The sequence below is a fragment of the Streptomyces sp. NPDC093801 genome, from assembly GCF_040701585.1.
In the GTDB taxonomy this organism is placed as follows: Bacteria; Actinomycetota; Actinomycetes; order Streptomycetales; family Streptomycetaceae; genus Streptomyces.
Map to the genome: position 1 here is coordinate 1 of NZ_JBFBDP010000047.1, position 55147 is coordinate 55147.

The window sequence follows — 55147 nt, forward strand, 5'->3', positions numbered from 1 at the left end:
TCGAGGAGTCGTAGCCGATCTCGAGGATCTTGTCGCGGACGAGCTGGGCGATCGGGGCGTACGCCTTCGTCGTCACCTCGCCCGCGATGTGCACCTGACCGGTGGTGATGAGGGTCTCCACCGCCACGCGCGAGGTCGGGTCCCGGCGCAGCAGCGCGTCGAGGATCGTGTCGCTGATCTGGTCGGCGATCTTGTCGGGGTGGCCCTCGGTGACGGACTCCGAGGTGAACAGACGACGTGACATGCGGCTTCCTCCTGTGTGCGGCCCGGTGCACGGCCCTGTGCACGGCCGGTAGGGCGACCGTCGCCGACCTCCCTGGAGCCGCGCTCGAACGCGGCGCGCGCCCGGATCCCGGCCCGCCGCACCGGCCCCGCCGGAGGCACCGGCGGGGCCGGCCGGCGGCCCCCGACCGCCCGGCCCCGTACTCCGCGCGGACGGCGGCTCGGAAGGATGCCGCCGCGGCCGCGGCGGCCGCGGCTCAGACGGCCGCGCTCACCGCGACCCGCTCCGCGCGCGCCGGGCTGAGCAGCCGCCCGTGCAGCCGCTTGAGCTCCGCGGAGGGCTCCAGGCCCAGTTCCTCTGCGAGCAGCCGGCGCACCTTCTGGTAGGCCTGGAGGGCCTCCGCGCGCCGTCCGGCGGCGCCGAGCGCGCCGATGAGCCGGCTGTGGAACCACTCGTTGAGCGGGTAGTCGTTGATCAGCTTGCGCAGCTCCGGTATGGACTCCCGATGACGGCCCAGCGCCTCCTGCGCCTCGATGCGGGTCTCGAAGGCCCTGATGCGCAGCTCCTCCAGGTGCACGATGTGCCCGGCGAGCACGTCGCCGGCGGGGAAGTTCGACAGGGCCGGACCGCGCCACAGGTCGAGCGCCTGGCCGATCGTGCGCAGCGCCCGCTGGGGCTCCTCCTCGGCCAGCTCGTACCGGGCCCGGGTGACGAGCCGCTCGAAGATCCGCACGTCGACCTCGGAGTCCTCGACGCCCATCACGTAGCCCGAGGGGCTGGTGACGATCAGGCAGCGGCCGGGGGGCGCCAGCCGCTCCTGCGTGAACATCCGGCGCGCGTGGTAGACGTACGTCTGGAGCGTCGTGACCGCGCTGCGCGGGGGGGTCTCGCCCCACAGCTCCCGGATGAGGGCCTCGGCCGTGACGATCTCGCCGGGCCGGGTGAGCAGGAGCGCGAGCGTCTGGCAGACCTTGGGGGTTCCGGGCTGGTAGGTCCTGCCGTCGTCGGTGACGATCTCGAAGGGGCCGATGAGATTGAAGCGCATGGAAGATGACTCCTCATCAGCGAAAACGACGAAAAAACGGGACGGCTGGAATCAATAGAAGTCTCTTGTGCGGTGAATGCGCCCGTCAACAGGGCCCATGTCAGAACGCGGTCAATCTGCGTCAGAATTGAGCCACCTGTCGGCTGGAACGTGAAACACGAAAAGACGGCCGCCCCGCCGGAATTCTCCGGCGGGGCGGCCGTCTTCGTTCAGACCGCTGCGCCTACTCGCCGAGCAGGTAGCGGATGTGCTTCACCAGCTCGCCGATGTCCTCGCGCAGCAGGCTGTAGTGGTCGGCGTCGAGGTCGATGACCGTCGGCGGCTCGGCCGAGTAGCCGCTGCTGTTCTCCAGGAACGAGTAGTCGTCGCCCACGGCCTTGAAGATGCTGATCGGCGCCTGGAGGGTGCGCTCGGCCAGCTCGTGGAAGGAGTACTCGAATTCGTAGGTCTGGCCCACGACCGAGATGATGCGGCGGGCGAGGTCGACGTCGATCCCCTTGAGCTCGCTGATGAACTCGGCGAAGGACGCCTCGTCCGTCACGGTCTCCAGGCACCGGTCCAGGTCCGGACCGGAAATGGTGCCGGTGAAGACGGAGAAGAGGATCGTGGTGTAGCCGCGGTTGGCGAAGGACGCCTCACGGCCCCACACCTTGCCGTTCTCGGCGCGCACCTTCGGGGAGCCCGGGGCGATCAGGAAGAGGTTGTCCACCTTCTCGCCCGCCTGCTCCAGCTGGTAGGCCGTCTCGAACGCCACGCGGGCGCCGAAGGAGTAGCCCCACAGGGTGTAGGGGCCGGCCGGCTGGATCTCCTTGAGGGCCTCGATGTCCTTCTTGGCCATCTCGGTGATGGTCTCGTACGGGGTCTCGCCCTCGTTGATGCCGTACGACTGGACGCCGTAGAACGAACGGCCCAGGCCGATCTCGCCGGCCAGGGAGCGCAGGTTCATCGGGTAGCCGCCCAGACCCGGCCAGCAGATCACGGGCCGGGCCTTGCCGGTCTCCGCGTGCAGGCGGACGAAGCGCGAGGACTCCTGGGCGACCTCGCGCTCCAGGCGGCGGGCGAGCTTCTCGATGGTCGGGGACTCCAGGACGCTCTGCAGCGGCAGGGAGACGCCCAGGCGCGCGTTGAGCTCGCGGACCAGGCCGACGGCGATCAGCGAGTTGCCGCCGGACTCGAAGAAGTCGTCCTGGACGGAGGCGTTCTCACGGCGCAGGGCCTTCTCCCAGACGCCCGCGATCTCCTTCTCGGTCTCCGTGCGCGGGGCGACGAAGGGGCGCTCCACGAGCTCGGCGTTGACCTGGTCGGAGGCGTCGAGCGCCTTGACGTCGATCTTGCCGTTGGCGGACAGCGGCAGCCGCTCGAAGACCACGACCCGGTTGGGGATCATGTAGTCCGGCAGGAAGCTGACGAGGTCGTCGCGGATGAGCTCGGCCGGGCCGCGCATGTGGACGCTGTCCTCGCGCATGCCCTCGTGGGCGATCTGCTCGTCGCTGATGCGGCCGCCGACGAAGAAGTACATCGGACCGCCGTCGACGCCGTTGGCACCGAGGACGGCGTCCATGCGGCGGGACGCGGGCAGCGGGTTGCCGGTCTTGGAGCTGTAGCCGGAGGACATGAAGCCCAGGTTCAGCCCGTTCATCATCAGGTGCTGGAGCTTCTTGCCGAGGGTGATGTACTTCAGCCACTCCTCCTCGGCCCGGCTGTAGACGCTGATGCCGAAGCTGGCGGCCTGGTACACCGACTGGTTGATCGCGATGACGTGCTTCTTGAGGACGACGTCGTCCGAGAAGCGGGTCAGCTCGCCGTTCTCGTAGCGGTACTGGCCCTCGGGCAGACCGGCGATCTTGTTGCCGTGCGTCTGGACGTAGACCTCGGCGTGGTCCTCGCGCCGGCCCGCGTGCGGGACCAGCTCGAAGGTGCCCAGGTAGTAGTCCTCGTCGGCGACGTCGAGCAGGTCCTTGACCGCGGGCTCGTAGGCGCGGTCGTGGATGTCGAGGCCGTAGGCCGGCAGGATCTGCTCGAAGAGGCCGACCATGTGGCCGGTCTCGATCTCCAGGACCTCGACGATGTTGTTCTTGTAGACCGGCTCGATGCCGCTCTTCTTGCCGATGAAGTGGATCTGCGCCGTGGCCTTGCCGGTGGCCTCGCGCTCGCTGATCAGCACGAGCTGGTGGCGGACCGGCTGGTAGTAGTAGTAGCCCGGCTTCAGACCGCCGACGCCCTCCAGCTCGAAGTACATCTGCGTCGCGTACAGCGCGCCCGGGGAGGCGTAGCCGTACTTCGGCAGCAGGCGCTCCTCGCTGATGTACTGGCCGAACCAGCGCAGGATCTGGCCGAGTTCGGCGGGGGCCAGGTCGGCCGCCTTGCGCGACTGGCCGGCGGTGACCGTGGCGCTCAGCAGGCCGAGCAGGTCGGCCTGGGTGACGGCGCCGCCCTCGTAGAAGCGGTACGTCTTGCGGGCGAAGACCCGGGCGCGCTGCTCGGGGGTGGGCTCGGAGCCCTCGAGGTCGAAGGCCGGCCGGGCGGCCAGCTCGGCGTCGTCGCGCAGGCCCGGGTTGGACAGCTGCGCCTTGACCTGGAGCTTGCTCTTCTTCGACGCGTGGTGGGAGCCGTGGTTGCCCTGGTCCATCAGGGCGGCTTCCTTCTCGCTCAGCTCGATGCAGGCGATCAGGTTCTGGAAGCCGGTGCGGCCGTCGTTCTTGACGATGACGGCGGCGTTGCGGACCCAGTCATGGTTCTCGATCGCCAGGGATATCTCGTCCAGCTCGACGCGGTAGCCGCGCAGCTTGACCTGGTTGTCGGCGCGGCCGGCGAACTGCACGGTGCCGTCCGCGTTCCACTGGCCGAGGTCGCCCGTCTTGTACAGGCGGACCGGCTCGGCGCCCTCCTCCAGCTCGATCTCCAGGAAGCGCTCGGCGGTCAGGTCGTCGCGGTGCAGGTAGCCGCGCGCCAGCTGGACGCCGCCGATGTACAGCTCGCCGATCTCCCCGACGCCGACCGGCTTCAGGGTCTCCTTGTCGAGGATGTGGTACGTGGTGCCGTGCACCGGGGAGCCGATGGAGATGGACTGCGGGCCCTCGTCCAGTTCGGCCGGGTCGACGGGGAACGACGACGAGTTGATGGTCGTCTCGGTCGGCCCGTAGACGTTGATGAGCGCCCGGCCGGGCATCTCCTGCGTGGTCTGGATGGCCAGCAGGCGGGAGAGGGCCTCGCCGCCGCTGAAGATCTGCTGGAGGGAGACGCACTCCGGGAACTTCTCGGTGTCGAGCAGGCCCTGGAGCAGGGTCGGGACGCACTGGAGGGTGGTCACGCCGTGCTTGACGATGGTCTCGATGAGGCCCTCGGGGTCGGCGTAGACGCCGGGGGCGCCCATGACGACGGTCGTGCCGTTGGCCGGGGAGAGGATCTCCCACTGGGCGGCGTCGAAGCTCATCGGGGTCTTCTGCAGGATGACCTTGCTGCGGTCGATCGCGTAGGTCTCGCGCAGCCAGCCCAGCTGGTTGACGATGCTGCGGTGCTCGATCATCACACCCTTCGGCTTGCCCGTGCTGCCGGAGGTGTAGATGACGTACGCGAGGGTGTCCGGGCGGGCGCCGCCGCCGGCGGGGGCCTCCTGGCCCTCGGGGCGGACGAAGGCCTCGGACTCGCGCAGGGTCACGATGGTGACGTCCTGCGGGGCGAGTTCACGCAGGCGGGACACCAGGCGCTGCTGCGCCAGGATGATCTTCGCCTCGCTGTTCTCGATCATGTAGCGCAGCCGGTCCTCGGGGTACTCCGGGGAGAGCGGCAGGTAGGCGGCGCCGGCCTTGAGGATGCCCCAGGCACCGACCATCAGGTCGATGGACGGCTCGACGAACAGGCCGACGCAGTCGTCCGCGGAGACGCCGAGGTGCCCCAGGTAGTCGGCCAGCGCCGAGCTTCTGGACCCCAGCTCGCGGAAGGTGAGCTTCTCATCCCGGTAGGCGACGGCGATCGCGTCGGGGTGCTCGGCGACCTGCTCCGCGAGCAGGCCGGGCAACGTGGTGGTCCCCTGCAGGGTGGGCTCGAGCACGCTGGTCTCCTGAAGAGTCATTTCCCGCTTCCTTACGTTCCGTTGTGGAGCACGGGCGCGGTCGGGCGCCCCCGCAACCGGGCTCCGGCGTGGTGGCGAGCCCGAGGTACGACACTCACCGCGAGCGTGGGGGGTGGCGTCCGCGCGGGGCGGACACCGCTGGAAGCGGTGGGCGTCGGTGGCCGAGCTGCAGCTCGGCCGGGACGTGCGTAGAACTGAGGGGCGCAAGGGCAATGCCTCACCACCCGGAAGGTCCGGAACGGCGCGGTGCGTGCGGCCGCCTCCCCCTACGGACGGACGGGCCCCCGTCAGGCCCGCCCGTCCGGGCGATCACCGGTTCTGCAGGAGCCGGGTTACTGATCCGTTCTCGAACACCGCGCGCGAGGCGCCCGCGATGAGCGGGGCGATGGACAGGACGGTGACCTTGTCCAGTCCGAGCGCCCCGGGCACCGGGAGGGTGTCCGTGAACACGAACTCGCTCACCTGCGAGTTCTTCAGGCGGTCCGCCGCGGGGCCGGAGAGCACCCCGTGCGTGGCCGCCACGATGACGTCCCGCGCCCCCTGGGCGAAGAGGGCGTCGGCGGCGGCACAGATCGTGCCGCCGGTGTCGATCATGTCGTCGACCAGGACGCAGACGCGGTCGCGGACCTCGCCCACCACCTCGTGGGCGGTGACCTGGTGGGCCACGTCCTTGTCGCGCCGCTTGTGGACGATGGCCAGCGGGGCGCCGAGGCGGTCGCACCAGCCGTCGGCCACGCGCACGCGGCCGGCGTCGGGCGAGACCACGGTCAGCGCTTCGCGGTCCACCTTGGAGCCGATGTAGTCCGCGAGGACCGGCATGGCGAACAGGTGGTCCACCGGACCGTCGAAGAATCCCTGGATCTGGTCGGCGTGCAGGTCGATCGTCAGGATCCGGTCCGCGCCGGCGGTCTTGAGCAGGTCCGCCACCAGGCGGGCCGAGATGGGTTCCCGGCCGCTGTGCTTGCGGTCCTGTCGCGCGTATCCGTAGAAGGGCAGGATCACCGTGACACTGCGTGCGGAGGCCCGCTTCAGCGCGTCGATCATGATGAGCTGTTCCATGATCGACTTGTTGATGGGGGCGGTGTGGCTCTGGACGACGAAGCAGTCCGCGCCGCGCACGGAGGCGTGGTAGCGGATGTAGATCTCGCCGTTGGCGAAGTCGATCGCCTTCGTCTCGACCAGCTCCGTGCCCAGCTCCGCCGCGATGGCCTCGGCCAGCTCGGGGTGCGCGCGCCCCGAGAAGAGCAGCATCTTCCCGGAGTCGCTCACGCGGCGCTCTCGGCGAGCGTCGGGTAGTCCGTGTAGCCGGTGTGGTCGCCGCCGTAGAACTTGCTCTGGTCGGCCTCGGCCAGCGCGGCGCCGGTGCGGATGCGCTCCGGCAGGTCCGGGTTGGCGATGAAGGACGAGCCGAAGGCGACGGCGCAGGCGACGCCGGCCTCGAGCGCCTGGCCGGCGATCTCGCCGCTGACCGGGACGCCGTTCTCCGGGTGCGGGCACAGGACGATGGTGCCGGTCCACTGCGCGCGCAGCGCCTCGATGTGGTCGCGGTTGCCGCCCTCGAGGACGTGCAGGAACGCGACGGGCGGCAGGGCCGCGACGAGCGCCTCGTAGAGGGCGCGGGTGTCGCCCTCCACGATGTCGTTGTACGGGTTGGACGGCGAGATGCGCACGCCGACGCGGTCGGCGCCGATGCGCTCGGAGACCGCCTCGATCACCTCGATCGCGAAGCGGATGCGGTTCTCGACCGAGCCGCCGTACTGGTCGGTGCGCTGGTTGGTGTTCTCCGCCAGGAACTGGTGGAGCAGGAAGCCGTTGCCCGCGTGGATCTCCACGCCGTCGAAGCCGGCCTCGATGGCGAGCTCGGCGGAGTCCGCGTGCTCCTTGACGACCTCGGCGATCTCCTCGACCGTCAGGGCGCGCGGCTCCGGGTAGTCGAGCGGGCCCTGGGGGCCGTAGGCCTGGCCGGCCGCCGCGATGGCGGACGGGGCGACCGACTGGTGGCCGCTCGGGTAGAGCGAGGGGTGGCCGATGCGGCCGCAGTGCATGAGCTGCGCGACGATCAGACCGCCGCGGGCGTGCACGGCCTCGGTGACCGGCTTCCAGGAAGCGGCCTGCTCCTCGGTGTGCAGACCCGGGCTGTTGCCGAAGCCCTGGCCCGTCACGGAGGGCTGGGCGCCCTCGGTGATGATCAGGCCGGCGCCCGCGCGCTGACCGTAGTAGGTGGCCATCAGGTCGGTGGCGAGGCCGTCGGCGGTGGCCCGGTTGCGGGACATGGGCGCCATGACCACTCGGTTGCCCAGGGCCAGCTTCCCCAGAGTGACCGGCTCGAACAGCTTCTCGGACATGTGTGTCTCTCTCCAGACTGAGGTCAACGCGTGGTGCGGTGGTGGTTCGCAGGGGCGGGTCAGCGCCCGGCGCGCTCGGCGAGGTGCGCGGCGTGTGCGACGGCCAGCCGGCCGGCCGCCTCGGCGCAGGAGGCGAGGACGGCCATGTTGGCCTTGGCGCTGCGGCCGTCGGTGGCGGCGTCGACGGCGCGCATCAGGTACTTGGTGATGGCCTGGCCGGAGACCCCGTCGCGGGTGGCCTCGGCGACCGCGGCCCGGATGGCCGTGTCCACCTCGACGGAGTCGATGGCGTCCTCCTCCCGGACCGGGGTGGTGATCAGGAAGGAGCTGTTGTTGCCGAGCGCCCAGTGGGCCTCGATGGCGCGGGCGATGACCTGCTCGTCGTCCAGGCGGTGGGGCGCCTTGTGGCCGCTCGTACGGCAGTAGAACGCGGGGAAGTCGTCCGAGCGGTAGGCGACGACGGGGACGCACTGCGTCTCCAGGTACTCCAGGGTCAGCCCGAGGTCGAGGATCATCTTCGCGCCCGCGCAGACCACCGCGACCTTGGAACGGGTGAACTGGATCAGGTCCGAGGAGACGTCCCAGGTCTCCTCGGCGCCGCGGTGCACGCCGCCGATGCCGGCGGAGGAGAAGAACGGGATCCCCGCGAGCTCGGCAGCGACCACGGAGGAGGCCACCGTGGTGGCGCCCAGGCCGCCCTGCGCCAGGATGACGGGCAGGTCCCGGCTGGACACCTTGGGGATGTCCGGCAGGGAGGCGAAGCGCTCGATGTCGGCGTCCGACATGCCGACGCGGATCTCGCCGGCCTCGATGCAGATCGTCGCCGGGACGGCGCCGCCGGCCCGCACCGCGTCCTCCACCTTGCGGGCGGTGGCCGCGTTGTCCGGGTACGGCAGGCCGTGCGTGATGACGTTGCTCTCGAGGGCGACGACGGCCTTGCCCTCGTGGAGGGCCTCCCGGACTTCCTCGGTGTAGACGACGGGGATGCCGCTGCTTGCGCTCATCGGGTCTCTCTCAACTCTCGTTCCAGTAGCCGGGTCGCTTGACCAGCAGATCCGGGCGGGCCGCTATCTCGGAGAGGACCTGGTCGTCCCAGTCCTCCGGACTGACCGGCTCGACGGAGATCGAGACGGTGTCCTCGCCGGTGGCGAAGGTCTTCGTCACGGCGGCGGTGACCGCCTCGTCGATCGCCTGGAGCTGCTCGGCCGTGAAGTCCCTGGGGTAGTGCCTGATGTGGATGTGGGGCACGGCTTCGGTCCTCTCGCGCGTGGTTCGTGCAGGGGGTTGGTGGCACACCGCGGACGGGGGAGGCCGCGGTGTGCCACCACCACTCCCCACCCGCCTCGGGGGTGGTGACGGGCGGGGAGTCTGTGGCGGGTGTCCTCGGCCTAGGCCTTGACGGACTCCCGCGAGGTCTCGAGGGCCGGCTCGGGTTCGGGCCTGGGCTTGCCCTTGCGCGGCTGGGCCAGGATCACGGACGCGACCACGGTCAGGGCTCCGACGATCTGGATCGGCGAGAGCGACTGGTCGAGGACGAAGTAGCCGAGCAGGGTGGCGGCCAGGGGCGAGGCGAAGCTCAGGAACGACACGGCGAGCGCGGGCAGCCGGGCCACGCCGCGGAACCAGATCGCGTAGGCGAACAGGGCCCCGATGATGCCGAGGTAGGCGAAGCCCCAGAGGTTCTTGGCGGTGATCTCGCTCGGCAGGCCCTCGCCGATCAGCGTGATCGGGAGCAGCACCAGCCCGCCGACGGTGAGCTGCCAGCCCGTGAAGGGCAGCAGGCCCACGCCGTCGGGGCGCCCCCAGCGCTTGGTCAGCACGATGCCGGAGGCCATGCTGAGCGCGCCCAGCAGACCGGCGATGACACCGGTGGCGTTGAGGCCGGCGTTCGGCTGGAGGACCAGCAGGGCCACACCGCCCGCGCCGAGGGCGCAGGAGATCAGGTGGATCGGCTTGATCTTGTCCTTCAGCAGGGCCGCGCCCAGCAGGAGCACGATCATCGGCTGGATGGACATCACCAGCGCCGCGACGCCGCCGGGCAGGTGGTAGGCGGCCACGAAGAGCAGGTAGAAGAAGGCTCCGATGTTGAGCACGCCGAGCACCAGCGCGCGCCACCACCAGATGCCCTTGGGCAGCGTCCGGCCGATGAGCACCAGGATCAGGCCGGCGGGCAGGGCACGGAGCAGGGAGGCCAGCAGCGGCCGGCCCTCCGGGAGCAGCTCCGTGGTGACCAGGTACGTGGACCCCCAGATCGCCGGCGCGAGTGCCGTCAGCGCGGAGTCGGCAACGGTACGGCTGCTCTTCATCAGGCGACTGCCGAGTCGGTCGTGCCGAAGTAGCGGTCGCCGAAGTCGCCGATGCCCGGGATCATGAACGCGTTCTCGTTGAGGCGCTGCTCGATCGAGGAGGTGACGATCTTGACGAGCGGGTACGCGGCGTGGACGGCCTCGATGCCCTCGGGCGAGGCGAGGAAGTTGACGAAGACGATGTTCCCCTCCTTCACGCCGGCGTCGAGGAGGACCTCGATGGCCGCCTTGGCGCTGCCGCCGGTGGCGAGCATCGGCTCCAGGAGGAGGACGTGCCGGCGGGCGATGTCCTCGGGGAAGTTCTTGTAGTACAGGTGCGGGAGCTTGGTGGTCTTGTCCCGCTGGATGAGCAGCTTGCCGACGGTGATGTCGGGGATGACCTGGCGGAGCTCGTCGAGCATCGAGTCACCGGCCCGGACCACGGGCACGGCGCACAGCTGGGGACCGAGTCTCAGTCCCTCGTACGTCTCTCCGACCGGCGTGATGGCCTCGTGCTGGTCGAACGGCAGCTGGTTGAGCGCCGATTCGAGCAGGAGGCGGATGATGCGCCGGGAGTAGAACACGAAGTCCGCGCGGGAGGCCCTGCGGTCACGGATGATCGTGTGCATGGCGCGGAGCTGGTTGGTCTGCGGCAGCGGGTGGACATTGTGGTGGCCGGTCGCCATGAGAAACCTGCTTTGCGTCGGTCGTGGAGACGTGCTGCGGCCGGGCCCGGGGCCCTGCGGGGCCCCGGGAACCGCAACCGTGTGGTCGGGTGCCGGGATCAGCCGTTCGCGATCTCGGCGAAGGCCTTCCGCGACTCGGCCACGAACTTCGCGACCTTGGCGCGGTCCTTGCGGCCGTCGGGGCCCTCGAGGAGGCTGTGGGCGTCGACGGCGGCGGGCTTGACGAAGCGGATGGCGTCGGCGACGTTCTCCGGGCTCAGGCCGCCGGCCATCATCAGGGGCTTGGGGGAACGGCGCACGAGCTCGGCGCTGACGTTCCAGTCGTGGGTGAGGCCGGTGGCGCCCTTGGCACCGGTGGCCGGGTTGAAGGTGTCCGTGATGAACATGTCGACCACGTCGGCGACCTCGTCGACGAGCTGGAGGAGCTCCTCGGCGTTGTCCTCCTTCACGACCAGGCTCTTGAGCACGTACAGGTCGGGGCGGTTGGCCTTCAGCTTGCGCAGCTGCTCCGGCTCGACGTCGCCGTGGAGCTGGACGGCCTTGACACCGAGCTGCGTGGTGAAGGCGCTGATCTCGTCGGCATCCGTCATGTAGCTGATGAGGACGCCCTCCTGGGGAGCCGTCAGCCCGGCGATGATCTCCGAGGCGGCCGCCTCGGAGATGTCGTCCTTGCCCGACGGGAGGCGGAGCGGGAAGCCGAACCAGTCGCAGCCTTCCTCGGCCAGCATCTTGGCCTCTTCGGCGTCGATGATGCCGGCGACCTGCACCAGGTCCTTCACGTCACTCATGTGTGTTCCTTTGCGGAATGATCTGATGAATCAAACAGGCTTGTGAATCAAACAGACTTACGAGATGGCGAGTGGACGTGTCCCGGTATGACGGACTTCGTTACACGTCACGGGATGCTCACGAAAAGCCTCGTTGGTGCCGATCTGTAGGTCAACGGGATCTATGTCAGATCCCGGTCAACCTTCTTCATTTCTCGGTCAGTTGTGGCCGGGACCCGCTCGACCTCCGGCTCCCGGGCGAGTAGGCACTCCTCCAGGAAGGCCATGACCCGCAGGTGGTAGCTCCGGGAGGCCCAGCCCAGACTGACGTTGTGTCCAGCATGCGGCTGGATGACCACCTCTGTGGAGGCCCCGCTCAGCGGAGTCAGCAGTTCCTCCACGGCCGCGCGGTCCCGCCTCCACCAGAGCTCCTGTTCGGCGAACGTGAAGCGAACGGGGGCCCGCACACCGGCCGCCACGTCGGGGTACGCCACCGGCCACGCGGGGGTCTCCCGGGCCTCCTCGGCGGGTACCGGCCGCACCAGGCCGGTGCAGGCCCGGAAGGCCTCCGGCGGGTAGAAGCGCAGCGCGCCCCAGTGCCGGCGCCACTGCCCGGGGAAGTCCGCCCCGGGCAGCTGCCCGGGCTCCACCGCGAAGTGGCGGCCGACTCCGCACAGGTCCACGCCGAGCGGCGCGAGCCTGCCCCGGGCGCCGGCGGCGGCGGACAGCGCGAGGCGGCCGCCGTTGGAATGCGCCACGAGGAAGACGCCCGCGCCGAGCCCGTGGCCGTCGGCGTACCCGTCGAGGGCCGCGAGCAGGGCGGCCGTCTGCCCGGCGAGGTCCAGCCCCCGCGGCAGCGCGGCCGCCGAGGCCCCGTACCCGGGCCGGTCCAGGGCGAGCACGGCGAAGCCCAGCGAGGCGCCGAGCTCCAGCAGGGAGAAACCGGGCCGCACCCGGCTGTCGAAGTAGCCCGCGCTCATCCCCGCCCCGTGCAGGGCCACCACCACGGCCCGGGGCACGGGGTCCGCGGGCAGGGCGAGCAGCCCCGACAGCGGGATCCCGTCCGCGTCGAGGACGACGGACCGCACCGGGGGCGCGGCGGGGGACGGGGTGGTGGCCATGGGGGTTCTCCGGGGTGGGTCGGCACCCCGCCGGGGTCCCCCGGCGGGGTCAGGCGGGCCGGGCCGGCCGGCCGGGCGGGTTCGGGGCGGGACGCGCGGCCCGCCCCCGGGTGACGGCCAGCCCCCAGGCGGCCCTGCGGCGCAGGAGCGTGACCAGGGGCGGCGCCGGGTGCGGCCGGACCCCGTGCGGGGGCTCCCGTACGGGGTCGCGCACGGGTTCCCGCAGCGTCTCGCGGGCGGGGACCCAGTAGCCGGCGATCTGCACGGCGTTCATCCGGCGCTCACAGCCGGACCCCCGCGAGCTCGGGCAGGCGGACGCCGGAGTCCCACACGACGCGGAACGAGACGTGGCTCAGCCGCCAGCCGTCCGGGGTGCGCACGGCGTGGGCCTCGGTGTGCCCGCCGACGTCGAAGTGGGCCGCGGGGCCCGCTGCGGCGTGGTGGACGTGGGTGGTCAGCTGCTGGGCCCGGACGACGGCCCGGTCCCCGTCGAGGGCGACGGAGTGGTTGGCGCTGACGTGGTGCGTGCGCGCCCACCGCTCCCGTGCCTCGCGCTGGAAGGCGGCGAAGGCCTCGACGCCCGTGCACACGCCGATCGGGAAGGCGAAGGTGGCGTCCTCGGTGAACAGCGCGGCGAACCGGGCCTCGCCCGGGCCGGTTCCGTCGAAGGTGTCCAGGGCGACGACGTAGCGGTCGAAGAGCTCGCGCAGCTCGGCGCGGTCGTGCAGCACCCGTATCTGGTCGCGCAGGTCCGCGATGTCGTCGTAGGTCGATGGCATGGCCTCTCCTGTGGGCGGACTCACGGGGTTCGGCGGTCAGGAGTGTCCGCCCACGAACTCCTTGACCGAGGCGATGACGTAGTCGAGCATCTCCTCGGTCAGCGCCGGGTAGACGCCGACCCAGAAGGTCTGGTCGGTGACGATGTCGCTGTTGGCGAGGTCGCCGACGATCCTCTGGGGCTGCCCGATGTAGGCCGGGTGGCGGGTGAGGTTGCCCGCGAACAGCCGGCGCGTGCCGATCTTGCGGCCCTCCAGGAAGTCCACCAGGGCGGCCCGGCTGTACGGGGCGCCGGGGTCCACGGTGATCGCGAACCCGAACCAGCTCGGGTCGCTGCGCGGGGTGGCCTCGGGGAGGATCAGGTGCGGCACGCCGTCGAGCCCCTCGCGCAGCCGCCGCCAGTTGCGGCGGCGGGCCTCGCAGAACTCGTCGAGCTTGTCCAGCTGGGTCAGGCCGAGGGCCGCCTGGATGTCGGTGGCCTTCAGGTTGTAACCCACGTGGGAGAAGATGTACTTGTGGTCGTAGCCCTCGGGGAGGGTGCCCATCTGGTAGTCGAAGCGCTTGAGGCACTTGTTGGTCTCGCCCGGCTCGCACCAGCAGTCCCGGCCCCAGTCGCGCAGCGACTCCACGATCCGGGCGAGCGCCAGGTTCGAGGTGAGGACGCAACCGCCCTCGCCCATGGTCAGGTGGTGGGCGGGGTAGAAGCTGACCGTCGTGATGTCGCCGAAGGTCCCCGTCAGCTGCCCGTCGTAGGTGGAGCCGACCGCGTCGCAGTTGTCCTCGATCAGGAACAGGCCGTGCTCCTCGGCCAGTTGGGCGATCTCGGCGACCTCGAAGGGGTTGCCCAGAGCGTGCGCGATCATGATCGCCCGGGTCTTGGGCCCGATGGCCTGTGCCACCCGGTCGGCGGTGGTGTTGTAGGTGCCCAGCTCGACGTCGACGAAGACGGGCACCAGGCCGTTCTGGATGATCGGGTTGACGGTCGTCGGGAAGCCGGCGGCCACCGTGACGACCTCGTCGCCGGGCCGCAGCCGCCGGTCCTCCAGCAGGTGCGAGGTGAAGGCCGTCAGGGCCAGCAGGTTCGCCGAGGAGCCCGAGTTGACCAGGTGGGCCTTGCGCCGCTTGAGCGTGCGGGCGAAGCGGGACTCGAAGCGGCGCGAGCTGGGCCCGGCGGCGATGCGCATCTCCAGCGCGGCCTCGACCAGCGCGGTGCGGTCGCGCTCGTCGAGGACCGCGCCGGCGGGCCAGATCTCGGTGGTGCCGGGGACGAAAGGCCGATCGTCCTGCACGTCCTGATGGAACTTGGCGGTCTCGTCGAGGATGAGTCCTTTGTGGACGTTCATGACGGAGTGGGGTCCCTTCCCGGCCCTGACGGCCGATGGTGCGGTGGTACGGGGGACGGCGCGGGGCGGTACTGCCCCGCGCCGGTCAGGCGGAGCGCGGCCCGGCGGGGTTGTCGCGCCAGGTGCGTGCGCCGTGGAAGGCCCGGGGCTGCCGCGGACAGCGCCAGCCCGCCAGGGTGGGCCCGCCGCCGGCCGTGCCGCCGTGCTGGCCCTCGTAGGCCGCGGCCCGGGCCAGCACGACGGCGGTGAGCGCCGCGAGTTCCTCGGCGTCGGGACGCCCCCGGACCACGTGGATGAGGCCGGTCTCCGGTTGCCCGTCCATGGACTGCTCCTCGTCTCGTGACGTCCCGCCGGCGTTCGCGGCGGCGGGTGTGACTGCCTGCCGGTCAGACCGCGGTGGCGCTCAGCTCGTCCACGGCCTCCGCCAGCCGCTCGGGCGTGTGCGTGCTGTGGACGCGGGCCCCCGGCAGGATGCGGCGGACCAGCCCGCCGAGCACCCGGCCGGGGCCCACCTCGACGAAGCGGTCGGTGCCCGAGGCGGCGAGCGTCTGCACCGCGCCGGTCCAGCGCACCGGGGTGGTGAGCTGGCCGCGCAGGGCGACGACGGCCTCGGCGGCCGTCGTCACCCAGCCGCCGGTGACCCCGGAGACCAGCGGCACGGCCGGATCGCGGAACTCGGTCGCGATCAGCGTCTCGGTGAACTCGGCCTCGGCCTCGCCGAGCAGGCTGGAGTGGAACGGCCCGCCGGTACGCAGCCAGGCCACCCGCGCCCCGGCCGCCCGGGCCTCCTCGGTGACCCGGGCCACCGCCTCGGCCTGCCCGGACACCACGGTCTGCCGGGGCTCGTTGTCCCCGGCCACCTCGACGACCTGGCCCGTGGCCGCCCGGGTCTCGGCGCACAGGCGCGTCAGGTCCGGGCGGCTCAGGCCGATGACTGCGGCCGTGGCGCTGCCGACCCGGTCGCCGACGGTGGCCACCAGCTCGCTGCGCAGCCGGACGAGCCAGAGCGCCTCGGTCCACTCCAGGGCGCCCGCGGCCACCAGCGCCGCGTACTCGCCCAGGCTGTGCCCGGCCACCGCGTCCGGCTCCAGGCCCCGTCCGCGCAGCACCTCCAGCACGGCCATGCTGGTGAGGAAGGCGGCCGGCTGGGCCACCGTCGGGTCCTCCAGGTCCCGGGGGGACCCTTCGACGCACAGCCGCGACAGCGGGAACCCGAGGAGGTCGTCGGCGGTGCGGTAGTGGGTGTCGGCGAGGTCGGGCCGCAGGGCGAGCAGCTCCTTGCCCATGCCGGCGCATTCGGAGCCCTGGCCCGGGAAGAGGAAGGCGGTGCGGGTCATCCGGTCACGTCCTTACTTGCGGTTCAACTGGCGAGGACCGTGTCGTGCGGTCCGGGGGCGGCAGCGCCGCACACGGTGTTGCCTGCGGCCAGCCAGGTGTCGGGCACCCACCTGACGTTGACGACCTTGGGGGCCTGGCCCTTGACCGCGACGGCTGCGGCGTGGGTCGTGTCGGCCGGGACGCCGACCATGGTCCAGCCGTCGGGGTGGCGGTCCAGTTCGGTGCCCAGGTAGTCCTCGGCGGGCGAGCGGCTCAACCCTGTCCCAAGCCCCTTGAGAAACGCTTCCTTGCGCGTCCAGATCTGTCCGAAGAGGTGCCTGCGCGCGTCGCCGGAGCCGGCCCGGGCGATTTCGAGCTGCTCGTCGGGGTGCAGGGCCTTCGAGCAGATGTCCACCGTCTCGGCGCCGGGGAGTTTCTCCACGTCAACGCCGAGCGGGACCGTTCCGACGCCGACCATGGCCACTCCCCCGCTGTGCGAGAGGGAGTAGTGCAGGGGCGGCGGCGGGGGCGACAGCGCCGGGCGGCCGTGCGCCTCGCCGCAGCCGGGGCAGGGCTCGCGCATGAAGCGGACGTCCTGGGGCAGGGTCGCGGTGTAACGTCCGAGCAGCCGGCGCACCGCGACGTGCGCGGCGGCGTAGAGCATGCCGTCCGAACGGCGGATGAAGGCGTCGGCGCGCTTGCGCTCGTCCGCGTCGAGTTCGCCGATCGCGAGGGCGTCGGCGTCGGCCCCGGTGGGGCGGCGGATCAGCCAGAGGTCGACCCGGTCGGCGGAGAGGGTGAAGTCGGGCCGGTCGAGACCCTGGTGGTTCACCACCGGACGAGCGGCCGGCAGCAGAGTGGTAGTCGTCATGCCGGCACCGCTGTCCCGTGCAGGTGGGCCTCGGGACCGAGCTGGCCGGCGAGGCAGTCGATGAGCTCCTGGGCGCTGTTGGCGAGCAGCAGCCGCTGGAGGTTCACGTCGACGCCGAGCGTGGCCTCCATCCGGTACTGGAGTTCGATGCCGGAGATCGAGCCGATGCCGAGGCAGCCCATGGGGCGGCCCGTGGTGTCGACGAGGTGCGGCTCGATGCCGAGGATCCGGCCGAGCTCCTCGCGCACGTACTGCTCGAGGATCCGGGTGCGCTCGCGCAGCCCGGCGGTGGCCAGTACGGCCATGTCGGGCCTGGTCATGTGGACCAGGCCTGTGTCTGTCTCGTATGTCTGCGACATGTGAAGTGTGGTCATGATGCTTTCCGGTTCGTAGGGGGCACCGCCGCAGGGAGAGGGGTCGGCGGTTCTCGGGAAGGTTCGGTCGAAGGGTGTACGAGGCCGGCGAGGGCGACGCCCGCGCCGGCCAGGCCGACGGCGGTGACCAGCCCGAGCGCCGCGCCCGGGCCGGAGGTCGTGTACAGCGCGGACGTCAGGGCGGGGGTGAGTGCCGCGCCGAGCTGCACGCAGGTCTGGTAGAGGCCGCCGGCCGCCGTACGGAGGCCGGGGTGGAGGGATCCGGTCGCCTGGAGGTGCAGCGCGGTGAAGGCGAGCACGAAGGCGAGGCCGACGAGGGACATCGAGGGCAACAGTTCGACATACCGCACCCCGCCCGCACCGGAGTCCGGATAGAGCGCGTATCCGGCCGGTGCGGCGAGCGCCCCGGCGGCGACGGCCCGCGCGGGCCCCAGCCGGGCGGCGATCCGCCCCGAGTGCAGGGCGGTCAGGGCGAGCGGCGCCGCGGCGGGCAGGAACCCGAGGGCGGTCTCCCAGGCACTCCACCCGTCCCGCCGCAGGTCCAGCGCCGCGACCAGCAGGAAGCTCACGTAGGAGCCGTTGAGCGCGGCCGCCCCGAGCGCGGAGCGCACCAGCGGCGCGTGCCGCAGCAGCGCGGTGTCCACGAGCGGATGCGGGGAGGCCCGCTCGGCCCGCACGCAGACGAGGACCAGCACCGCCGCCGCGACGGCGCCGCCCCACCGCCCGCTGGACGACGCGTCCACGAGCAGCAGCGCCGCCCCGGTCGACGCGCCCCCCACCAGCACCGCGTACCGGCGCGGCCCCCCGTCGGGCACGGCGGGCTCCCGCGGGACCACCCGCAGCGCGGCGGCGAACAGCGCCAGTGCGACGGGCACCGGGAACGCCAGGGTCCACCGCCACCCGAGCCCGGTGAGCAGCCCGGACAGCAGCAGCCCCGAGCAGAACCCGGCGGCCCCGAAGAGGGAGTACACGGACACGGCACGCCGCCGTGCGTCCCCCTCGGGGACGGCGGCCACGATGATGGCGAGCCCGGTGGGCGCGGTCAGCGCGACACAGAATCCTTTCACCACCCGGGTGGCGACCAGCAGCCCCACACCGTCGGCCAGCGCACCGCCCAGCGAAGCGGCGGCGAAGACGAGGAGCGCGGCGAGGAAGACCCGCCGCCGCCCGAACCACTCGACCAGCCGGCCGCCGAGCAGCAGCGCCCCGCCGAACCCGGCGGCGAAGCCGGTGAGGATCCACTGGACCCGGGTGACGGGAGCCCCCAGCCCGCCGCCGACGGCCGGCAGCGCCACCAGGGTCGCGGACACCTCCAGGGCGTCCACCAACATGTTCGCGGCGAGCACGGACACCAGAGCCCAACGGGCCCCGACCCGGGCGCCGGAGGCAATGCTCATCGAGGAGTACACGCTCGCATTCGGAAGAAGGGGCGGGCCGGCCGGGGAGGGATCCCCGGCCGGCCCGCCCGCCGTCGGCGTGGCGCGTGGGATACACACGCCGACGGAGTCAGGAGGGGCCCGGGGGGCTTCAGCCGAGCAGTGTGCCGCCCGTGGCGTCCACGAACGACCCGGTGATCCACCGGGCCTCGTCGGTGGCGAGGAACGCCACCACGTCGGCGACGTCCTCCGGCTCTCCGACCCGGTTGAAGGCCGACAGCCCCGCCATCTGCTCCACCGCCTCGGGGATGTCGAAGACCGGGTTCCCGTTGCGCGTGATCCCCGGCGCGACCGAGTTGATGGTGATCCGGCGCGGCCCGAGCGCCTTCGCGAAGTGCAGCGCGAGCTGTTCCAGCGCGCCCTTGCTCATCGCGTACGCGATCTCGTCCGGGTTGGCGAACCGGGTCAGCCCGGACGAGATGTTGATGATCCGCCCGCCGTCCGGCATGTTCCGCAGCGCCCGCTGGATCAGGAAGAACGGCGCCTTCGCGTTCACCGCGAAGATCCGGTCGAACTGCTCCGGCGTGACCTCGTCCGCAGCGACCCCGCCCATCACCCCGGCGTTGTTCACCAGGATGTCCAGGTCGGTGGAGCCGGTCCGCTCGCGCAGGTCCTCCTCCAGTGCGGCGAAGAGGGTGTCCACGTCCCCGTCGACCCCCAGCTCGGTCCGCACCGCGAACGCCCGCCCGCCGTCCTTCTCCACGGCGGTGACGACGTCACGCGCGGCCGCCTCGTCCCGGTGGTAGTGGACGGCGACGAGCGCGCCCTCCTGCGCGAGCCGGATCGCGGCCGCCCGGCCCATGCCGCGGCTCGAACCGGTGACCAGCGCGGTCCGGCCGGTGAGCCGCTCCGCGCCGACACCCCGCCGGACGCCGGCGAGCGCCGCGGGCCCGGCGGTGACGCGCGCCGGCTCCGCCGCGGCCGGGAGGCTCCCGGTGCCGGCGGAGTCCCGCACGGCCGGGGCGGGCGCCGGCCGTGCGGCCCCGAACCACCGCGTGAGCGCCTCGTCGAGCGCCTCCGCGCGCGGTCCGTCGGCCCAGACCACGTACCCGTCGGGCCGTACCAGGACGGCGCCCCGGGGAGCACCGGCCCCCGCGGCCCCGTCGGCCACCGACACCGCGGTCACGACCCGGACCCGGTCGCCCCAGGCCCCCGCCGCCTCCGCGAGCTCCGCCCGCCGCGCCTCCTCGCCCGGCGGCAGGAGCAGCAGCCCCCGCCCCGGCCGCAGCAGGCCCAGCGTCGTGGTGCTCCCCTCGGCGGTGGTGACCTCCCAGGCCGGTACGCGCGAGCCGGGCAGCCCGTCCGCGTCCCCGGGGGCGCCGACGTCGTGGCGTACGGAGAGCCCGGAGATCAGCCCGGCCAGGTGCGTCCGTACGTTCTCGCTGGCGCCGAGCTCCGCGAACACCTCCCGTACCGCGTCCACCTCGGGCCCTCCGAGCAGCAGCAGGGCCTGGGTGCGGACGTTGCTCTGGACGCCCTGCCCGACCGCGTGCCGTTCCTCGTGGTAGGTGTCCAGGAGCGCGTCGGTGCCGTGGCCGGCGATCCGGGCGCCCAGCTTCCAGCCGAGGTTGAAGGCGTCCTGGAGCCCGAGGTTGAGGGCCTGGCCGCCGATGGGCATCTGCTGGTGCGCCGCGTCCCCGGCGAGCAGCAGCGGGCCCCGCCGGTACCGGTCGGCCTGCCGGGAGGCGTCGCCGAACGCGTTCACCCACAGCGGGGTGCCGGCGCCGATGTCCTCGCCGGTGATGCGCTTCCAGGAGTCGGCGACGTCCTCGTAGGAGAGCGGACCGGACCGGGGCCGCGCCCCGAACTCGTGCACCATCACCCGGGTGACGCCGTCGGGCCGGCGGGCGGCGATGACGAGTCCGCCGTCCTTGCGCTCGAAGCGGCGGTCCGGGATGTCGATGCCGGCGACGTCCGCGCGCAGCAGCTCGCGTTCGGAGTCGGTGCCGGGGAAGCCGAAGCCGCCGAGCCGGCGGACGGCGCTGTCCTCGCCGTCGCAGCCGACCACGTACCGGGCCCGCAGGGACAGCCGGCCGCCCTCGGTGCGTACGTCGGCCACCACCCCGTCCGCGGTCACGGTCAGCCCGGTCAGCTCGTGGCCGCGCCGGATGTCCGCGCCCAGGTCCGCGGCCCGTTCGCCGAGGACTTCCTCCAGCCGGGTCTGGGGGACCTTCCACTGCCCCGGGTAGGGGCCGGGCAGGCCGAGGTCGAGGGGGATGCCCCCGAAGTGTCCGGCGTCGTCGTGCGGCACCTCGCCGATCGCGTCGAGGAGGCCGCGGCTGTCGAGGATCTCCATGGTGCGGGCGTGCAGGGTGGACGCCCGCGATGCGGAGGTGGGGGCGGTGAGGGTGTCGAGCACCACCACGTCCGTGCCCGCCAGCCGGAGTTCTCCGGCGAGCAGCAGTCCGACGGGGCCCGCGCCGACCACGATCACCTGGGTCTCGGTGAGGTCCTGATCGATGGCCATGGGCGTACTCCCTTTCTGGGGGCGGGGGTGGGGGCGGCGGCGGGGTGGTGGCGGGGGTCGGAGCCGCGGCCCCGACGTGGGGGCCGGGCTCCGACGGCTCGGCCGGCCCGCGCGGCTCAGGCGTTGACGGTGACCTTGAGGCTCGTGTTGATGGCCTCGACGAGGGAGCGCGGGGTGCTGTGGTCGGCGAAGATGTCGTCGTCGAGCGTGATGTCGAACTCGCGCTCGATCCTGCTGGCGGTCTCCAGCAGCGCCAGCGACTCGTAGCCGAGCGACTCGAAGTCGGTGTCGAGGATGTCGCCGTCGAGGTCGACCTCCTCGTCGGCGCCGGCGCCCTCCAGGAGGATGCGCTTGAGGTCGTCGAAGGTGAATTCCTGCTTGGACACGTGGGGTCCCTTCATCGGTGTTCCGCACCGGTGTTTCCGGCTGCGGGAGTTCGGCGCGGGGCCGGCGGCGCCCGCCTCCGCCGGGGGAGGCTGGCGGGGGCGGGCGCGGACCGGGGAGCGGGGCCGCTCAGTCGAGCGCGCGCAGCACCACCGCGGAGTTGAAGCCGCCGCGGCCGCGCGCGAGGACGAGCGCGGTGCGCACCGACGCCGTCCGCGGCCGCACGGCGACCAGGTCGATGTCGTACGCGGGGGACGGCTCCACGTTGGTGGTCGGCGGGATCAGTCCCTCCCGCATGGCGAGGACCGCCGAGACCACGTCGACGGGCGCCGCTCCCGCGCCGAGGCGCCCGGTCGTCGTCTTGGGCGCGGTGACCGGTACGCCGAGCGGGCCGAAGACCGCGGTGATGGCTCCGGCCTCCTCCCGGTCGAGCCGCGGCACGCCCGCCCCGTCGGCGAAGACCACGTCGACCTCGGCCGGGTGGCATCCGGCGTCGGCGAGGGCCGTCTCCACGGCCCGGCGCAGGCCGGGTTCGCGGCCGCTGCCGGGACGCGGGTCGAGCGTGGCGCCGTAGCCGGCGAACTCGGCGTAGACGTTGCGCGCCCCGCGGGCGGCGGCGCTCTCCTCGTCCTCCAGGATGATCAGCGCGCCGCCCTCGCCCGGTACGTAGCCGGAGGCGGCCTCGTCGAAGGGCAGGTAGGCGCGTTCGGGCTCGTGGCTGGTGGACATGTGGCCGCCGGCGAGGTGCGCGGCCCAGCCGAGCGAGCAGACCGAGGCGTCGAAGCCCCCGGTGGCGATGAGCCGGCTGCCCTTGCGGAGCCGGCGCCGTGCCTGGGCGAGGGCGTCGAGGCCGCCGGCCTGGTCGCCGACGAGGACTCCGGTGGGCCCGCGCAGGTCGTTGCGCACCGCGATCTGGCCGGTGTTGACGGCGTAGAACCAGGCGAAGGACTGGTACGCGCTGACGTGCTTGGGACCCTGCCGCCAGAGCTTGCGCAGTTCGTTCTCGCCGAACTCGAAGCCCCCGGAGCCGGCCGCGGTGACCACGCCCATGTCACAGGGGTGCAGGTCTCCGGGGGCCAGTCCCGCGTCCTCGAAGGCGCAGTCGGTGGCGACGAGGGCGAGCTGGGTGACCCGGTCGGTCTGCGGCACGAGCCGGCCCGGCAGGTGCTCCCCGGGGTCGAAGCCGTGGATCTCCCCGGCCAGGCGCGAGGGGTAGGAGGAGGCGTCGAAGCGGGTGACATGCCCGATGGCGTTCTTGCCGATGCGGGTCGCCGCCCAGAAGTCCTCCACCCCGAGCCCGCTGGGGGCGGCCACGCCGATGCCGGTGACCAGGGTCCTGGCGCTCATGCGGTGCTCCTGTCGGGACGGGCCAGCACCATCGCGCTCTGGAACCCGCCGAATCCGCTGCCGACGGTGAGGACGGCGTCGGTGCGGTGCTCCCGCGCGACGAGCGGGACGTAGTCGAGGTCGCACTGGGGGTCGCGGGTGCGCAGGTTCGCGGTGGGCGGCACGACGTGGTGGCGCATCGCGAGGACCGACGCGGCGATCTCGATGGACCCGACGGAGCCCAGCGAGTGCCCGATCATCGACTTGACGGAGCTCACCGGGGTGCGGTGGGCGTACGGGCCGAGGGCCAGCTTGTAGGCGGCCGTCTCGTGGGCGTCGTTCTGCCGGGTGCCGGAGCCGTGCGCGTTGACGTAGTCGAGGTCGGACGGGTTCAGGTGCGCCTCGTCGAGCGCCACCGTGATGGCCTCGGCCAGCTCGCGGCCGTCGGGGCGCAGTCCCGTCATGTGGAAGGCGCTGGAGCGGGAGGCGTAGCCGGCGACCTCGGCGTAGACGGTCGCGCCGCGGCGGCGGGCGCTGTCGAGCTCCTCCAGGACGAACACCGCCGCGCCCTCTCCGAGGACGAAGCCCCGGCGGGTGGCGTCGAAGGGCCGGGAGGCCCGCTGCGGGTCGTCGTTGAGGCTGGTCGTCGCCTTGATCGCATCGAAGCACGCCAGGGTGAGGGGCGTGATCGGGGCGTCGGTGGCGCCGGTGACCATGACGTCGGCGCTGCCCTCGCGGATGAGGTCGACGGCGTGCGCGACCGAGTCGATCCCGGAGGTGCAGCCGGTGGAGACCACCGTGGCGGGACCCTCGGCGCCGACGGCCCAGGCCACTTCGGTCGCGAAGGAACCAGGCACGAAGTGGTCGTACAGGTCGCCGGGGGCGCGCGTGTGGTCGACCGCCGCGAGCCTGCCGTGGTCGCTGGCCGCGCGGTAGGCCTTGTCGAGGCTGGAGACGGCTCCCACGCCGGTGCCGATGCTGACACCGGTGCGGTACGGGTCGAGTCCGGCCAGGTCGAGGCCGCTGTCGGCGACCGCCTCGCGCGCCGCGACCACGCCGAACTGGGCGGCCCGGTCCATGCGCCGGATCTCCTGCTCGGTCAGCCCGTGCAGCTCCGGCAGGAAGTCGGCCTCGGCCGCCACCCGGGAGCGGAAGGGGGAGGCGTCGAAGTGGGTGATCTCCCGCGTCGCCGTACGCCCCGAGCTCAGCAGCTCCCAGAACTCCCGGACGCCGATGCCTCCCGGCGCCAGCACTCCGATCCCCGTGATGACTACCCGGCGGGCCACGATCGGTGCCCTCCCGTCGTCCGTGATTCCTCGGACATCACTCGGTCGCCGTCCAGTCGTAGAAGCGGGTGGCCATCGCGTCGGCCGGGGAGCGCCAGGTCTCCGGGTCGTACGGCTGGATGAAGGGCTGGAGGTCGTAGCTGATGCGCATGAACCGCGGGTCGTTGCGGGACTGCTGGATGCGCTCGCCGCCGTCGTCCTCGGCGAAGTCCTGGAGGTGGAAGTAGAGCCCGTTGTAGGAGAACAGCCGCCGCCGGAGCGTGCCCATGCGCTCCGGCATGTCCGTGCGGTCGAACTCGGCGAAGATCTTGGCCACCTCGGCGCTCGAACGGACGTCCATCCGCGCCACGATCAGGTTGCTGTGCATTGTTTCCACTCTCTCCGGGGATCTGCGGGGTCAGCGGGTCAGCGGGAGGCCGGGCCGTACAGGCGGATGAAGTCGTCGACTCCGTCGGCGATGAGCGCGTCCTCCTCCAGGCGTCCGAGCGGCAGCGCGCCGTGGAAGGAGCGCTGGACGACGGACGAGGGGACCAGCAGGATGAAGCGCTCGGCCGCCTGGTCGGCGTCGGCGATGTCGAGCAGGCCCTGGGCGGCGACCTGGCGCAGGCGCCGGGCCAGTTCGCGGCGGGCCTGGCGGGGGCCGGTGGCCTGCCACTTGTCGACGGCCTCGGCCGGCAGGTGGGTGACCTCGGCGCTGATGTGCCGGACGATCGCGAAGTGCTCGCGGAAGGCCTCCAGCGGCGCCAGCCAGGCCCGGCCCAGTGCGATCAGGTCCTCGCGGAGGTCGTCGACCTCCGCGAGGTAGCTCTCGGCGACGGCCGCGAGGGAGGCGGCGACCGAGGCGGAGCTGTCCAGCAGCACGCCCAGCAGCAGCTGCTCGTGGTCGGGGAAGTGGCGGCCCACGGCGGCCGGCTCGACCCCGGCCTCGGCGGCGGTGGCGTCGGCGGTGCAGTGCCTCCAGCCCTCGCGGGCCAGAACGGTCCGGGCCGCCCGGACGATGTCGCGGCGCTCCCCGTCCGGGGCGGCCGGGGCGGCGCCGAGGCCTCCGGGGGCGCGCTCGATCGTTGCTTGCGGCGTTGCCATGTCGTGGTTCCTCCGGTTGACGTGCTCGTCGGGCCGTGGGGATGCGTCGGCCTCAGGGGGTGCCGGTCGCGCGGGCCCCGCTCGTCACGGGGTCCCGAACCAGCGGTCGAGCGCCATCGGCAGGTCGTGGTGGCTGCCGGGCGCGGCCCATGCCACGTATCCGTCGGGCCGGATCAGCAGGGCCGTGGTGTCGTGCGGTACGTCGGCGGCGCCGGCCCCGCGCGGCCGGGCGGTGACGGTGTCCACCCGTTCCGCCCAGGCGGCGGCGCGTCGGCGCAGCCGCGGGTTGTCCGCCAGGTCGAGGAGCACCCCGCGGGCGGGGCGCAGCAGTTCGGTGCTGGAGGTGGGGCCGTCGGGGCCGGCCAGCTCCAGGTGGGGCATGCGCCGGCCGAGCAGCGGGTGGGAGCCCTTGCCGACCTCGTAGGAGATCTCCAGGCCGGTGACCATGGCGGCGAGGTGGCGGGCCACGTCCTCGTACGCCATGAGTTCCCTGAGCGAGTCGCGCAGCGGCTGCACCTCGGCGCCGCTCAGGAACAGCAGCCCCTGGGCGCGGGTGTTCATCAGCAGCCGCCGGCCGACCGCGTGCCGTTCGGTGTGGTAGGTGTCGAGCAGGCTCACGGGGGCCCGCTCCTGCACCACGGCGGCGAGTTTCCACCCGAGGTTGAAGGCGTCCTGGATGCCGGTGTTCATGCCCTGTCCGCCGGCGGGCAGGTGGATGTGGGCGGCGTCGCCGGCCAGCAGGACGCGGCCGCGCCGGTACTCGGTGACCTGCCGCGCGGCGTCGCCGAAGGCACTGACCCAGACCGGTTCGGCGGCCGAGATGTCGTCCCCGGTGAGCCGCTGCCAGGCGGCGGCGACCTCGTCGAAGGAGGGGGCGCCCTCCCGCCGGCGCGGGGGCGTGCCGCGCTCGCAGACCACGATGCGGGTGGTGCCGCCGGGCAGCGGACCGACCATGACCATGCCGCCGGGGAGGGTTTCGCCGATCATGCGGGGCTTCAGGTCGATGCCCCGGATGTCGGCGAGGAACATCTCCATGGTGGCCGGGGTACCGGGGAAGTCGAAGCCGGCGGCCTTGCGCACGGTGCTGCGCCCGCCGTCGCAGCCCACCAGCCAGGAGGTCCGCAGGGTGCGGGTGCCGTCCGGGCCGCGGACCTCGACGTCGACTCCCCCGCCGTCGTCGTGGACGGAGAGGACCTCCTGGCCGCGCCGGATGTCGGCGCCCAGGCCGGCGGCCCATTCCTCCAGGTGGGTCTCGGTGACCGACTGGGGCACGGTCTTCGCGGCCTGGCAGGCGCCGTCGAGCACGCCGAAGTCGAGGGGGAGCCCGCCGAAGTGGCCGAGCGTGCTGCGCTCGATGTCGCCGAAGCGGGCGAGGATGCCGCGCTGGTCGAAGGTCTCCATCGTGCGCGTGGTGAAGCCGAGGCCGCGCGATTCGCCCGTGCGCCGCTCCAGACGTTCCAGGACGACGACGGGGACTCCCGCCAGCCTCAGTTCGCCGGCGAGCATCAAGCCCGCGGGACCCGCACCGACGACGATCACAGGGGCGTCCATCACGTCTCCTTGAATTCGCCTCCGGAGACAGTGCACCGGATCTTGACTACAAGGTTCTTCGGACGCGAGCGGCCGTTCAATGGCGTTGGATTCAGGACTCGGTCAGGTTCCACAAGGGCCGGTCCGCTGCCTCGCGAACCGGCCAAGGGAATGTCAAAGCGCGGTCAGACGCCTGGATCCGGCTCCTACCGGATCGAGTGCGGACCGCTGCGGAAGATCGTGCGGGAGGAGACCGTTTCAGGTGCGTGCGGCCGCCCGGCGGTCGAAGCAGGTCCGTACGTCGGTCTCGTTGTAGTACGTGCGGCCCGCGCGGTTGCGCCGGCGCCACTTCTGCTCGCTGGCCAGCCGGTAGACGGTGCCGGTCGGCGTGTGCCACAGGCGGGCGATGTCCGCGGCGGTGAGCCAGCGCTCGGTGGCCGCGGCCCGGGGTGCTCCGGGCTCCCGGCCGGACTCCATGGAGAGGCTGAGCCGGCTCCACTGGTCGCTGGTCCAGCGGTGGGCCGGGTCGGCGTCGCACAGGACCGCCCGGTCGGTGTCCCGGTCCGCGTCGCGGACGGGGTCCCGGCCGGTGTCGCGGACGGCGACGCTGAGGGAGCCGGCGCAGCCGGACTCGGGGCAGGCGCCGAGGCGGATGCTGCGGGCCGGTTCGGGGAAGGCGGCGCGGCGTCCGGCCCGCACCAGGCGGGCGATCTCCTCGGTGGCCTCGGCGGCCGCGGGGTGGGCGGCGAGCCAGTCGCCGTTGCGCCGCAGGAAGGCGGTCAGCGCGGCGACGGTGCGCGGCGGGGAGGTGAAGCCGCGCTCCTGCGCGACCAGTCCGCTCCAGGAGCCCAGCACGGAGACCATCCGGGCCCGTACGTCGGCCGCGGCCCCGTTGAAGGGCAGGCCGGGCAGGTCGCCTCCGGTCGTCCGCTCGCGCAGGCTGCCGGGGGCCGCACCGGCGAGCATCCTGCCGCACTCCTCGTAGAGGTGCGCGAGCTCGGCCAGTCCGGCGTCGAGGCGCTCCCGGCAGGGCCGGCACAGCCGCCCGCCGTCGGCCGTGCGCCGGCGGGAGCGTCCGTCGGCGTCCGGGCGGCGGCAGCCCTCCCCCTGGCACGGCGCCGTCACTGCCATGGTCTCCCCCCTCGGCTCGGATCGGTGTGGACGGGTCCGGCCCTGGCCGGACCGGAGGTCGGCCGGCTCAGCCCTGGCCGAACCGGAAGCCGACGCCGCGGATCGTGATGATCCAGTTGGCGCCGATCTTGTTGCGCAGCGTGCTCACGTGGGTGTCGACGGTCCGGCGGGACCAGGAGTCGCCCCAGACCTGCTGCATCAGCATCTTGCGCGGGACGACCGTGTCGGGGTGCGAGGCGAGGAGGTAGAGCATGTCGAACTCCTTGCGGGTGGTCTCGACGGGCTCCCCGTGCAGGGTCACCTCCCGCGTGCCCGCGTCGATGCGCAGCGGTCCGCAGGTGATGGTGGCGGCGGCGGGCCGCGAGGGTCTCGCCCGCCGCATGACGGCCTCCATCCGCGCCATCAGTTCGCGGAACCCGTAGGGCTTGACCAGGTAGTCGTCCGCGCCGGCCTGGAGGCCCAGGACCCGGTCCAGCTCGCTGCCCCGGGCGGTGACCGCGATGACGGGGATCTCGTGGGCCGCGCGGATGCCCCGGCAGACCTCCAGCCCGTCCAGGTCGGGGAGTTCCAGGTCGAGGAGGACGAGGTCGGCGTCGGCGTAGCCGCGCAGCGCTTCGCTCCCGGTGCCGACGATGTCGACTTCGTGCCCGTGGCGGCGCAGTCCGCGCGCGAGGGTCTCGGCCTCGGCCGCGCTGCTCTCCACGATGAGGATCCGCCACAGGGCCGACTGGGCCGGCGCGTGCGGTGGCACCCTCAGTCCCTCGGCCGGCAGGAACGCACCGTTCGCCCCCGCGGCGGTGGTGTGAGGTTCCAGTACAGCGAAGGTCCGCTGGTTCATCTGCCCCCCTCCCTCAAGCTCGGTTGAGCCAACGTCAACGAAGATACAAACCGCTTCGTCGGTTTGTCAAAGCCCGCAAAACCCGGCAAGGTTCGCGATAAGTGGATCAAATCAGGCCACAGCAGGGCACGAATCGCCGTTGATCAGGCCATCGGGCGTGGTCGCCGCACTATTCCAATACCAACGGGGCGGTTTAATAATAGAAGGAAACTGATACAGGAGCTATGCGTGATGAAACAAGAACGCGCCGTCCGAACCCGTCAAGCGCTGCTCGAGTCAGCAGCCACGGTGTTCGGGCGGCGCGGGTACGCAGAGGCGACGCTGAACATGATCAGCGTGGGTGCCGGAGTGAGCCCGGGCGCGCTCCACTTCCACTTCGAGAACAAGGCGGCCGTCGCGGAGGCCGTGGAGACCGCCGGGGCCCGGACCCTGCGGGCCACCACCCGCGAGGTGTACACGCGGCGGACATCGGCCCTCCAGGCCCTGGCCGACAGCTCCCAGGCGCTCGCCGGGCTGCTCCTGTCCGACGTCGTGGCCCGGGCCGCCTTCCAGCTCAACCGGGAGCAGGCCTATCCGTCGTCCTTCGCCCTGCCCGGCGAATGGCACGAGTACGTACACCGGCTGCTCCTCGAAGCGGCGGAGGAGGGCGCCCTGCTGCCCGGACTGAACCACCGCAACGTGGCGACCACCGTGGTGGCGGCCACCCTCGGCTTCGAGGCCCTCGGCCGTGACGACCCCCAGTGGCTCGCCCCGCGCACGCTGGCCGGGTTCTGGCGGGTGGTCATGCCCTGTCTGGCCGCGCCCGCCACCCTGCGGCGGCTGGACACGGCGGGACGGGGGAGCTGACACGCCCGTGGCCCGTCGCCGCCCCCTCGGCGGCGACGGGCCACGGACCCGTACGACGGCACCCGGGCAGGGGCCGGCGCCTCGCACGTTCACACCGACCGCAGGGCCCTGACCGGCTCCCCCGCGTACTCCCGCACCGCCTCCAGCACGGCCCGGCACTCCCTCCCCAGCAGCTCGCGCATGTACCGGCGCGCCCGTGCGGGGTCCGCGTCCGCCCCCGGCACCCGCTCCGCCTTCCTCCCGTCCAGCAGCGCGTCGTGCCGGCACACCAGGGTCACCCCGGCCGGGTCCGGCTCCACGGACCACTCCCCGGAGTGCGCCGCGAGCAGCGGGTGCGGCCGGAGCCGCTTGAAGACGATCCGCCCGGCCGCCGGGAAGCACACCCGCACCTCGTCCGTCGGGTACGGGGAGCCGTCCCCGTCCCGGTTCGCCAGCCGGGCTCGCTGCACCCCGGGCCGCAGCTCCACCGCCTCGGCCCCCGTGACGTGCGCCACCCGGCCGGGCCAGGACCCCGCCTCGTACAGGAACGTCTGGACGGGCTCGGCCGGACCCTGGATCCGGACGGACTCCTCGAAGGACACCATGCGCCCGTCGAGCCCCCGCCAGCCCTCGGCGACGGCCCGCAGCCCGTCGGCCGCCGCCCGCCCCCGCGCCACCGCGGCGTCGAGGAACCGCTGCGCCCCGGGGACCTCCGCGACGGTGAGGTCCTGTTCCAGGACCAGCCGCGACCAGCCCGGGGCCAGCTGCTCCACGCGCCAGCTGCCGCTCGAGGCCGTCACGGGCCCTTCGGGCCGCTCCTCGCGGAAGTCGACGCGCCGCCGCCCGGCGTCCAGGGTCCGCCGCCACAGCGACGCCCGCGGCTCCCCGTCCGCCCCCGTCCAGTGCAGGTACCGCTCGGTGAGCCCGTCGAAGTCCAGCCGCTCCGTGTGGACGGTGTCCGCCAGGAACAGCGGCCACGGCGTGGTGTCGGCCACCAAGGTGTACAGGGTTCCCGCCGGCGCGGCCGCGTCGACCGCGTACGACAGCCGGTGCACTCGCTCCACTGACATCGGACACCTCTCTCAGCGCTTGGCACAGATCCTGTCGCGATCCGCCGGAGTCCGAGTGGACCGCCGCTGGTGCCTCAGACCGCGGCCCGGCTGCCCAGGACCCGGTTGACCAGTTCGAGGAAGCGCCGGGGAGTGTCGCCCCGTTCGAGGAGCTCCCCGTCGAGGAGGACGTCGAACTTGCGCTCGATGGAGCCGGTGGTCTGCAGGACGGAGAGCGAGTCGTAGCCGAGCTCGTCCCAGTAGAGGTCCTGGACGTCCTCGGTCAGCTCGACGCACTCCTCCTCGCCTCCCCAGATCCGCAGGATGCGGGTCAGGTCGGTGAGTTCGAGCCGGTGCATGGTGTGCCTCTCTCCTGGTCGGCCGGCGTGGCGACGCATACCGCGTCGCCACGAGCCTGGCCGAGCGTTCTGGAGGGCCGCTCACGCCGGGCCCCAGCCGCGCTGGAGCCCCGCCACCACACCGTCGGGCCGTCCGACCGCCCCCTGATATACCTAGGCGGCGTACAGATCGAAGGTCGAGCTGCGGCGCGGTCCCGCGACCACGTCCAGCGCCGGGTCCACCCGCAGCATCGCCTGGTGCAGGCGCTGGAGCTGCTGCGAGGGCTCCACCCCCAGTTCGCCGATCAGCCGGGCGCGCAGCCGGCGGTAGACGTCCAGGGCGGTCGCCTGCCGGCCCGAGCGGTAGAGGGCCACCATGGCCTGCGAGTGCAGGCCCTCGTGCTGCGGGTTGCGGGCCATCAGCTCGGTGAGCTCCGCGAGGAGTTCGGTGTGCCGCCCCAGCCGGAGGTCGACGTCGATGCGCCGCTCGGTGGTCACGAGCCGGCTCTCGGCGAGCCGCAGCACCTCGATCTCCAGGATCGGCCCGACCCGTACGTCGACCAGGGCGGGGCCCTGCCACAGGTCGAGCGCCTTGCGCAGCAGGTCCGCGGCGCGCTCGTCGTCGCCCTCGTCGAAGGCGTTCTGGCCGGCGGCCGCGAGGGCCTCGTAGGTGTGGACGTCCACGGACTCCTGCGGGATCTGGAGCAGGTAGCCCCCGTGCCGCGTCGCGAGCACGTCCTTGGCCGTGCCCGGCGCGCCCGGCCCCATCGCCGTGCCGAGCCTGCGGCGCAGCTGGAGGATGTACGTCTGCAGGGTGGTGAGCGCGCTCTCGGGCAGCTTGGTGCCCCAGATCTCCTCCATGAGGGTCGGTACGGGCATCACCCGGCCCGGGTAGAGCGCGAGAAGCGCCAGGATCTGACGCGGCTTGCCCGCCGTAGGAACGATCGATGCCCCGTTGACCTCGGCACTCAACGGACCCAGAACCTGAATCTCCACGATCTCCCCGTCTCCCCTCCACATTTCGTCGAGATACCCTCGGTTATCAGTATTCGACCCGATGACGGTAAGCCAGCCCAGGGCAACATCACCGGGCGCTCAAGCCGACGTCGAGCGGACCTCCGAAACGGGGGAACAGACGGCTGATTCCCGGCACAAGATTCCGACAGAAGGTCAAACCTCGTGCTCAGCCCGTGGATCGGGCTCTTCGTATCTGTTCCGATTCCCGGCTGTGCAAATTAGTTCTCAGGTTTTCCGGCAGCTTCTGCAAAAGACCTGACAAAGATTTCTCATTTCAGCCGCCGTGCTGCGCGCTCCTCCCGAGGGTCAGCCGACCCGGGCCAGCCGCTTCCGCGCGCCCTCCGGGGTTTCCGCCGGGCTCTCGGGGCTGCTCATGAGGATCGAGCGCTGGAGGCTGCGCAGGGCGGCCGACGGCTCGATGCCGAGTTCGCGCACCAGGGTGGAGCGCAGCCGCTGGTAGACGCTGAGCGCCTCGCCGCGCCGGCCCGAGCGGTGCAGGGCGAGCATGAACTGTCCGTGCAGGTTCTCGTGGATGCGGTAGCGGCTGGCCAGCACGGTCAGCTCCGCGAGCAGCTCGCGGTGCCGGCCGAGGCGCAGGTCGGCCTCGATGCGCTGGTCGAGCGCGCACAGCCGGGTCTCCTCCAGCCGCCGCGTCTCCATGTCCAGCTGCACCCCGCCGTCGACGTCGGCGAAGGCCGGCCCCGACCAGAGGGCCAGCGCCTCGCGCAGCAGCCGCGCCGCCGTGGGGAAGTCCCCGGCGTCCATGGCCCGGTAGCCCATCCCGGCCAGCCGGTCGAATTCGCGGACGTCGCTGGTGCCGCCGCCGCTGTTGAGCATGTACCCGCCGGGCAGCGTGACGAGCACGTCCTTGGCGGTGCGCGACCCGTCGGTGCCCTCCAGCGCGGTACCGATGAGGCCGCGCAGCTGGAGCACGTACGTCTGGAGCGTGGTCCGGGCGCTGCGCGGCGGCTCGGTCCCCCACAGCTCCTCGATGAGCGCGGCCACCGGCACCACCTGGTCCGCGTGGAGCGCGAGCAGCGCCAGGACCTGGCGGGGCTTGGCGGCGGTGGGAGTGATCGAGACCCCGTTCTCCCGCACGGTCAGAGCGCCCAGTACATCGATGTCCACGCCGTACTCCCCTGCTTCGTTCTTGGATGAACCCTCGAAGTTCGCTGGAACGAGGAAAAAACAGCTGAGCCGGTTTGTCAATACCAAACCGGCTGTACCGTTTTTTGCTCTCGCGAGCGGGATGAACCCCCCAGAAACACCCTCTGACCTGCAGATTCAATGGTCTGACCACAGTCGGGAGCCTGCCAGGGCCACCTCCAGGACCAGAAGAATTCCTCCAGATCGCCCCTTGAAGTGGCGAGAAACGGCCGAGAACAGACCGAATAGTTGGCTGATTCTCGCCCATCTGGCGCGTCGCACCGCACCAGGCGGCATGCTTCGACCCCTCCAAGTCCAGGCAGTACGGAATTGCGGCTGCTCCACAAACCGCTCTCCCGGTTTGCTGAACTGCACCTCCGGTAGGCGGACGGCTGGGCGGGAGCAGAGCCCCGCTGGAGCACCGCTCGAAACGGAGGGGATGAGACCGCCTCCGGGAGGGGGGCTCCCCACGGCGTTCGGGCCCCGGACCAGGGACTGCCGGACCCTTCTTCCCCCGCCGGCGGCCCACCCCCTCGGGGCGGCCCGCCAGGCGTCCACTGGCCGATTCCCCCGTGTCCACATGCCGGACCGACCCGCTCGGGGACACCGCCGCCCCGCGGCCGCTTCACGTTGGCGAACCATCCGGGCGACACCCACGCACCGCCGGAGCATCACCCGCACACCCCGCCCCCGTTCCGCCCCCCGCACCGCCCTCGACGTCATCGATCGAGCTGAACTGCGCGAATCGACACATGTCCCCGGTGTCCGACAGCCCGCGGCCTCCCCGCCGGCCCGTCCGCCGCACTCCGCACCCCCGGGGGTCCCGGCCGGATCCCCCGGTGCGCAAAGGAAAGCCGTCACCGCGCAACCACCCTCCACCTCCCTCGCCCGGCCATCCCGCACCCACCCCACGGCTAAAGGATTGCTCTTGACGCGCTTGAGATCATTCTCTGCGTGTGGCGAAGATTCACCCCCCGTCGACCGGCGGAGACCTGGGCAAATATGCGCCGACCAGTTGGCCGGAATCTGCTCTTCCATATATTTCCCGGACCTGCTCCCGGCTACCTCTGGAGAAAAAACCGGTTGGTATATATTTTTCTGAGCAGTCACACCTGTTACTGGTCAGCGCTGTCTAGGGGGAACAATGAGCGCGAGCACGTTTCACGTTGGGCGCACAGCGGTCTACGACCGGGCGGAGTCGGTCACGGCTCCGGAAGAGCTGCACGATCCCTGCTTCTCGTCCCTCACCGCCGTTCCGAAGGAACTGGTGCACCGCACTTCCGCGGCACAGGTCCTGCTGACCGACTGGCAGCGGCTGGATGACGCCCGCTTCTCCGTGTCCGCCCGCTGGCCCCTCTCGCACGCGTTCTTCACCCCCGTCGGCGACGGCTACTACGACCCGCTCATTTGCGCCGAAACGATCCGCCAGATCGCCTACCTCCTGGGGCACGCGGAGTTCGCCGTCCCGTTCGGCCACCAGTTCGTCCTGTGGGACCTCAGCGTCGACCTCGTGAGACCGGAGCGCCTGCGGGTCGGCCTGGCGCCGGCCACCGTCGAACTCGAGATCACCTGCGTCGAGGTCAAGCGCCGCGCGGGCCGGCTCTCCGGGCTCGGCTACGAGGCGGTCGTACGCCGCGACGGACAGGTCGTCGCGACGGGGCGGGCCTCGGTCACCTGCACCAGCCCGGCCGTGTACCAGCGGATACGGCCCGAGCACGTCCTGACGCCCGAGCACCACCCGCTGCCGCTGACGGCCCCGGCCGCTCCGCAGAGCGTGGCCCGGCTGTCCCCGACCGACGTGGTCCTCTCCCCCCTCGGCCAGGAGAACCGCTGGCAGCTCCGGGTCGACACCAACCACCCCGTCCTCTTCGACCACTGGGTCGACCACGTGCCGGGCATGGTCCTCATGGAGGCCGCCCGGCAGGCCGCCGCATCCACCCTGGGCCGCCCCTCCTTCGTGCCGCTCGGCGTCGCCGGCGAGTTCAAGCGGTACGTCGAACTGGACGCACCCTGCATCATCGAGTCCGAGCGCCTGTACCAGGAGGTGCCCGGCGCGGAGGAGGTCGTCCGCGTGACCGGCCACCAGAACGGTGAGCTCACCTTCGTCGGCCTCGTCACGGCGCCCTCCTACGACTGCTGACCCGTACGGTCCCGGCTTCCCCCCTCATCGGCCCCACCGCGGTCCCGACCGTCCTCGGTCATTTTTCGCGCCGCGGTGCCGCCGCTCATTGGCGTTGGCGTCACCCGCTGTAAGATACGAACGGGACGGACGGTTTGCAGCAGGGCTTCCGACGCTCCGAGCATCTGCGAGGGAAGGAGCCAACGTGGCTGAACAGGTCCGAGCCATCCGCACGCGCCAGGCGATCCTGAGCGCGGCGGCCAGGGTGTTCGACGAGCGGGGCTACCAGGCCGCCACCATCTCGGAGATCCTCACCGTCGCCGGGGTGACCAAGGGCGCCCTGTACTTCCACTTCCAGTCCAAGGAAGACCTGGCCCAGGGCGTCCTCACCGCACAGAACGAGGACCTTCTGCTCCCGGAGCGCCCCGCCAAGCTCCAGGAGGTGGTGGATGCCGTCATGCTGCACACCCACCGCCTGCGGACCAACCCCATGGTCCGCGCGGGCGTCCGGCTGAGCCTCGACGTGAACGCCGGGGGACTGGACCGCAGCGCTCCGTTCCGCAACTGGGTCGACAGGTTCACGGACCTCCTGGAGAAGGCCCAGGCACAGGGAGAGCTGCTTCCCCACGTGGTACCGGCCGAAACCGCCGATGTCATCACCGGCGCCTACGGCGGTGTCCAGTCCATGTCCCAGGCGCTCACCGAGCACCGGGACCTCGGGCAGAGGGTCAACGCCCTGCTGCGGCACCTCATGCCGAGCGTCGCCCAGCCCTCGGTCCTCGCCTCCCTGCACCTCGGCGAAGGCCGTGCGGAGGAGGTCTACAACGAAGCCCGGCAGCTGGCCCGGGAACAGGCGGGCGAGAGGGACTGAGCAGCCCTCGCAACCGGCCGCTCCGCACACCCCGCGGGGCGGCTCCGCTTTCCTCCACGCACCGCCGGCGGGCAAGCTCCCGCGCGGTGCGCTCCGCGCTGCCTCCGAACCCCCTCGACGGCGACCGGGTGCGGGCGCTCCGGGAAGGGCCGGAACGGTGCTCCGCGCGGCTGCAGGTGCTCCACCCCGCCGGCCGTCGCTCTTTGTGCCTGCAACACATGCCCCCCTGCCGTCTGCTGCAAGAAATATACCGCACGTCCCGTTCTTTTCAAGAGAGCTCACGCACTAGGCTGCGTCGCATGACCGACTCTTCCCTGCGCCTGGTGCCCGTCACCCCGGACAACTTCGACGCGGTGTGCGCCGTGCGGGTGCACCCGGACCAGGAGCACCTCGTCTCCCCCGTCATGAAGTCCCTCGCCGAGGCCTACGTCCACGGGGACACCGCCTGGCCCCGCGCCGTCGTCGACGGTGACGAGGTGGTCGGCTTCGTCATGGCCTTCATGGACTACGTCTGGGACCCGGCGAAGGACCCGGAGCACCGCCGCTCGGGCCTGTGGCGCCTGAACGTCGCGGCCGACCGGCAGGGCAGGGGCTACGGCCGCTTCGCCGTCGAGGCGGTCACGGAGGAGATACGCCGCCGCGGCGGGGAGCGGGTGTACGTCACCTGGAAGCCGGCGCAGAACAGCCCGGAGCCCTTCTACCTGGGCCTCGGCTTCCGCCGCACGGGCGAACTCAGCGGCGACGAACCGGTCGGCGTCCTGGACCTCGTCTAGAGGGTCCGGCCCAGCACCACCGTGCCCGGCACGCCCGGCACGCCCGGCCCGGCCCCCGCCCCGGCCCGGTACTGCTGCGGGCTCACCCCGCGGACCCGCTTGAAGGCCGCCGACAGCGCGAACGCGCTCCCGTACCCCACCCGGCGGGCCACCGACGCCACCGTGGCGTCCGGCTCGCGCAGCAGGTCGGCGGCCAGGGTCAGCCGCCAGCCCGTCAGATAGGCGACGGGCGGCTCTCCGACGAGCTCCGTGAAGCGCCGGGCCAGCGCGGCCCGCGACACCCCCGCCTTGCGCGCCAGCTCGGCCACGGTCCACCCGTGCGCGGGGTCCTCGTGCAGCAGCCGCAGCGCGGCCCCGACGACCGGATCGCCCTGCGCCCGGTGCCAGCCCGGCGCCCCCGCCCCGGGCGCGGCGAGCCAGGCCCGCAGCACCCCGATCAGCAGCAGGTCGAGCAGCCGGTCCAGCACGATCTCCTGCCCCGGCTCGTCCCGCGCCACCTCCGTGGCCAGCAGCGCGATCAGGGCGGTGTCGGCGGCCCCCGCCGGGCGGACCAGCACTGCGGGCAGCGCGCCCAGCAGCCGCTGCCCGATCTCGCCCGGTGCCTGGTACGTCCCGCTCAGCATCACCGCCGCGCCCGCACCCGGCCCCGGCCGCCCCCACGTGCGCACCCCGAGCGCCAGCCGCTCACCGAGGTCCTCGCCCTCCTGCGTACTGCACCGCTGGTCGGGGCCGACGGTGATCTCCACCGGGGTGTCCGGGCCGTCCGCGAGGGTGTACGCCCCGGGCCCCCGTACGACCGCCACGTCGCCCGGCCCGATGAGCGCCGGCTCCCCGTCGTCGGGCAGCAGCCACGCCGTGCCCCGCACCATCGTGATCACCGACAGCGCGGCCCGGTCCTCGATCCGCACCGCCCACGGCGGGTCGAAGACGGACTTCAGCAGGACGGCGCCCCGGGCCTTGGGCCCGTCGAGCAGGCCGGTCAACGTGTCCATGCCCCCATCCTCGCCCTTCTCAGACGTCCCAGACCCCGCGGGCCGCCGCCTCGCGCGCGTAGTCGGCGAAGTCCCTGGGCGGGCGCCCCAGTACCTCCTCCACCCCGTGGACCAGGTGCGCGTTGCGCCCGTCCAGGATCAGGGTGAACAGCTCGGCGAACTCCTCCGGGAGCCCCTCCTGCCGCAGCGCCGCCCGGAACTCCCCGTCGGAGACGGGCACGTACGCGATCGCGCGCCCGGTCGCCTTCGACAGCTCGGCGGCCACCTCCCCGAAGCCCAGCAGCCGCGGCCCGGACAGCTCGTACGTCCGGCCGACGTGCCGGTCGTCGGTGAGCGCGGCCACCGCCACGTCGGCGATGTCGCCGGCGTCCACGAAGGGCTCCACCGCGTCCGCCACCGGCAGGGCGATCTCCCCGGACCGTACGGGCTCCAGGAAGAAGCTCTCGTCGAAGTTCTGGTTGAACCAGCTGGCCCGCACGACGGTCCAGTCGGCGCCGGAGGCCTTCAGCCGCTCCTCGGCGAGCCGCGCCGCCTCCTCGCCCCGCCCGGACAGCAGCACCAGCCGCCGCGCCCCGGCCGCGACGGCCGCCTCCGCGAACGCGCCGACCTCGTCGGCGGCCCCGGGGAAGGCGAGGTCGGGCTGGTAGGTGACGTACACCCGGTCCACGTCCCGCAGCGCCGGGCCCCAGGTGGCGGGCTCGTGCCAGTCGAAGGCCGGCGCCCCGGTCCGCGAGCCGATCCGCACCGGCCGCCCCTCGGCCGCCAGCCGCTCCGCCACGCGCCGCCCGGTCTTCCCGGTGCCGCCGATGACCAGGGTCTTCTTCGTCTCGTTCGTGTGCGTCGTCATGGGAACCAGTCAATCCCCGCACGGCGGGACGCGACATGGCCCAGACGCTCGCCCGCATACGCGTGCGTCCACGCCCCCGCTACTTCTCCGCGAGGGTGTGCGCGACCAGGGCGTTGGCGTGCCCGTGCCCGAGCCCGTGCTCGCTCTTGAGCCAGGCGACCAGCTCCATGTGCCGGACCAGCGGAGACGACCGGATCATCTCCTTCCACTCCGCGACCGGGCGGCCGTACTTCTTCTCGATCGAAGGGAAGTAGCTTGCGGGGCCCTTGACCGGCTCGCTCATCTCGTCACGCTCCTCGTGGCTGTTTCCATGGGGACGGCTCCCGTCCTCACAGGGGTAGACCGGCGTCCGTGCGGAAACTCATCGCGGATCCCGGAAGTTCTTCCGCCCGGAACCATCCGGCGTTCCGGATCTGTCGGACCCTCAGGACAGTCCGGGACGGGGGATGTGATCCCATGATCCACATGACGAGGACTCTCTACCTGTTCTGCTCCGCCGCCCCGCCCGTCTTCGACGTGGCCCACGTGATCGAGGACGCCCAGTCGCGCGGCTGGAACGTGTGCGTGGGCCTGACCCCGACGGCGGCGCGGTGGGTGTCCGAGAGCCTCGACGGGCTCGCCGCCCTGACCGGCAACCCGGTGCGCTGGCAGTACAGGCTCCCCGGGGAGCCCGACGCGTGGCCGGCCGCGGACGCCGTCCTGTTCGCCCCCGCCACCTTCAACACGGTCAACGCCTGGGCGCTGGGCCTCACCGACCGGTTCACCGTCGGGGTCGCCACCGAGGCCCTCGGCAAGGGCGTCCCGGTGGTCGCCATGCCCTGCACCAACACGGCGCTCGCCGCGCACCCCCAGTTCGAGCAGTCCCTCGCCGTGCTGCGCGGCGCGGGCGCGGAGCTGCTCTACGGCGAGGGCGGCTTCGTCCCCGGCCCGGCCGGCCCCGACACCCCGCCGCACTTCCCGTGGCAGACGGCCCTGGACGCCGTGGACCGCGCCGCCGACCGGGCCGTCTAGGGGGTGTCGCCCCCTGGGTCCCTACTCCCCCGTGACCCCGTCGATCGCCTCGCGCAGCAGGTCCGCGTGCCCGTTGTGCCGTGCGTACTCCTCGATCATGTGGGCCAGGATGTAGTGCAGCGAGTACGGCTGGTCGCCGAAGTGCCCCCGCACGTCGAGGGATTCGGCGGCCTCCACGATCCTCCGCGACCGCGCGCAGGCGTCCTCCCAGATCCGGAACGCCTCGGCCGGGTCCGCGTCGTCGACGTGGAACTCCGTCCACTCCCCGGCCTCGTTCCTCGGGAAGTACCCGCGCACGTCCTCCCCGGCCAGCACGTTGCGGAACCAGCCGCGCTCCACCTCCGCGAGGTGGCGCACGAGTCCCAGCAGGCTCAGCCCGGACGGCGGGACGGCCCTGCGCCGCAGCTGCTCGTCCGTCAGGCCCGCGCACTTCATCCGCAGGGTGTCCCGCTGCCACTGCAGGACGCTGGTCAAGGTGGCCCGTTCGTCTCCCACCAGCTCGGGCGGGGTCCGCTGCGCATCGCTCATCGGCTGATGATCACACCGCTCACCGCGCCCCGCCCGGCCGTTCCACATGCCGGACGCCCCGGAGGTCCGGGAGGCCCGGCGGGCCCTCAGGCCGCGACGCGCCGCTCCGCCCCCGCCAGCGCCCGCACGCCCTCCAGACTGCTTCCGTACCCGGGCCGCCACCCCAGCTCGCGCCGGGCCTTGACGTTCGACATCCGCAGGTCGGTCCCCATGATGGCGTGCGCCAGCGGCGCCGGCCGCAGCACCCACAGCGGCACGGTCATCGGCGCGGGAGCGCCGAAGGCCTCCGCCACCGCCCCCATGTGCGCTCCCCAGCCGGCCGGGGCGTCGTCGGCGATGTTGTACGCCTCGCCCGCGCGCCCGGCGTCCACCGCCAGGGCCACCGCGCGCGCCGCGTCCGCCACGTCGACCCAGCTGAGCGCCCGCCCCTTGTCGGCGACCACCGGGAGCCTGCGGCCCCGCAGCAGCCGAACCAGGTGGCCGTCGGTGACGCCCTCCCCGTAGAACAGGCCGAACCGCAGGCTGACGCCCTCGATCCCGTCGGTGGTGAACGCCAGCTCCTCCTTGGTCCGCATCGCGCCGACGTGCCGTTCCAGCCAGACGTTCGTCCCGCGCGGCCCGAAGCCGTCGTCCTCGCCGATCAGCGCCCCGCCGTGGTCCCCGTACCCGTAGCCGAACATCATCGACTCGACGACGAACCGGCGCGCCCCCGTCTCGCGGGCGGCGGCCAGCAGGTTCACCGTGCCCTCGGTGCGCAGCCGGTTGGTCCCCGCCATGTCCTGGTGGCGGGCCATGGCCTTGCCCGACAGCGCGGTGGCCGCGTGCACGACCGCGTCGAAGCCCCGCCCGTCGACCGCCCGCAGCAGTCCCTCCCGGTCGAGCAGGTCGGCCCGGACGTCCATGCCCGCGCCCCGGCCCAGCCCCGCGACCTCGTGGCCCGCCGCGCGCAGGGCCGCCGCCGTCCGCTGTCCCAGTACCCCGCTCGCGCCCGCCAGCAGCACCTTCATGACCGTCCTCCTCCGTCGTGGTCTCACAGAGGGGACAGGCGGGCACCGCCGGATGTGACACCTTCCCGGAAGAAATCCGAGAGGGATCCCCGCGCCCTACGCGGCGTAGAGGTCGAAGGTCGATCCCCGCTTGGGCCCCGCCACCACGTCCAGCGCCGGGTCCACCTTCAGCATCGCCTGCTGGAGCCGCTGGAGCTGCGGCGACGGCTCGACGCCCAGCTCCCCGATCAGCCGGCCGCGCAGCCTGCGGTACGCGTCCAGTGCGGCCGCCTGCCGACCGGACCGGTACAGGGCCACCATCAGCTGGGAGTGGAGCCCCTCGTGCTGCGGGTACCGGGCGGCCAGCTCGGTGAGCTCGGCGAGGAGTTCGGTGTGCCGTCCGAGCCGCAGGTCGGCGTCGATCCGCCGCTCGACGGTGCCGAGCCGGCTCTCCTCCAGCCGCATCACCTCGATCCCCAGGACCGGCCCCACGCGTACGTCGACCAGCGCGGGCCCCTGCCACAGCGCGAGCGCCTCCCTCAGCAGTGCGGCCGCGCCCGCGTCGTCACCACCGTCGAAGGCGGCCTGCCCCCGGGCGACGAGCCCCTCGTACACGTGGACGTCGACGGCCCCGGGCGGCACCTGGAGCAGGTATCCGCCGTGCCGCGTCGTGAGGACCTCCTTCGCGGCGCCCGGCCGTCCGGCGCCCATGGCCGTGCCGAGGCGCCGACGCAGCTGGAGGACGTACGTCTGCAGCGTGGTCGGCGCGCTGAGGGGCAGCTCGTGCCCCCAGATCTCCTCCATGAGGGTGGGCACCGGCATCACCTGCCCGGGGTGCAGCGCGAGGAGGGCCAGGATCTGCCGCGGCTTGGACGCCGTCGGCACGATCGAGTCCCCGTCGACCTCGGCACTCAGCGGACCCAGAACCCGGATCTTCATGGTCTTCCCTCCTCAGTCCGTCGCTTCGCCCCGCTCCTGCGCGCCCCGCCGCACCGGCTTCCGGCCGGCCCCGGCAGGGCCTCTTGCCGCCGGGACCGGACCGGTTCCTCCACGGCCCGGCCCCGGCAGGGTCTGATGCCACGGGCTCCTGGCTAGACCCCGCTCCCGAGGAACTCGTAGCTCCGTTCCCCGTCCGCCGCGCGCGTGTCACGGGCCGCCCGTGTCCGGTACTCGCGCGCCCGCTCCGCACCGACGAGGCTTGGCAGCAGCAGCCCCCACAGGGCCGCCACCTTCCGCTGGAGTTCCGCGTAGGACAGCCCGGTCCCGGCCAGTACCTCGATCCCGCAGACGGCGGCGGCCACCAGCGCCTCGGCGCTCTCCCACCGGTCGGCGGCCCGGCCCCCGTCACCGGCGGGCTCCCCGCCGTCCAGCCCGTCGGCCGACGGGTCCAGCGGCAGTTCGCCCACGTCCCGCGCCATCCGCAGCAGTTCGCAGACCGTCTCCAGCCACGCCCCGTGGAAGTCCATCGCGGGCGGCTGCTGGCCGGCGCACTCCTTCGTGATGCGGAAGCTCGCCGGGATCGCCGGATCCTCGTGCAGCGTCCGCGCCAGCCAGTGCGTGGTGTCGATCAGCGCCTGCAGGGGCGAGGCCCCGCCCTCGCGCAGTCCGCGCACCGCCTCGTGCAGCAGGCCGCACCCGCGCCGCTGGACCGCGTCCGCGAGCTCGTCCTTCGAGGCGAAGTGGAAGTACAGCGCCCCCTTCGTCACCCCGGCCGCTCCCGCGATCTCACCGAGCGTCGCGTTGGCGTATCCGTTGCGGTGGAACAACTCGGCCCCGGCGAAGACCAATCGCCTGCGCGTCCGCTCCGACCTTTCCTGCACCGCTCCGTCTCCTTCCGCCCCCGCTGCGTCCCTGGCCTTCCCCCCGGCCGGCGCCGCCGCCTGGGCCGGCACCGGCCGCGCGGGTCAGGCCCGTACGAGCCGGTCGGCCCTCACACCCGCTCCGGCGACCGCGGCGGCCCCCACCGGCGCCTGCTTGCCGGCGCCGACCTCCGGACCCGCCATCAGGATCGACCGCTGGAGGCGGCGCAGGGTGGTCGACGGCTCCAGCCCCAGGTCCCGGACGAGCGTGGCGCGCAGCCGCTGGTACACGTCCAGCGCCTCGCCCCGGCGGCCCGAGCGGTGCAGGGCGAGCATGAACTGCCCGTGCAGGTTCTCGTGGGTGCGGTACCGGCTCACCAGCACCGTCAGCTCCGCCAGCAGCTCCCGGTGGCGGCCCAGCTTCAGGTCGGCCTCGATGCGCTGGTCGAGCGCGCACAGCCGGGTCTCCTCCAGGCGGCGCGTCTCCATGTCCAGCTGCACGCCGCCCTGCACGTCGGCGAAGGCGGGCCCGGACCACAGGGCGAGCGCCTCGCGCAGCCGCTGGGCGGCGACCGGGAAGTCACCCGCGTCGATCGCCCGGTAGCCCAGGCCGGCCAGCCGGTCGAACTCCCGTACGTCGCTGGTCCCGCCGTCGCTGTTGAGCAGGTAGCCGCCGGGCAGCGTGACGAGCACGTCCTTCGCGGTGCGGTCCTCGTCGGTCCCTTCCAGGGCGGTCGCGATCAGCGCGCGCAGCTGGAGGACGTACGTCTGCAGCGTGGTGCGGGCGCTGCGCGGGGGCATCGTCCCCCACAGCTCCTCGATCAGCGCCGAGACCGGTACGACCTGGTCGGCGTGGAGGGCCAGGAGCGCCAGGACCTGCCGGGGCTTGGGGGCCGTGGGCGTGACGGAGATCCCGTTCTCCCGCACGGCGAGTGCGCCCAGTACATCGATGTCCACGTCGTACTCCCCTGTCCTTTGGATGAGTCGCAAGAGTCAGTAGAAAACAGGCCGGACGGTTTGTCAACACGAAACCGGGCAACCAGTTTGCACCCTGGTGAGATCTCGACGCCGCCCAGAAATCCCCTCTGACCTGGGTCTTTATGGACCTTGCGCCCACCCACGACAGCGCGGAGCTCTTCAGCCGCCTCGCGACAGCAGCCATATAACACCCAGGGAGACCCAAAAATCAAACCATTCAGTCTGTTTCCTTTCCGGGAATCGCCTCGACGAGGACCGCAGCCGCCGCCTCGCCGCTCGCGATCCCGGGAAGAACCACGGTCCAGATCCGGGTCAGGAGCTGCCGGGCGCTGCGTCCGGGTTCGACCCCTCCCAGCCCCTCCAGCCCGACCGTCGACGCCACCACCAGGCGCGTCGCGTCCTGCGGGGACACCCCCTCGGCCAGCAGCCCGGCCCGCTCGGCCGCGACCAGCAGTTCCTCGGCCCACATCCACCACTGGCCGCGCAGGTCCACCGGGCTGCTGCGCGCGGCGTCCGCACACAGCGCGAACGCCGCCCTCACGGCGACGTCCTCGGCCAGCAGCGCGAGCATCGTGTACGTGGCACCGACCAGCACCCGCAGCGGCCCGCCGTCGCTCCCGCGCTCCTCCTCCGCCGCCGCGGCCCGCCGCAGCGCCCGCTCGGCGCGCTGCTCCACGGCAAGGGCGAGGGAGGTCTTCCCGTCGAAGTGGAAGTGCAGGGCGCCGGAGGTCACTCCGGCCCGCTGGCTGATCTCGGCGATCGAGGCGGCGGCGAACCCCTCTTCGGCGAACACCTCCGCGGCAGCGTGCACCAGGGATTCCCGCGTGCGTGCCGCACGTTCCTGCTTGACCATGGGGGGCTCTCCACACCGCATCCGCCGCGTCAGCGGTCCGCCCCGCAGAAATGGGGACATCGTGCGCCACAGTCGGTTCCCCCACCGGAGCCGGACCGGACTCCCACCGGAGCAGCACCCCCCGTTCACACGGTCGCCGCCCGCCCGTGCCCGGCCCACCCCGCCCCGTGCCCCGCGCCATCGGCCCGTCCACCATTAACGGCGTTAACGCCCCACCCCGTCAGGGCACCCCACGTCGGCGTCGACGCCGTTGATACCGCGCCACCGCCGACGCCGTCACAGCACCCGGTACGGCGGTCCCCGCCACCCGTGCCCCAGGGAAGACGGCCCGCACCGAAGGCCCCTCCGGCGACCGCCTCCACCAAGCCCCGTACCGAACCCGCGCACAAGCGGAAGCCCGACCCGCCTTGCGCCCCGGCCCCGGACGTTCCCCGCCCGGGGCCGGCCTCAGGACCCCGTCCGCCGCTCCACGAGCAGCCCGACCCCGTCGAGGATCCGCTCCAGCCCGAACTCCAGCCCCTGGTCCTGGCCCCCGTGCTCGGCGACGGACCCCAGCGCCGCCGCCAGCGCCGGATACTCCTGCCCGCGCCCGCGCACCACCTCGACGAGCACGGCCCCCAACTCCTCCTCCACCCCGGCCGCGCCGCCCGAGGCCCGCTCCTGCCCGGCGATCCCCCGCACGTGCCCGGTCAGCAGCACCACCACGTCCATGGCCTCGGCCCCGCTCAGCCCGCACCCCTCCAGCGCGGCCAGCGCCCGTTCGAGCCAGCCGACCTCCCGCGGCCCCAACGCCCGCGCCCCCACGGTGGCGTCGAGCAGCCACGGGTGCGCCCGGTACCCGGCCAGCAGCTCCCGCGCCCACACCCCGAGCCGCTCCCGCCAGCCGCCCCCGGCCCCGGCCCCGGCCGAGGCGGCGTCCCACGCCGCGCCCGGATCCGGCAGGGCCGCCTCCACCATCAGTGCGACGAGCTCCGCCTTGCCGGGCACGTACCGGTAGAGGGCCATCTTGGTGACCCCCAGCTCCCCGGCCACCCCCTGCATGGACACCCCGCCGAGCCCGTCCGCATCGGCGATCCCCACCCCCGCCACCGCGATCTGCTCCAGCGTCAGCCCCCGCCGGGGCCCCCGCGCCGGCGTCACGGGCGGCCCCCACAACAACCGCACCACCGCACCGCGCTGCCCGTCCGCCACCACGCACTCCCTCACCCCGGACACCAAAACCGCGTCCACCGTACACAACGCGCTCCGGCGCCCCGGGGCGGACGGCAGGCACCCGACGGGCGTCCGATCCCCCAGCCGGGCCCCGCGTCTCACACGCGGGCCAGGTGCTCCCGGTACCAGGGGGCGGCCTCGTCCAGGCCGGCCAACGGGCCGGGGCCGGGCGGGCAATCGGCCGCGTCCCAGATCGCGGCGCTGTCGTACCAGTGGTCCTGCGCGACCAGCTTGAACTGGCTCGGGCCCACCCGGCAGCCCGAGGCCGCCATGCGCTCCAGGCACTCGGCCTCGGAGAGTTCTCCGTCCACGGGCGGGAGCACGCCCCGCTCGGTGAGCGCCCCGATCAGATCGGCGGCCCGCACCGGTACGGGATGGCTGGCGTGCCAGACGGTCCCTCCGGCCGGCCCGTGTCCGAGTGCGAGCCGGACGATCAGCCGGGCGAGATCGCGGACCGCCACCGCCGAGAGCAGGGCCCGGCCCCCGTCCCACAGGGCCCCGGTGGCTGCGAGGAGCCGGTCCAGTGCGGGAACCAGCCAGCGGTCCCCGGCGCCGATCACCAGGCCGGGCCTGAGCACGACCGCCCCCGCGGCCAGCGCGGGGCCCTCTCCCGCCAGCCGGGTGCGGCTCGCCGGAGACACGGGCGCGGGGACGACGGCGTCCACGCCGATCCCCTGGTGGGGTCCCCTGCCGTAGACGGCCGAGGTGGACAGGTGGACGATCCGCCGGACCCCGGCCTCCCGGGCCTGCGCCATCAGGGCCCCGGTTCCGTCGATGTTGACGGCGGCGCATTCCCGCTCGTCGGAGCCGATCCGGGACGCAAGGTGGAGGAGGACGTCCGCCCCCTCGCAACTCCCGCGCAGCGATCCGGGGTCGGACAGGTCTCCGGGGCACCACTCGTCCGCCCCGCTGCCCGGCTCCGGCGCCGTGCGGCCCACGGCCCGCAGGAGGAGGCGCCGACCGCCCGGCTCCACCTCGTCCCGGATGCGGGAGAGTTCGGCGAGGACCGCCGAGCCTATGAATCCGGTGGATCCGGTGATCACCAGCCGCTGTGGCTCGGCCATCAGGAAACCGTTCCTCCCCCAGGAAAAAAACCGATCGGCCGCAATGTTATGTCTGGTCACCCGGACCCGGCCCCACAGAACGGTGCTCATCTTGCCCTCGTCACCCGTACCGCAGCCCGTCCCTCCGCGGCAGCCCCAGCCGGTGGTCGACGGGCCCTCAGGAGCGCCCCGCACCGGGACCGTGCGAGGACCGCTGTCCGGAAGGACGGCCCTGGTGACCGGCGCCAGCCGCGGCATCGGACGCGCGATAGCCGAGCGCCTGGCGGCCGACGGCGCCCTCGTGGCCGTCCACTACGCGCACAGCGTCGAGGCGGCCGGCGAGGTCGTGGCCTCGGTCCGCGCCGCAGGAGGCGATGCCTTCCCCCTGCGGACCGAACTGGGCATCGCAGGCGATGTCCAGGCCCTCTACTCCGCGTTCGACTCCGCACTCGCCCGGCGGGGCATCGAGCCCCGGCTCGACGTCCTCGTCAACAACGCCGCGGTCAGCGGCTCCGCGCGGATCCACGAGGTCACGGCGGAGCTTCTCGACAGGATCTTCTCGGTCAACGTCAAGGCGCTCGTGCTGCTCACCCGGGAGGGCCTGACCCGCATGCCGGAAGGCGGCCGGATCGTCAACATCTCCTCGGCCATCACGCGCATGGCCTACCCGGAGTCCGTCGTGTACTCCATGAGCAAGGGTGCGCTCAACACCCTCACCCTGGCGCTCGCCAAGGAACTCGGGCCCCGGGGCATCACCGTGAACGCGATCGCTCCCGGGTTCACGGAGACCGACATGAACGCGAAGCTCCGCACCACGCCCGAGGGGACGGCCCGACTGGCCGGCCTGTCCGTCTTCGACCGCATCGGCCGGCCCTCCGACATCGCCGATGCGGTGGCCTTCCTCGCCTCACCGGACTCCCGGTGGGTCACCGGCCAGCTCCTCGACGTGTCGGGCGGCATGCACCTCTGAAGGGCCACCGTTAACGCCGTTAATGCCCGCCACCGTTAACGGCGTTAACGCCCCGGCTCACCCACCTGACAAAAATCAACACATCAAACACCACCCAACTTCCCCAAACCGCCACCTACCAACCGCCTCAAAAGTACTGGTCGACTGGTTTTCTTTCGCTTCCTCCCACTAGATTGATCTTGAACACCAGCGGACGAAACCGACATCGGGAGACACACGTGGCGAGGGTCAGACAGGAACGGGCCGAGATCACCCGGCAGGCGATCCTCGACGGCGCGGCCATCGCCTTCGACCACGCGGGCTTCGGCGGCACCAGCCTCAGCGACGTGGTCAAGCACGCCGGGGTCACCAAGGGCGCCCTCTACTTCCACTTCCCCTCCAAGCAGGCCCTCGCCCGCACCCTGGTGGACGAGCAGTTCCAGGTCTCGGCAGACGTCCCCGCCATCGAGGACCCGGGCCTCCAGACCGTCATCGACCTCACCCACCGGATGGCCTCCGGACTGCGCACCAACGTCCGCATCCGCGCCGGCATCCGCCTGGTCATCGAGTTCGGCTCGTTCACGGACCCCGACCCGTCCCCGTACAACGCCTGGATCGAGACCTGCCGCAGCTGTCTGACGCCGGCCCAGGAGCGCGGCGACGTAGTGCCGTCGGTCGACGTGCACGACCTCTCGACCTTCCTCGTCGGCTCCTTCACCGGCATCCAGGTGACCTCGCACGTCCGCACCGGCCGCGAGGACCTGCACGCCCGGGTCGTCGACCTCTGGACCTACCTCCTCCCCGGGATCGTGCCCGCCGACCGCCTCGCCCTCTTCGACCCCGAGGGCTCCCCCGAGTGCCGCGCGGCACTGGACCTGCCCACCGCCCCACCCCTCCCCCTCCCCTGACACCCCCTCCAGGGCGGTCCCGCACACCCGCGGGGCCGCCCTTTCGCATGCCCGGAGCCCTCCCCCACCCATTTCGTTAGCAAAACCCAAGCGTGGCGCCCACACGGACCCAAGAACGTTAGTAAAGTCCCTCTCATGACTTCGCCCTCGTCCCCGAGCGACCGAGAGAAGGTCGTCTCCAAGCTCCCCCCGTGGCTCCGCCAGGAGTTGAAGATCCGCACCGCCCAGCTGCGGGTCGACATCCAGGACGCCGTCCACCAGGGCATCGCCGACTGGAGCGCCCTCGCCTCCGCCCCCTCCCCCGTCGACACCTCCGGCGCCGAGTCGTTCTCGACGTGGCTGCCCGCCGGCCAGTGGGAGTCCTTCCGCACCGACTCCAAGGACCGCGGCGTCTCCCTCATCCAGGGTCTCGCCCAGGCGGTTCACCTCTGGCTGGAGATGAACCCGGCCCCCACCGTCCAGCGCCCCTCGGTGGTCCGCCGCATCGTCGTGTGCAACCAGAAGGGCGGCGTCGGCAAGACGGCCATCACCGCCGGCACCGCCGAGGCCCTCGCCGAGGACCCCTCGACCCTGCACCCGGTCCGCGTCGCCCGCCAACTGGCGAGGCTCGCCGCCCCCGGGGAAACCGAAGGCGCCCATCCCACCACCCCGCTGGACCTCGAAGACCTCCCGGGCCTGGGCATGCGCGTCCTGCTGGTCGACTTCGACCCCCAGGGCCACCTCACCAAGCAGCTCGGCCAGCAGCCCCTCCCGATCGGCGGCGACAGCCTCACCTGCCACATGGCCGGCGAGGCCAAGGGCCCCCTCCAGGACCTGATCGCCCCGATCGAGCACGACCGCTTCGGCGACCGCCTGCACCTCCTGCCCGCCTGCACGGACGCCTTCCTCCTCGACGTCCGCCTCTCCACGGTCCGCGCCCGCGAGGCCGCCCTCGAACGCGCCCTCGCCCCCGTCGAGTCCGACTACGACGTCATCCTCATCGACTGCCCGCCCAGCCTCGGCCTGAGCATGGACGCGGCGATCTACTACGGCCGACGCCGCGACACCGAACAGCCGGGCGCCTCCGGCGCGCTGATCGTCGTCCAGGCGGAGGACTCCTCGGCGGACGCCTACGACCTCCTCACCTCCCAGATCAACGACCTGCGCGACGACCTCAGCCTGGACATCGACTACCTCGGCCTCGTCGTGAACCTCTACGACGGCCGCCGCGGCTACATCGCGACCAGCTCCCTCCAGGCGTGGATGGACATAAAGGATCCCCGCGTCGTGGCGATCGTCCCCGACCTCAAGGAACAGCGCGAGTCCGTCCGGCTGAAGCAGCCCCTCTTCGTCTACGCCCCCAACGGCGACCAGGCCGTCGCCCTGCGCGCCCTCGCCCGGGAGATCTCATGAGCAGCAAGGCCGACAAGCTCGGCGTCTCGGCGTCCTTCGCACGGGCCCAGCCCGTCGGCGTCAGCTCCCGCCGCGCCGCCATCGCCGAAGCCACGGGCGCCCCCACCTCCGGGGTCGTCCCGCCCTCCGAGGTCCCCATCGAGGCCCTGGCCCACAACCCGTTCAACCTCCGCGAGGACCTCACCGACCTCGACGAGCTGGCGCAGTCCCTCAGCGTGCGGGGCCAGCTCCAGCCCCTGGCCGTCGCGACCCGCATGGCCTTCATGGAGGCCCACCCGGGCGCCACCGACGGCCTCGGCCGCGCCCCGTACGTGGTCATCGACGGCAACCGCCGCCTCGCCGCCGCCCAGCTGGCCGGGCTCAAGACGATGCACATCCACGTCAACGACGCCCTGTCCGCCTCGGCCGCCGACATCCTGGAATCGGCGCTCATCGCCAACGTCCACCGGGTCGACGTGGCACCCATGGACCAGGCCCGCGCCCTCCAGGAGCTCGTCGACGTCCACGGCTCCCAGGCCCAGGTGGCCAAGCGGATCGGCAAGACCCCCGCCTGGGTCTCCCAGCGCCTGACCCTCCTCAACCTGACGCCCGAGCTCCAGGACAAGGTGGAGACGGGCGAGCTGAAGGTGGAACCGGCCCGCCGCATCGGCCGCCTCCCCCAGGAGGAGCAGGCGGCGGCCGCCACGGAGAGCATCAACGCCGTCACACCCCCGCGCCAGCGCACCCGCCCGGCCCCGCCGGCCGTTAACGCCGTTAACGCCCCGGCCCCCGCGGCCGCACCCGCCCCGACCACCCCCACCCCCCGCATCACGATCTCCGCCCAGTCCCCGGAGACCATCGCGGACGCCCTCACCGCCCACCTCACCCCGGACGATCTCAAGGCCGTCACGGAACTCCTGATGCAGCGCATCTGAGCCGGACCCACGCACGCCGGGGGCGCTGACGGCATTAACGCCGTTAACGCCCCCGAGTGCGTTTCAGGTGCGTTCAGCCGTGCGCTTCACATAGGGTGCTCTTGGAGGTAGCAATGAGCGAGACGAACGAACAGACCACCCTCTTCGCAGCGGTCGACGCCCTGCTGGAGGAAGCCGCGGCGAAGGACGGCCTCCCCGCCCCCGACGAGCGCAAGCGCCTGCGCGAGGCGGCCGGCCTGAGCCAGGACCAGATCGCCAAGGCCCTCTCCGTCCGCCGCGAGACCGTCACCTCCTGGGAGACGGGCCGCACGGCACCCCGTCCCCCCAAGCGCGCGGCCTACGCCCGCCTCCTCGAAGGCCTCGCCGCCCTCCACCCCACCCCGGGCACCCCCACCCTTGACACCGTCAACACCCAGCCCCCCACCACACCCACCCCACCCACCACCGCCGACACCGTTAACGCCGTTAACGCCCAGCCCCCCACGCCCCCACCCGCCATGGAGACCGTTAACGCCGTTAACGGCGAGCCCCCCACACCCCCCACCTCAGCCCCCACCCCACCCCCCACCGTTAACGCCGTTAATACCGACCCCACCGCCCCACCCACCCCCCTTAACGCCGTTAACACCCCCACCCTCCACGAAGCAGCCCCCCACCCCGCGGCAACGGCGCCCCAGCCCCGCACCACCCCACCCCCCACACCCACCACCCGCACCGTCCCCTCCCCTTCCCTCTCCACCCCCCTCCCCCTCCAGGGCAACGGCCCCCTCGCCGTCCTGGACGGCACCGGCCACGCCCATGCCGCCGGCGGGGTCCTCCTCAGCCACCCCACCTCCGACCTCCCCGCCCTCATCTCCTGGGCCCTCGGCCCCGACGCCGACCTCCGCGCCCCCCGCCTGCACCGCAACGGCAAGGACGGCGACCCCCTCCTCGTCCTCACCGCCCCCGCCGCCGAGCGCCTGGGCCTCCCCCTCACCCTCGAAGACCGCCGCGCCCTCCGCCTCCCGGACAACCACCCCGTCATCAAGCAGCTCACCAAGGCCAAGTGGCAGCTCACCCGGCGCGGCTTCGGCCCCTGGGCCCGCATCTACCGCCCGGCCTCCCCCTCCACCGGCCGCCAGTGCGTCCAGCTCGCGGTCCTCCCCTGGGGCGCCCTGGACCCCCGCGCCTGGGGCGAGGACACCGCCGACCTCCCCGCCCCCGAACTCGCCGAGCTGCTCTCCACCTACGCCACCCGCGTCCTCACCCCCCGCGGCTCCACCGCGGTCACCGGCCTCGAACTCATGACGGCCCTCCGCCCGCCCACCCGCGCGGCCCGCAACCCGCAGACGAACACCTGGGAGTCGGCCCCCGTCCCCGGCTCCCTCACCCGCCCCGTCGACCCGGCCCCGCCCGAGGCCCCCGACGAGCACCCGGTGGTCGCCTCCCTCTACCCGCGCTCCCACCAGCGCACCCCGGACGAGGTCCTCGACGAGGAGGCGTACGACTGGATCCGCGACCCGGAGCTCCTCACCGACGCCGAGTGCGCCCGCACCCACGCCGTCGGCATCGACGTGAACATGGCCTTCGCCGCCGCCGCGAACCGCCTCACCGTCGGCACCGGCCCCGCGACCCACACCACCAACCCCCGCTTCGACCCCAAGCTCCCCGGCTGCTGGCTCGCGGACCTCTCCTCCCTCGCCCTGGACCCCCGCCTCCCCAGCCCCTTCACCCCGCACGGCAGGCCCCCCACCGGCCCGGCCTGGTACGCGACCCCGACCCTGGCCTACGCCCGGGAGCTCGGCCACGACGTCCGCCCCACCGAGGCCTGGACCCGCCCGGAACACGGCCCCTACCTCGACGCCTGGTACACCCGCCTCCGCGACGCCTACCTGGCCACGATGGCGGACCTGGGCGTCACGACCGCGCTCACGGAAGCCGAGTTCCTCAAGGCCATGGAGACCCACAAGCACCACAGCCCCCTCCCCACGGCCGTCCTCTCGGCGATCAAATCCACGGTCAAGGGCGGCATCGGCAAACTCCGCGAACGCCCCCAGGGCGCCGGATACCGCCCGGGCGAGCCCTGGCCCGCCCTCGAACGCCCCACCTGGCGCCCCGACATCCGCGCCGCCGTCATCTCCACGGCCCGCGTCAACATGCACCGCAAGATGCAGAAGCTCGCCACGGGCGCCGGCCTCTACCCCATCGCGGTCCTCTCCGACTGCGCGGTCTACCTCTCCGACGGCCCCAGCCCCCTGGACTTCCTCCCCCGCACCCCCGACGGCAAGCCGCTCCCGGGCGGCTTCCGCCTGGGCGTCAGCCCCGGCATGGTCAAGCACGAAGGCACCCAGCCCCTCCTGTGGGCCGTGCAGCTCCTCGACGAACACCTCAACCCGGCCCGCCACATCAAGGGCCACGACGCAGCAGCAGACGGCGAGTAACCGATGTCCGACATCAACGACAGCCTCACCCGGGCCGACGAACAACACTTCACCCGCCCCATCCCCAAGTCCGCGGGCGCCCAGATGCGCTACCTCCTCAAGCAGCTCAAATCAACCAAGAACGTCGCGGCCGTTCTCGGCATCTCCCAACGTACGGTCGAGCGCTACGTGAAGAACGAGATCAAGCAGCCCAAGCCCGCCCTGGCCGCCCGCCTGGAGACCGAGGTACGCCGCCGCTGGCAGCCCCTGGTCCGCAAGCGCGCCCGCGAGAAGGCCGCCCGCACCACCGGCCTGGTCATCGAGACCCGCGCCCGCTTCGGCTTCACCGCGGCCCCCGGCACCACCGACGACGGCCGCATGCGCCGCATCACCCAGCACCTCCCCCCGGAGTACGCCCAGCGCCTCTTCGCGGCCCAGGACACCGGCGCCACCGAGGCCCAGCTGCGCCACATCACGGCGGAGGCCCTCCAGGAGATCTACTTCAAGGACAACGGAGCCCGCGCCTCCAGCCTCCTGGTCGAGTTCACCGACATCGACTACGTGGACTTCGCCTTCTAACACCCACGCCCATCCCCCTCCCCTCCCCCCCACCCCCCTCAAACACTAGCCATGTACATACTAGCCATGTACATTATCCCTCATGGACGAGAACGGCGAAAACGCCACACCCGGCTTCCTGGTCTGGCGCCTGTCGACGAAGTGGCGGGTGGCGGTCGACCGGGCGGTCGCCCCCCTGGGCATGACCCACGCCCAGTACGCCCTGCTGGCCTCGCTGTACGGCATGTCCCGCGCCGGGCTGCGCCCCAGCCAGCGCCGCCTCGCCGACCACACCGGCCTCGAACCGCTGTACGTCTCCAAGCTCGCCCGCGCCCTGGAGTCCTCCGGCCTCGTCGCCCGCACCCGCGACCCGGACGACCCGCGCGCCATGCAGCTGTCGCTCACCGAACAGGGCCACGCGCTCACGGGCCGCGCGATCACCACGGTCCAGAACCTCCTGGACCAGCTCCTGCGGCCGCTCGGCGGCCAGGACGACCCCCGCGCCCGGCAATTCGCCCGCGACCTCGCGACCCTGCTCGACGCACCTCTTGATCCGCACACCGAGAACGAGAAGGAGCAGCCGTGACCGCCCCCACCCTCAACGCCCGCGTCATAGCCCTGGCGCACCACGCCGCCCGCACCCTCGCCGAGGGCGCCCTGACCCGCCACGGTGTGACGTTCCACCAGAGCGTCACGCTCCGGACCGTCGCCACCGCGGGCGGCACCCTCGCCCACCGTGACCTGGTCGCCGAGGTCACCGACGCCCTCAAGACCACCGAGCCCCTGATCGACGAGGTGATCGGCGAACTGACGGCCGCGAAGCTGCTGCACCGCCAGGCCTCCACCCTCAGCCTCACGGACGCCGGCCGGGACCTGTACGAGGCCACCGCCGCCGAGACGGCCGCGATCGCCACCCGCCTGTACGCCGACATC

The 55147-nt window shown here is 72.6% G+C and carries 56 protein-coding genes (1 of these 56 cut by a window edge); 13 read left to right on the forward strand and 43 right to left on the reverse strand.

Annotated elements, in window-relative coordinates:
- From AB0469_RS36360 to AB0469_RS36495, 28 genes are all read right to left on the reverse strand, one after another.
- Window positions 1-244 (reverse strand): S-adenosylmethionine synthetase N-terminal domain-containing protein (locus tag AB0469_RS36360; protein WP_366455834.1); only part of this gene is annotated, 244 nt, incomplete at its 3' end.
- A 235-nt stretch (window positions 245-479) separates the two neighbouring features.
- A complete protein-coding gene (locus AB0469_RS36365) occupies window positions 480-1268 on the reverse strand; it encodes an AfsR/SARP family transcriptional regulator (RefSeq protein WP_366455835.1) in 789 nt (262 codons plus the stop codon).
- A 223-nt stretch (window positions 1269-1491) separates the two neighbouring features.
- Entirely contained in the window at window positions 1492-5340 is a 3849-nt protein-coding gene (locus AB0469_RS36370) for an amino acid adenylation domain-containing protein (RefSeq protein WP_366455836.1), read from the reverse strand.
- 309 nt (window positions 5341-5649) lie between these two features.
- Window positions 5650-6591: a ribose-phosphate diphosphokinase gene (locus AB0469_RS36375; protein ID WP_366455889.1), complete on the reverse strand. Its 942-nt coding sequence runs from the start codon at window positions 6589-6591 to the stop codon at window positions 5650-5652.
- A 14-nt stretch (window positions 6592-6605) separates the two neighbouring features.
- Window positions 6606-7685: an alkene reductase gene (locus tag AB0469_RS36380; RefSeq protein WP_366455837.1), complete on the reverse strand. Its 1080-nt coding sequence runs from the start codon at window positions 7683-7685 to the stop codon at window positions 6606-6608.
- A 59-nt stretch (window positions 7686-7744) separates the two neighbouring features.
- Window positions 7745-8689 (reverse strand): pseudouridine-5'-phosphate glycosidase, encoded by a 945-nt coding sequence (locus AB0469_RS36385; RefSeq protein WP_366455839.1) that lies wholly within the window; start codon window positions 8687-8689, stop codon window positions 7745-7747.
- Window positions 8690-8699: 10 nt separating this feature from the next.
- On the reverse strand, window positions 8700-8933 hold the full coding sequence (locus tag AB0469_RS36390) for a tautomerase family protein (protein ID WP_042820002.1): 234 nt from the start codon (window positions 8931-8933) through the stop codon (window positions 8700-8702).
- Between the two features lie 140 nt (window positions 8934-9073).
- Window positions 9074-9991 (reverse strand): EamA family transporter, encoded by a 918-nt coding sequence (locus tag AB0469_RS36395; protein ID WP_366455840.1) that lies wholly within the window; start codon window positions 9989-9991, stop codon window positions 9074-9076.
- On the reverse strand, window positions 9991-10656 hold the full coding sequence (gene upp, locus AB0469_RS36400) for a uracil phosphoribosyltransferase (protein ID WP_366455841.1): 666 nt from the start codon (window positions 10654-10656) through the stop codon (window positions 9991-9993). The genes AB0469_RS36395 and upp overlap by 1 nt, the downstream gene beginning before the upstream one ends.
- Before the next feature lie 98 nt (window positions 10657-10754).
- Window positions 10755-11444, reverse strand: coding sequence for a phosphoribosylanthranilate isomerase (locus tag AB0469_RS36405; protein ID WP_366455842.1), 690 nt, complete (start codon window positions 11442-11444; stop codon window positions 10755-10757).
- 161 nt (window positions 11445-11605) lie between these two features.
- Entirely contained in the window at window positions 11606-12544 is a 939-nt protein-coding gene (locus AB0469_RS36410; protein WP_366455843.1) for an alpha/beta hydrolase, read from the reverse strand.
- Between the two features lie 49 nt (window positions 12545-12593).
- Window positions 12594-12818, reverse strand: coding sequence for a hypothetical protein (locus tag AB0469_RS36415; protein ID WP_366455844.1), 225 nt, complete (start codon window positions 12816-12818; stop codon window positions 12594-12596).
- A 7-nt stretch (window positions 12819-12825) separates the two neighbouring features.
- Window positions 12826-13323 carry a nuclear transport factor 2 family protein gene (locus AB0469_RS36420; RefSeq protein ID WP_366455846.1) on the reverse strand — a complete coding sequence of 166 codons (498 nt, stop codon included), beginning with the start codon at window positions 13321-13323 and terminating at the stop codon, window positions 12826-12828.
- A gap of 36 nt (window positions 13324-13359) precedes the next feature.
- Entirely contained in the window at window positions 13360-14664 is a 1305-nt protein-coding gene (rfbH, locus tag AB0469_RS36425) for a lipopolysaccharide biosynthesis protein RfbH (protein WP_042810231.1), read from the reverse strand.
- Between the two features lie 85 nt (window positions 14665-14749).
- A complete protein-coding gene (locus AB0469_RS36430) occupies window positions 14750-14986 on the reverse strand; it encodes an acyl-CoA carboxylase subunit epsilon (RefSeq protein ID WP_366455848.1) in 237 nt (78 codons plus the stop codon).
- Window positions 14987-15050: 64 nt separating this feature from the next.
- Window positions 15051-16001, reverse strand: a complete 951-nt coding sequence (locus AB0469_RS36435; RefSeq protein WP_366455849.1) for an ACP S-malonyltransferase — start codon at window positions 15999-16001, stop codon at window positions 15051-15053.
- 23 nt (window positions 16002-16024) lie between these two features.
- Complete coding sequence (locus tag AB0469_RS36440; RefSeq protein ID WP_366455851.1) at window positions 16025-16852, reverse strand: 4'-phosphopantetheinyl transferase superfamily protein; 828 nt, start codon at window positions 16850-16852, stop codon at window positions 16025-16027.
- The gene (locus tag AB0469_RS36445) at window positions 16849-17226 is read right to left on the reverse strand and encodes an acyl carrier protein (RefSeq protein ID WP_366455852.1); all 378 of its coding nucleotides are present in this window, start codon (window positions 17224-17226) and stop codon (window positions 16849-16851) included. Before AB0469_RS36445 ends, AB0469_RS36440 begins: the two co-directional genes overlap by 4 nt.
- A complete protein-coding gene (locus AB0469_RS36450) occupies window positions 17223-18623 on the reverse strand; it encodes an MFS transporter (protein WP_366455853.1) in 1401 nt (466 codons plus the stop codon). The genes AB0469_RS36445 and AB0469_RS36450 overlap by 4 nt, the downstream gene beginning before the upstream one ends.
- A gap of 130 nt (window positions 18624-18753) precedes the next feature.
- On the reverse strand, window positions 18754-21129 hold the full coding sequence (locus AB0469_RS36455) for an SDR family oxidoreductase (protein ID WP_366455854.1): 2376 nt from the start codon (window positions 21127-21129) through the stop codon (window positions 18754-18756).
- Window positions 21130-21245: 116 nt separating this feature from the next.
- Window positions 21246-21515 (reverse strand): acyl carrier protein, encoded by a 270-nt coding sequence (locus AB0469_RS36460; RefSeq protein WP_366455855.1) that lies wholly within the window; start codon window positions 21513-21515, stop codon window positions 21246-21248.
- 127 nt (window positions 21516-21642) lie between these two features.
- Window positions 21643-22860 (reverse strand): ketosynthase chain-length factor, encoded by a 1218-nt coding sequence (locus AB0469_RS36465; protein WP_366455856.1) that lies wholly within the window; start codon window positions 22858-22860, stop codon window positions 21643-21645.
- Window positions 22857-24128 carry a beta-ketoacyl-[acyl-carrier-protein] synthase family protein gene (locus AB0469_RS36470; protein WP_042812053.1) on the reverse strand — a complete coding sequence of 424 codons (1272 nt, stop codon included), beginning with the start codon at window positions 24126-24128 and terminating at the stop codon, window positions 22857-22859. Before AB0469_RS36470 ends, AB0469_RS36465 begins: the two co-directional genes overlap by 4 nt.
- Before the next feature lie 34 nt (window positions 24129-24162).
- Window positions 24163-24492: a TcmI family type II polyketide cyclase gene (locus AB0469_RS36475; RefSeq protein WP_045946965.1), complete on the reverse strand. Its 330-nt coding sequence runs from the start codon at window positions 24490-24492 to the stop codon at window positions 24163-24165.
- A 38-nt stretch (window positions 24493-24530) separates the two neighbouring features.
- Window positions 24531-25208: a TetR/AcrR family transcriptional regulator gene (locus AB0469_RS36480; protein WP_366455857.1), complete on the reverse strand. Its 678-nt coding sequence runs from the start codon at window positions 25206-25208 to the stop codon at window positions 24531-24533.
- Between the two features lie 84 nt (window positions 25209-25292).
- Entirely contained in the window at window positions 25293-26759 is a 1467-nt protein-coding gene (locus tag AB0469_RS36485) for an FAD-dependent monooxygenase (protein ID WP_366455858.1), read from the reverse strand.
- A 237-nt stretch (window positions 26760-26996) separates the two neighbouring features.
- Window positions 26997-27869, reverse strand: coding sequence for a hypothetical protein (locus AB0469_RS36490; protein WP_366455859.1), 873 nt, complete (start codon window positions 27867-27869; stop codon window positions 26997-26999).
- A gap of 67 nt (window positions 27870-27936) precedes the next feature.
- Window positions 27937-28707: a response regulator transcription factor gene (locus AB0469_RS36495; RefSeq protein ID WP_366455860.1), complete on the reverse strand. Its 771-nt coding sequence runs from the start codon at window positions 28705-28707 to the stop codon at window positions 27937-27939.
- 231 nt (window positions 28708-28938) lie between these two features.
- Here AB0469_RS36495 and AB0469_RS36500 point away from each other — a divergent pair, with 231 nt between their 5' ends.
- A complete protein-coding gene (locus AB0469_RS36500) occupies window positions 28939-29553 on the forward strand; it encodes a ScbR family autoregulator-binding transcription factor (protein WP_366455861.1) in 615 nt (204 codons plus the stop codon).
- 89 nt (window positions 29554-29642) lie between these two features.
- Here AB0469_RS36500 and AB0469_RS36505 read toward each other — a convergent pair whose 3' ends face one another.
- The 4 genes from AB0469_RS36505 to AB0469_RS36520 form a co-directional block, all read right to left on the reverse strand.
- Complete coding sequence (locus tag AB0469_RS36505; RefSeq protein WP_366455862.1) at window positions 29643-30602, reverse strand: SRPBCC family protein; 960 nt, start codon at window positions 30600-30602, stop codon at window positions 29643-29645.
- 74 nt (window positions 30603-30676) lie between these two features.
- On the reverse strand, window positions 30677-30940 hold the full coding sequence (locus tag AB0469_RS36510; RefSeq protein WP_366455863.1) for a phosphopantetheine-binding protein: 264 nt from the start codon (window positions 30938-30940) through the stop codon (window positions 30677-30679).
- A gap of 153 nt (window positions 30941-31093) precedes the next feature.
- Window positions 31094-31915 (reverse strand): AfsR/SARP family transcriptional regulator, encoded by an 822-nt coding sequence (locus AB0469_RS36515; RefSeq protein ID WP_042811903.1) that lies wholly within the window; start codon window positions 31913-31915, stop codon window positions 31094-31096.
- 327 nt (window positions 31916-32242) lie between these two features.
- On the reverse strand, window positions 32243-33064 hold the full coding sequence (locus AB0469_RS36520) for an AfsR/SARP family transcriptional regulator (RefSeq protein WP_042811904.1): 822 nt from the start codon (window positions 33062-33064) through the stop codon (window positions 32243-32245).
- A gap of 1162 nt (window positions 33065-34226) precedes the next feature.
- Here AB0469_RS36520 and AB0469_RS36525 point away from each other — a divergent pair.
- The 3 genes from AB0469_RS36525 to AB0469_RS36535 all read left to right on the forward strand — a co-directional run bounded on the left by AB0469_RS36525 (window position 34227) and on the right by AB0469_RS36535 (window position 36845).
- The gene (locus tag AB0469_RS36525) at window positions 34227-35222 is read left to right on the forward strand and encodes a ScbA/BarX family gamma-butyrolactone biosynthesis protein (RefSeq protein ID WP_366455865.1); all 996 of its coding nucleotides are present in this window, start codon (window positions 34227-34229) and stop codon (window positions 35220-35222) included.
- Window positions 35223-35406: 184 nt separating this feature from the next.
- A complete protein-coding gene (locus AB0469_RS36530) occupies window positions 35407-36072 on the forward strand; it encodes a ScbR family autoregulator-binding transcription factor (protein ID WP_366455866.1) in 666 nt (221 codons plus the stop codon).
- 299 nt (window positions 36073-36371) lie between these two features.
- Window positions 36372-36845 (forward strand): GNAT family N-acetyltransferase, encoded by a 474-nt coding sequence (locus tag AB0469_RS36535; protein WP_366455867.1) that lies wholly within the window; start codon window positions 36372-36374, stop codon window positions 36843-36845.
- On the opposite strand, the gene AB0469_RS36540 is transcribed toward AB0469_RS36535, so the two are convergent.
- From AB0469_RS36540 to AB0469_RS36550, 3 genes are all read right to left on the reverse strand, one after another.
- Window positions 36842-37837 (reverse strand): AraC family transcriptional regulator, encoded by a 996-nt coding sequence (locus tag AB0469_RS36540; protein ID WP_366455868.1) that lies wholly within the window; start codon window positions 37835-37837, stop codon window positions 36842-36844. The genes AB0469_RS36535 and AB0469_RS36540 overlap by 4 nt on opposite strands.
- Before the next feature lie 19 nt (window positions 37838-37856).
- Window positions 37857-38684 (reverse strand): NAD(P)H-binding protein, encoded by an 828-nt coding sequence (locus tag AB0469_RS36545; protein WP_366455869.1) that lies wholly within the window; start codon window positions 38682-38684, stop codon window positions 37857-37859.
- A 79-nt stretch (window positions 38685-38763) separates the two neighbouring features.
- Window positions 38764-38967, reverse strand: a complete 204-nt coding sequence (locus AB0469_RS36550) for a DUF4287 domain-containing protein (RefSeq protein ID WP_042818454.1) — start codon at window positions 38965-38967, stop codon at window positions 38764-38766.
- Between the two features lie 182 nt (window positions 38968-39149).
- Between AB0469_RS36550 and AB0469_RS36555 the strand changes: the two genes are divergently transcribed.
- Window positions 39150-39695, forward strand: a complete 546-nt coding sequence (locus AB0469_RS36555) for a flavoprotein (protein WP_366455870.1) — start codon at window positions 39150-39152, stop codon at window positions 39693-39695.
- A 21-nt stretch (window positions 39696-39716) separates the two neighbouring features.
- Here AB0469_RS36555 and AB0469_RS36560 read toward each other — a convergent pair whose 3' ends face one another.
- From AB0469_RS36560 to AB0469_RS36595, 8 genes are all read right to left on the reverse strand, one after another.
- Window positions 39717-40223 (reverse strand): DinB family protein, encoded by a 507-nt coding sequence (locus AB0469_RS36560; protein WP_366455871.1) that lies wholly within the window; start codon window positions 40221-40223, stop codon window positions 39717-39719.
- A gap of 86 nt (window positions 40224-40309) precedes the next feature.
- Entirely contained in the window at window positions 40310-41230 is a 921-nt protein-coding gene (locus AB0469_RS36565) for an NAD(P)-dependent oxidoreductase (protein ID WP_366455872.1), read from the reverse strand.
- 96 nt (window positions 41231-41326) lie between these two features.
- The gene (locus tag AB0469_RS36570; protein WP_366455873.1) at window positions 41327-42148 is read right to left on the reverse strand and encodes an AfsR/SARP family transcriptional regulator; all 822 of its coding nucleotides are present in this window, start codon (window positions 42146-42148) and stop codon (window positions 41327-41329) included.
- Between the two features lie 152 nt (window positions 42149-42300).
- Window positions 42301-43029 (reverse strand): ScbR family autoregulator-binding transcription factor, encoded by a 729-nt coding sequence (locus AB0469_RS36575; RefSeq protein WP_366455874.1) that lies wholly within the window; start codon window positions 43027-43029, stop codon window positions 42301-42303.
- Between the two features lie 84 nt (window positions 43030-43113).
- Window positions 43114-43965, reverse strand: a complete 852-nt coding sequence (locus tag AB0469_RS36580; RefSeq protein WP_366455875.1) for an AfsR/SARP family transcriptional regulator — start codon at window positions 43963-43965, stop codon at window positions 43114-43116.
- A gap of 238 nt (window positions 43966-44203) precedes the next feature.
- Complete coding sequence (locus AB0469_RS36585) at window positions 44204-44839, reverse strand: ScbR family autoregulator-binding transcription factor (RefSeq protein WP_366455876.1); 636 nt, start codon at window positions 44837-44839, stop codon at window positions 44204-44206.
- A gap of 447 nt (window positions 44840-45286) precedes the next feature.
- Window positions 45287-46030, reverse strand: a complete 744-nt coding sequence (locus AB0469_RS36590) for a TetR/AcrR family transcriptional regulator (protein WP_366455877.1) — start codon at window positions 46028-46030, stop codon at window positions 45287-45289.
- Window positions 46031-46149: 119 nt separating this feature from the next.
- Window positions 46150-47115: an NAD-dependent epimerase/dehydratase family protein gene (locus tag AB0469_RS36595; RefSeq protein WP_366455878.1), complete on the reverse strand. Its 966-nt coding sequence runs from the start codon at window positions 47113-47115 to the stop codon at window positions 46150-46152.
- Between the two features lie 214 nt (window positions 47116-47329).
- On the opposite strand from AB0469_RS36595, the gene AB0469_RS36600 reads away from it, so the two are divergent.
- The 8 genes from AB0469_RS36600 to AB0469_RS36635 all read left to right on the forward strand — a co-directional run.
- Complete coding sequence (locus AB0469_RS36600; protein ID WP_366455879.1) at window positions 47330-48064, forward strand: SDR family oxidoreductase; 735 nt, start codon at window positions 47330-47332, stop codon at window positions 48062-48064.
- 218 nt (window positions 48065-48282) lie between these two features.
- On the forward strand, window positions 48283-48951 hold the full coding sequence (locus AB0469_RS36605; protein ID WP_366455881.1) for a ScbR family autoregulator-binding transcription factor: 669 nt from the start codon (window positions 48283-48285) through the stop codon (window positions 48949-48951).
- 135 nt (window positions 48952-49086) lie between these two features.
- Complete coding sequence (locus AB0469_RS36610) at window positions 49087-50343, forward strand: ParA family protein (protein ID WP_366455882.1); 1257 nt, start codon at window positions 49087-49089, stop codon at window positions 50341-50343.
- Entirely contained in the window at window positions 50340-51257 is a 918-nt protein-coding gene (locus AB0469_RS36615; RefSeq protein WP_366455883.1) for a ParB/RepB/Spo0J family partition protein, read from the forward strand. The genes AB0469_RS36610 and AB0469_RS36615 overlap by 4 nt, the downstream gene beginning before the upstream one ends.
- A 113-nt stretch (window positions 51258-51370) precedes the next feature.
- On the forward strand, window positions 51371-53677 hold the full coding sequence (locus AB0469_RS36620; protein WP_366455884.1) for a helix-turn-helix transcriptional regulator: 2307 nt from the start codon (window positions 51371-51373) through the stop codon (window positions 53675-53677).
- A 3-nt stretch (window positions 53678-53680) separates the two neighbouring features.
- Window positions 53681-54235, forward strand: a complete 555-nt coding sequence (locus AB0469_RS36625) for an XRE family transcriptional regulator (protein ID WP_366455885.1) — start codon at window positions 53681-53683, stop codon at window positions 54233-54235.
- An 82-nt stretch (window positions 54236-54317) separates the two neighbouring features.
- A complete protein-coding gene (locus tag AB0469_RS36630) occupies window positions 54318-54800 on the forward strand; it encodes a MarR family transcriptional regulator (protein WP_366455886.1) in 483 nt (160 codons plus the stop codon).
- Window positions 54797-55147, forward strand: partial view of a MarR family transcriptional regulator gene (locus tag AB0469_RS36635; RefSeq protein WP_366455887.1) — the 5' portion only. It continues 81 nt past the right edge of the window; 351 of the gene's 432 nt are visible here — the first part of the coding sequence; the start codon lies at window positions 54797-54799; its stop codon lies beyond the right edge, outside the window. The genes AB0469_RS36630 and AB0469_RS36635 overlap by 4 nt, the downstream gene beginning before the upstream one ends.

Coding starts and splice junctions, on each gene's coding strand:
- AB0469_RS36535 (WP_366455867.1), top strand. CDS start 36,372: ATGACCGACTCTTCCCTGCGCCTGGTGCCCGTCACCCCGGACAACTTC.
- AB0469_RS36525 (WP_366455865.1), top strand. CDS start 34,227: ATGAGCGCGAGCACGTTTCACGTTGGGCGCACAGCGGTCTACGACCGG.
- AB0469_RS36420 (WP_366455846.1), bottom strand. CDS start 13,323: ATGCCATCGACCTACGACGACATCGCGGACCTGCGCGACCAGATACGG.
- AB0469_RS36545 (WP_366455869.1), bottom strand. CDS start 38,684: ATGACGACGCACACGAACGAGACGAAGAAGACCCTGGTCATCGGCGGC.
- AB0469_RS36395 (WP_366455840.1), bottom strand. CDS start 9,991: ATGAAGAGCAGCCGTACCGTTGCCGACTCCGCGCTGACGGCACTCGCG.
- AB0469_RS36370 (WP_366455836.1), bottom strand. CDS start 5,340: ATGACTCTTCAGGAGACCAGCGTGCTCGAGCCCACCCTGCAGGGGACC.
- AB0469_RS36480 (WP_366455857.1), bottom strand. CDS start 25,208: ATGGCAACGCCGCAAGCAACGATCGAGCGCGCCCCCGGAGGCCTCGGC.
- AB0469_RS36500 (WP_366455861.1), top strand. CDS start 28,939: ATGAAACAAGAACGCGCCGTCCGAACCCGTCAAGCGCTGCTCGAGTCA.
- AB0469_RS36505 (WP_366455862.1), bottom strand. CDS start 30,602: ATGTCAGTGGAGCGAGTGCACCGGCTGTCGTACGCGGTCGACGCGGCC.
- AB0469_RS36440 (WP_366455851.1), bottom strand. CDS start 16,852: ATGACGACTACCACTCTGCTGCCGGCCGCTCGTCCGGTGGTGAACCAC.
- AB0469_RS36375 (WP_366455889.1), bottom strand. CDS start 6,591: ATGCTGCTCTTCTCGGGGCGCGCGCACCCCGAGCTGGCCGAGGCCATC.
- AB0469_RS36585 (WP_366455876.1), bottom strand. CDS start 44,839: ATGGTCAAGCAGGAACGTGCGGCACGCACGCGGGAATCCCTGGTGCAC.
- upp (WP_366455841.1), bottom strand. CDS start 10,656: ATGGCGACCGGCCACCACAATGTCCACCCGCTGCCGCAGACCAACCAG.
- AB0469_RS36365 (WP_366455835.1), bottom strand. CDS start 1,268: ATGCGCTTCAATCTCATCGGCCCCTTCGAGATCGTCACCGACGACGGC.
- AB0469_RS36445 (WP_366455852.1), bottom strand. CDS start 17,226: ATGACCACACTTCACATGTCGCAGACATACGAGACAGACACAGGCCTG.
- rfbH (WP_042810231.1), bottom strand. CDS start 14,664: ATGAACGTCCACAAAGGACTCATCCTCGACGAGACCGCCAAGTTCCAT.
- AB0469_RS36570 (WP_366455873.1), bottom strand. CDS start 42,148: ATGAAGATCCGGGTTCTGGGTCCGCTGAGTGCCGAGGTCGACGGGGAC.
- AB0469_RS36455 (WP_366455854.1), bottom strand. CDS start 21,129: ATGGCCATCGATCAGGACCTCACCGAGACCCAGGTGATCGTGGTCGGC.
- AB0469_RS36490 (WP_366455859.1), bottom strand. CDS start 27,869: ATGGCAGTGACGGCGCCGTGCCAGGGGGAGGGCTGCCGCCGCCCGGAC.
- AB0469_RS36405 (WP_366455842.1), bottom strand. CDS start 11,444: ATGAGTGACGTGAAGGACCTGGTGCAGGTCGCCGGCATCATCGACGCC.
- AB0469_RS36380 (WP_366455837.1), bottom strand. CDS start 7,685: ATGTCCGAGAAGCTGTTCGAGCCGGTCACTCTGGGGAAGCTGGCCCTG.
- AB0469_RS36495 (WP_366455860.1), bottom strand. CDS start 28,707: ATGAACCAGCGGACCTTCGCTGTACTGGAACCTCACACCACCGCCGCG.
- AB0469_RS36410 (WP_366455843.1), bottom strand. CDS start 12,544: ATGGCCACCACCCCGTCCCCCGCCGCGCCCCCGGTGCGGTCCGTCGTC.
- AB0469_RS36510 (WP_366455863.1), bottom strand. CDS start 30,940: ATGCACCGGCTCGAACTCACCGACCTGACCCGCATCCTGCGGATCTGG.
- AB0469_RS36540 (WP_366455868.1), bottom strand. CDS start 37,837: ATGGACACGTTGACCGGCCTGCTCGACGGGCCCAAGGCCCGGGGCGCC.
- AB0469_RS36620 (WP_366455884.1), top strand. CDS start 51,371: ATGAGCGAGACGAACGAACAGACCACCCTCTTCGCAGCGGTCGACGCC.
- AB0469_RS36595 (WP_366455878.1), bottom strand. CDS start 47,115: ATGGCCGAGCCACAGCGGCTGGTGATCACCGGATCCACCGGATTCATA.
- AB0469_RS36435 (WP_366455849.1), bottom strand. CDS start 16,001: ATGACCCGCACCGCCTTCCTCTTCCCGGGCCAGGGCTCCGAATGCGCC.
- AB0469_RS36550 (WP_042818454.1), bottom strand. CDS start 38,967: ATGAGCGAGCCGGTCAAGGGCCCCGCAAGCTACTTCCCTTCGATCGAG.
- AB0469_RS36430 (WP_366455848.1), bottom strand. CDS start 14,986: ATGGACGGGCAACCGGAGACCGGCCTCATCCACGTGGTCCGGGGGCGT.
- AB0469_RS36555 (WP_366455870.1), top strand. CDS start 39,150: ATGACGAGGACTCTCTACCTGTTCTGCTCCGCCGCCCCGCCCGTCTTC.
- AB0469_RS36475 (WP_045946965.1), bottom strand. CDS start 24,492: ATGCACAGCAACCTGATCGTGGCGCGGATGGACGTCCGTTCGAGCGCC.
- AB0469_RS36610 (WP_366455882.1), top strand. CDS start 49,087: ATGACTTCGCCCTCGTCCCCGAGCGACCGAGAGAAGGTCGTCTCCAAG.
- AB0469_RS36565 (WP_366455872.1), bottom strand. CDS start 41,230: ATGAAGGTGCTGCTGGCGGGCGCGAGCGGGGTACTGGGACAGCGGACG.
- AB0469_RS36450 (WP_366455853.1), bottom strand. CDS start 18,623: ATGAGCATTGCCTCCGGCGCCCGGGTCGGGGCCCGTTGGGCTCTGGTG.
- AB0469_RS36485 (WP_366455858.1), bottom strand. CDS start 26,759: ATGGACGCCCCTGTGATCGTCGTCGGTGCGGGTCCCGCGGGCTTGATG.
- AB0469_RS36465 (WP_366455856.1), bottom strand. CDS start 22,860: ATGAGCGCCAGGACCCTGGTCACCGGCATCGGCGTGGCCGCCCCCAGC.
- AB0469_RS36385 (WP_366455839.1), bottom strand. CDS start 8,689: ATGAGCGCAAGCAGCGGCATCCCCGTCGTCTACACCGAGGAAGTCCGG.
- AB0469_RS36415 (WP_366455844.1), bottom strand. CDS start 12,818: ATGAACGCCGTGCAGATCGCCGGCTACTGGGTCCCCGCCCGCGAGACG.
- AB0469_RS36560 (WP_366455871.1), bottom strand. CDS start 40,223: ATGAGCGATGCGCAGCGGACCCCGCCCGAGCTGGTGGGAGACGAACGG.
- AB0469_RS36625 (WP_366455885.1), top strand. CDS start 53,681: ATGTCCGACATCAACGACAGCCTCACCCGGGCCGACGAACAACACTTC.
- AB0469_RS36630 (WP_366455886.1), top strand. CDS start 54,318: ATGGACGAGAACGGCGAAAACGCCACACCCGGCTTCCTGGTCTGGCGC.
- AB0469_RS36615 (WP_366455883.1), top strand. CDS start 50,340: ATGAGCAGCAAGGCCGACAAGCTCGGCGTCTCGGCGTCCTTCGCACGG.